The organism is Lentzea kristufekii (assembly GCF_033949925.1).
Classification (GTDB): Bacteria; Actinomycetota; Actinomycetes; order Mycobacteriales; family Pseudonocardiaceae; genus Lentzea; species Lentzea kristufekii.
Window position 1 is genome coordinate 1 of the sequence record NZ_JAXAVV010000023.1, and the last position, 57,671, is coordinate 57,671.

The following is a 57,671-nucleotide window of genomic DNA, read 5'->3' on the forward strand; positions in this document are numbered from 1 at the left end:
TATAAGAGACAGGACGAAAAGCGTGTCCGCTTGACACCCCTCCTCTCATGCAGCAAGTGCTATGGCGCGACTCGTGACGGGACCCCACCGCCCGGCCCGTATGGAAAGACGGCTCGCCTTCGGCTTCGCTTGGGTGGGGGCTCGCCTTCGGCTTCGCTTGGGTGGGGGCTCGCCTTCGGCTTCGCGTTTTGTCAGAGGCGTACTGCGTCGCCTGTTGTTGCTGACTGCTTTGCTGCCTCGATCACCTCTAGGCCCGCTACTGCGTCTTGGGGTGAGACTGGGGGCTTTCCTGCTGCTACTTGGGCGTAGAAGTCCTGGTATGCGCCTGGTTCTGTGCGGTGGGGTTTTCCGGCCAGCGTGCCCCAGGCCTCTTCTGGTTCTTCGCCCCAGCCCGGGCCTGCTGGGGTTTCGCCTGCCTTCAGGCGGTCTTCCTGGGGGTCCATGCCGTACTTCACGTAGGCGGCGTCGTGGCCCAGCACGCGGAAGCGGGGGCCCAGGTCTGCTGCCAGGGCGCTCATCCAGAGGTGGGAGCGGACGCCGTGTTCGTGCGTCAGGGAGAGGAAGACGTCGTCGTCTGCCTTTGCGCCTGGGCGGACGGTGGCTATTTCGGCGTGTACTGACGTTGGGCGGCCGAAGAGGGCCACTGACTGGTCTACCAGGTGGGTGCCCAGGTCGAAGAGGATGCTGCCCAGGTCTGCCGGGTCGCCCGATTCCTTCCAGGAGGACTTGATCTCTGGGCGGTAGCGTTCGAAGCGGGACTCGAACTTGTGGACTGTGCCCAGGGTCTTTTCGGCCAGCAGGCGCTTCACCGTCAGGAAGTCGCCGTCCCAGCGGCGGTTGTGGAACGGGACGAGCATCAGGCCTTTGGAGGAGGCTATTGAGGCCAGGGCTCTTGCTTCCATCGCTGAGCCTGCGAAGGGCTTGTCCACCACCACGTTGAGGCCGTGTTCCAGAACCTGGCGGGCGTGCGTTGCGTGGAAGCGGTTCGGGGTGGTGATGACCACCAGGTCGAAGTTGCCCGTCCAGACTTCGTCCAGAGAGGACAGAAGGCGGGTGTTCGGGTAGCGGGCCGCCACCTCTGCCTGGCGCCTCGGGTTCGACGTGACGACGGCGGAGAGGTCCAGGCCTTCCGTTGCCTCGATGAACGGGGCGTGGAAGGCCGCCCCACCTAGTCCGTAGCCGACCAGAGCTGTGCGCATGCGATCAGCCTAAGCGGTCTCACCTGGTGGACGGGGTGTCGGAGGGACCGTCTGGCCCCCTACCTTCATCGACTATGACCATGCCGTTGGTTAGCCGGCGCTACGTCGACTACGTGCGCGTCACCAGCATGGCTTGTCGTCGCTCCCGCTGATCCCAGACCCCCGCATCTGCGAACGTTGGAGCACAGCCATGTCCTGGTCCTTCGAGACTGCTCAGATCCACGCGGGCGCCGCGCCCGATCCGGCCACTGGTGCTCGTGCCACGCCGATCTACCAGACCACCTCCTACGTCTTCAGGGACACGCAGCACGGTGCTGACCTCTTCGCGCTGGCTGAGCCCGGGCACATCTACACGCGCATCAACAACCCCACGCAGGACGTGCTGGAGCAGCGGGTCGCCGCGCTCGAAGGGGGCGTTGCGGCTGTTGCCTTCGCGTCCGGGTCGGCCGCGGAGACCGCCGCGATCCTGAACCTGGCGCGGTCCGGGGACCATCTTGTGTCCAGTGCGTCGTTGTACGGCGGTACGTACAACCTGTTCCACTACACGTTGCCGAAGCTCGGCATCGAAGTGTCGTTCGTGGACGACCCGGACGATCTTGACGCCTGGCAGGCCGCGGTGCGGCCCAACACCAAGCTGTTCTTCGCGGAGACGCTGGCCAACCCGCGTTCTCACGTGCTGGACGTCGAAGGGGTTGCCGGGGTCGCGCACGCGAACCAGGTTCCGCTGATCGTCGACAACACGGTGCCCACGCCCTATTTGCTTCGGCCGTTGGAGCACGGGGCGGACATCGTGATCCACTCCGCGACCAAGTACCTCGGTGGGCACGGGACGGCCATCGCGGGCGTGGTCGTGGACGGCGGGAAGTTCGAGTACGGCGCGGAGAAGTTCCCGGACTTCCACGAGCCCGACCCCAGCTACAACGGGCTGCGGTACTGGCCGGTGCTCGGGCACGGGGCGTTCGCGGCGAAGCTGCGGGTGCAGGGGCTGCGGGACACGGGTGCGGCCATCGCGCCGTTGACCAGCTTCCTGGTGATTCAGGGCATCGAGACGTTGTCGCTGCGGATCGAGCGGCACGTGCAGAACGCGCAAGCGCTTGCGGAGTGGCTGGAGGGACGGGACGAGGTCGAGAAGGTCCACTACGCGGGCCTGCCGTCGTCGCCATTCCACGACAACGCGCGGAAGTACCTGCCGAAGGGTGCCGGCGCGGTCGTGAGCTTCGAGCTGCGTGGTGGTGTCTCGGCCGGCCGGGCGTTCGTCGACGGCACGAGTCTGTTCAGCCAGCTGGTGAACATCGGTGATGTGCGGTCGTTGATCGTGCACCCGGCGTCGACCACGCACAGCCAGCTCACGCCCGAGGAGCAGCTCGTCACGGGTGTCTCGCCCGGCCTGGTGCGGCTGTCGGTCGGACTGGAGGGGCTGGAGGACCTCAAGGCGGACCTGGAGGCGGGCTTCACCGCGGCGAAGTCCGAGTTGTAGTGGGCGGCTGGCGGTTCGGCGATCCGAACGGCCGGCGGAAGTGGTTCAGCCACGCCGGGAAGTTCGGGGAACTGCCGGGTTTCCAGCTCGCGTACGAGACGTGGGGGACCTTGAACGCCGAGGCCTCCAACGCGGTGCTCGTGCTCCACGCCCTGACCGGGGACAGCCATGTCGCCGGGGGCGTGGAGCCGGGTCACCCGACGCCGGGCTGGTGGGACTCCCTCGTGGGGCCGGGTAAGCCGCTCGACGCGTTCTTCGTCGTCGCGCCGAACGTGCTGGGAGGCTGTCAGGGCAGCACCGGGCCCTGGCAGCACCCCCGGTTCCCCGACCTCACGATTCGCGACCATGTCGCGGCCGAGGTGCACCTCGCGGACCACCTGGGCATCGGGCGGTGGGCCGCCGTGCTCGGCGGGTCGATGGGTGGCATGCGGGCCGTCGAGTGGGCGGTGAGCGAGCCGGAACGGGTCGAGTCGCTGTTGTTGCTGGCGACCACTGCCGCGGCGTCCGCCGAGCAGATCGCGCTGGCGTCCGCGCAGCTGCACGCGATCAGGGCCGATCCCGTGGAGGGACTGGGGATCGCGCGGCGGATCGCGCACATCAGCTACCGCAGCGAGCGGGAGTTGCAGGCCAGGTTCGGCAGGAGCAGGCAGGACGACGGACGGTTCGAGGTGGAGTCCTACTTGGACCACCACGCGGCGAAGCTGACCCGGCGGTTCGACGCGGCCAGCTACGTCACGTTGACGGAGGCGATGAACTCGCACGACGTCGGATACCGGCGCGGTGGGATCAAGGCGGCGCTGCGGAGGGTCACCGCGCGCACGATCGTCGCCGGTGTCGACTCGGATCGCCTGTACCCGTTGGCACAGCAGGAAGAGCTGGCGGCGGGCATTCCCGGGGCCGACGACGTGAGGGTGATCGAGTCGCCGTACGGGCACGACGCGTTCCTGATCGAGAGCGAGCAGGTCGGCGCGCTCGTCACGGAGCTGGTGCCCGTGCGGTCAGGTAGTCGTTGAGACGTGCGGAGGCGGCCAGCATCGCCAAGCCCCGTGCGGTGAGGCGGCGGCGCCAGTCGGCGAGGGCGGCGCCGAGGGTGTCGGTGCCGCCCGCCGTGCGGATCTGGTCGACCACCAAAGCGATGCGCGCCAACGGGTAGCCGCCGCGCCGCAGCAGGTGGGCGAGTTCGGCGTCGCGGACGTCCTCGGCCCGGAACAGGCGGTAGCCGGTCGGTTCGCGGGACGGCACGAGGATGCCGGCCTCCTCCCACGCGCGCAGCGTCGCCGGGGTCACGCCGAGGCGCCGGGCCAGTTCGCCGATCGTGCGCGGCTCCAGGACCGGTTCGAAGTCGGTCAGGTCCTGCACCGCGCGGCTGACCGAGTCGAGGGTGGACCGGTCGCGCAGCAGTTGTTCGTGGCCCCGGTCGATCGTCGCGAGCACGTCGTCCAGCGAGCCGGCGTGAATCGCGTTCATGATCTGGCCGGCGGTGGCGTGCCCGAAGGCCGGGATCAGCGCGAGGAACGTGCGCAGCGCGGCGGCGTGGACCTCGGTGTAGACGCGGTAGCCGGACGGCGTGCGCTCGGCGGGCGGGAGGAACCCGGACTCCTCGTAGTTGCGCACCGCCTGGGTCGACAGGCCGTGCTCACGGGCGAGGTCGGTTGGTCGCACAGTTGAGACTTTAGGCGTGAATGCCGAGAAGATCGCGTGAAAGTATCAACTGAGCTTTCAATGTTACGGTTGAACCACATGAGCCAGGACATTCGCGAGTTCATCACCCCCTTCACCGAGCTGCTGGGGTTCGGCGAGCCGACGCACCTCGAGCACGCCCACACCTGGATCCGCAACGAGCTGTTCGAGCAGCTCGCGGGCCTGGGATTCCGCTCGATCGCCCTGGAGTCCTGCCGGATCAGGGGCCTGGGCGTCAACGACTACGTCCACGGCGGCCCCGGTGACCTCGACACGATCATGAAGGAAGGCTTCTCCCACACGTTCGGGGAGAACTGGCCGGCCAACCGTGAGCTCGTGCAGTGGATGCGCGAGTACAACGCGGACAAAGCGCCTCAGGACCGCCTGTCGTTCCACGGCTTCGACTTCCAGACCGAGACGGCCAGCGCGCCCAGCCCGCGTCCCTACCTCGAACACGCCCGCGACTACCTGGGCGAGGACGTGGATCTGACGATCGACGACGAGAAGTGGAGCCGCGACGAGGCCGTCATGGACCTCACCCAGTCGCCGGGTCGGTCGGAAGAAGCGATCAGGCTGCGTGAGATCGGCACCGGGATGCTCAGGCGGCTGCACGAGCGCAGGACCACTGACGAGGCCTGGGCCCGCGCGGAGACGCACCTGGAGGCCGGACTCAGCCTGCTCCAGTACCACCGGGAGTGCGCGGAACCGAACCCGCTGGGCGTGCGCCTCAACCGCCTGTGCCAGATGCGGGACGGCGTGATGGCGCGGAACCTGCTGGAGATCCGGCGCGCCGAGGCCGCGAACGGGCCGACGTTCGTGTTCGCGCACAACGCCCACCTGCAGCGCACCAACAGTTCGATGGAGATGGCCGGCGAACGCGTCGAGTGGTTCTCCGCGGGCGCGCTCGTGGCGCCGATCCTCGGTGACCAGTACACCGTGATCGGCGGCACGCTCGGCCGCAACGACTCGATCGGGCTCGGCGAACCGGACAAAGCGACCTTCGAAGGCCGCCTGCAGGACAGGTTCACGACCTGGGGCATCACGAAGGACAAGCCTGTGGGCTCACCTCGCACCGACACGGGCGCCGACCCCATGCTGGCGATGGCCTACTTCCCGCTCGATCAGCACCTCATGGACGGTGCGGACGCTCTGCTGCACATCAGGGTTGGTCGTCCAGCGACGCGGTGATCCACGACGCGACGGGCAGGTCGCGCGTCTCACACTCGATCGCCAGCTTCAGGGTCCACCGCAGGGCTTGCAGGACGACTGTCGCAAGCTCCTGCGGTTGCCCGTTGGCCAGGGCGATCTCGATCTGCTCCGCAGCCGCGTCCTGGTCGCCGTGCACCTCGGCCAGCAACGCGCGAATCGCCGTGCGGACGGGTGGGTCCGCGTCGTCGATCTGGACCTCGTTGCCCTCCTCGTCGAAGACCTGCATCTTCACCGGGGTGGCGCCGCCGGAGCCGAGCGCGCTGACCATGCTGCTGCACTCGGCGAACAGCAGGAGCACGAGCTCACGGATCTCCTCGTTGCCCTCGGGCGACCCGCTGAGGTACCCGGTCACGAGGTCTACCGCCACAGCGTCTTCCCCGGCCCTGGCCGCAGCCAGCGCCTCGCCGGCGACGGCCGTCAGCCGTGACCAGCGATCTGGATCCTGTGGTGGTGTCACAGGTACTGCCTACCGCGCGGTGTCACGCATTCGCAATGCCCCATCTTGATCAGAGTGCTACCGGGGTATGTCACTCCGCAGGTCAATGTGCGAATCAACGGATCCACCTAGCATCGGCTGGTGTTCCGCGCGCTGTACCGGACCGTTCTCGGTCCTGATCGCACCCGAGTGCTCGCCAAGGCACTGGGGCGGTGGCGCATCCCGGTGCACGGCGCGCTGATCATCTACGCTTTCGTGTGGGCGATCGTCGCGAGCGCCGGCTACGTGCGCCAGGAGGACTCGGACGGCTGGTGGGTCGTCGTCTTCCTGGTGACGGTCGTGCCGTACGTGCTGCTGATCTGGTCGCCGCTCTACGCCTGGCGGCTGGCGGTGCCCGGCTTCTACCTCGTCAGTCTCCTGTGTGCCGGTGACGGCGCCGAGACCTTCCAGTACTGGACCGCGGTACCGCTGTTCGTCGCGGTCGCGGCGTTCTACTCGCGCGCGATCGTGATCGTGGCCACGTTGCTCAGCGGCGCGCTCATCATCGCGTCCGAGCCGCAGGCCGCGGACACGGCGTTTTTCGTGCCGATCGTGGGTACGGCGGTGTTCCTGTTCGGTGCGCGTGGCAGAGCGGAACGCGAACTCGAGGAAGAGCGCGACGCCAAGGCCGCGCTGGAGGAACGTGCCCGCATCGCACGCGAGATGCACGACGTCGTGGCGCACCACATGTCGCTGGTGGTGGTCAGGTGCGAGACCGCGCCCTACCGTCTCAAGGGACTGAACGAGGAAGCGCGGCAGGAGTTCGCGGAAGTCGGAGAGGCCGCGCGTGAGGCGATCACCGACATGCAACGGCTGCTGGGCGTGCTGCGGACGAACGGCGAGGCTCCTCAACGGGAACCGCAGCCGGGCATCAGCCGCATCCCGGAACTGGTGAGGCCCGGCGACGAGGCCGAGGTCGACGTGGACGAGGTTCCGGAGGCGGTCGGCCTGACCGCGTACCGGATCGTGCAGGAGGCGCTCACGAACGCCACCAGGCACGCGCCCGGCTCGAAGGCGTCCGTCCACGTGCACGAGAACAAGGGTGTGCTCGAGGTGGTGGTGATCAACACCGCCGGCGGGCCGTCCAGGGGTGGCGGCGGCGGGCAGGGCCTGGTGGGGATGCGAGAACGCGTCGCCGTGCACGGTGGCACGCTGACCGTGAAGTCGACCGAGGACGGCGGGTTCCTGGTCAGGGCGAGAATTCCGTTGGGGGACAAGTGATCAGGGTGGTCGTGGTGGACGACCAGGAGATGGTGCGCGAGGGGTTCTCCGCGCTGCTCGACTCGCAGGACGACATCGAGGTCGTCGGCGCCGCGGGCAACGGCGTGCAGGGCGTCGCGCTGGCGCGTACGGTCAGACCGGACGTCGTGCTGATGGACATCCGCATGCCCGAAATGGACGGACTGACGGCGACGCGGTTGTTGCTGAACGGGTCGGACGACCTGAAGGTCCTCGTGCTGACCACGTTCGACCTCGACGACTACGTCTACGAGGCGTTGCAGGCAGGCGCGAGCGGGTTCCTGCTCAAGCACGCGCCGGCCCGCGAGCTGCTCAACGCCGTCCGCGTGGTGGCCGCGGGAGAGGCCCTGCTCGCACCGTCGATCACCAAGCGCCTGATCGAGGACTTCGTGCGGTCGCGCCGGTCCGACCGCGTCCGGCCCGCGCAGCTGTCGGTCCTGACCGACCGCGAGACCGAGATTCTCGTGCTGATCGCGCAGGGCCTGTCGAACACGGAAATCGCCGCGCACCTGGTGCTGGCCGAGCAGACCGTCAAGACGCACGTGAGCCGCGTGCTCACCAAACTCGGCCTGCGCGACCGCGCCCAGGCCGTCATCGCGGCCTACGAGAGCGGGCTCGTGATACCGGGGTAGCAACGGGAAAACGGCACGCCGGGGTGACGATCCGGGGTCCGTGGTCTTCCTAGCGTCGGTTCATGCGCCGAGCCGTCCTGTTCCTCCTGCTGATCGCCCTCCCGTCGGTCGCGCCGTCGATCGCGCAGTGGCGTTCCGACGTCGCCCGCCGGGTCGCGATCGTCGGTGACCTGAGCACCGCGCGTGACGTCGTGGTGCTCGTGCCGGGGTCCGACGTGGACGTCGGCAGGTTCGAGCGCACGGTCGGGCGGATGGCGTCCAACCTGTACGAGCAGGCGCGGCGGGACGACCTCGCGGTGATCGCCTGGCTCGGGTACCGGACGCCGCAGGGGCTCGGCGTGGACGCGATGACCGGCTCGCTGGCGCGTCAGGGCGCTGCGGCGCTCGTCGACTTCGTGCGGTCGTTGCGGACGCAGGCGCGCGTGCACGTCGTCGGCCACAGCTACGGGTCGGTGGTGGTCGGTCTCGCGGCGCACGAGCTGGACGTGGCGGACATCGTGTTCACCGGAAGCCCTGGTGTGCGGGCGGATTCCGTCGAAGAGCTGGGGACCGGGGCTCGGGTGTGGGCGCTGCGGTCGGGCGGGGACTGGATGAGGTTCGTGCCCAACGCGCGGCTGTTCGACCTCGGGCACGGCACGGATCCGGCCTCGGACGGCTTCGGTGCGACCGTGCTGCGGTTCGAGGGCGGGAAGCACGACACGTACTACGAGCCGGGCAGCGAGACGTTGAACGCTCTCGTCCGGATCGTTTCGGGTTCGGGGGAGAAGCTGTGAGAAATCCGTTCATCGACGCCGTGCGGGCGATCGCCGTCGTCACGGTCGTGCTGGGCCACTGGCTGGTGACCGCGCTCGTCGACACGCCCACCGGCATGTACATCGACAGTCCGTTGAAGCACTTGTCCTCGCTGACACCGGTTTCGTGGGTGCTGCAGACGCTCGGCCTGTTCTTCTTCGTGGGCGGGTACGCGGCCGCGTACTCGAAGACGTCGTTCCTCGTCCGGCTGAAGCAGCTCGCCGTGCCCACGGTGCTCATGCTCGGCTGCTGGGCCGCCGTCCTCTTCGGACTGACGTTGCGCGGCGTGGACCAGGGCACCGCCTGGAACATCGGGTTCCTGGTCACGACGCCGCTGTGGTTCTTCGGCGTCTACCTGGTGCTGCTCGCGATGAAACCGTTGGTGCGCAAGCTGGACGAGTACTCGTGGGGTGTGCTCGTCCCGGTCCTGCTGGTCTTGGTCGTGCCGTACGCGGTGTGGTGGGCGGCCTGGCAGCTCGGCTGCTCGCTGGCGCGCAGGAGGATTCCCGGACCGCCGCTGCTGGTGCTGGGCGTGCTCGGGTACGCGCTGCTGACGACGTTCGGGGGCTATCCGCTGTCGGCGGTGGGCATCCCCGGCGAGGCCGTCTCGAACCTCAACCCGCCGAACTACGCGACGCTCGCGCTGGCGTTCGCGCAGATCGGCCTGGTGCTCATGATCGCTCCGCTGCTGACCAGGCTCGGCACGGCGAAACCCGTGGCGTGGCTGAACAAGCACGCGCTCGGGATCTTCCTGACGCACCAGAGCGCGCTGATCACCGTGACGCTGGCGCTCAGCGCGTGGGGCTCACTGCCGGGGCTCCAGCAACCACCAGACCATCCGGACTGGGTGTGGCAGCGACTGCTGTGGCTGCCGGTGTGCGCGGCCGTGACCTGGGGATGGCTCCGAGCGCTGCGAGGCCGATCGCCACGGCGTGCAGCACCACCACCGGCGGCGCCGGGTCCAGCGCCAGCATCGGCGGTACGCACGCCAGCGCCGTGAGCAGCCACGGCAGGCGGGTGTCGCAGCTGCCGGTGCGGGCGGTGTGGATCAGGTACCAGCCGAGCAGCAGGTGGATGAGGTTCTGCAACGGGTCCACGGGCAGCAGCACCAGCACCCCGTCGCCGAGGAACCCGCTCACCACGAACCCGAGCACGCCGAGCGTCCCGAACGACACGCCCATGGCCGTCGCGAGGCGGGTGCGGTGCGACTCGTGCGGCAGGCGCTGGAGCCGGACCAGGCGCCGTTCGAACCGGTGGAACAGCAGGATGAGCGGCACCAGCCCGAACACCAGCCAGACCGGCGCCTGCGTCAGCCCGAGCAACCCGACCAGCGCGCCGACCCCGGCCAGGTACGCGAGGTACACCGTCATCGGGGCGCGGCGGGCGAAGTCCACGACGTGCCACGACCGGCCGTCGAGCCACGAGGTGACCCGCCCGCGGGCCAGCAGCGCTAGGCACACCTGCGCCACCCCGAGCACCATCATCGAGCGCGGGTAGTCGCTGAAGAACACCAGCGCGGGCAGCGTGACGGCCCCCAGCGCGGCCAGCAGCCTGCGCGAGAGAACGGTCAGCGTGCCGTCCGCGTAGAAGAAGCCGATCTGCTGCATCAGCAACGCGCCGACGATCAGGTTCGCGTACCCGCCGGTCTTCCAGTCCGTCGACGTGCGCGCGATCTCGACCGCGAGCGTCACCAGCACCAGCACGAACGGCGTGGTGCGGCGGAAGTGCTCGTGCAGCCACGCGGCCGCCGGCGTCGCGGCCACGGCGAGCAGGTAGACCCCGAGGAACCACAACGGATGCGTGATCAACCGGCTGTACGCGTCGACCTTCACGTCCATCAGGTTCAGCGCCGCGAACAGCACGACCCACAGCAGCACGAACGCCAGCACCGGCCGCAGCAGCCACGACGTCCGGCTCGACACCCAGCAGCCGAAGCCGCCCTGGTGCGCCTGCCAGCTGCGCAGGTTCGCGTGCCCGCCGGCGAAGAAGAACAGCGGCACCGCCTGCAACGCCCACAGCCACGACGTGCCGAACCCTCTGAGGTGCGCGAGCGTCGCCACCGTCTCGCCGAGTACGAGCAGCGCGAGGCTGAAGAGCCGCAGGAACGTCGCGTACCGGTCCTGCTCCGCGTGGGCCAGCACCAGGGGCAGCGAGTTCGCGGTCGTGCTCTCGCGGCGCCGGCCGTGCAGCCGCGCCAGCAGGAGGAACACCACGACCGCGCTGCCGAACGCCCACGCCACCACGGGTTCGTGGCCGGGCGCTCCCCACCGCTGCCGCCAGGAGTTGAACTTCAGCCCCATCGCGTAGGTCTCGGCCACCGCGTGACAGCTCTGCTCGGCACCGCGCGGGTTCAGCCGGCACTGCGCGTGCAGGTCCGTCGTGAGCCTGTCGTCCAACGCCTTGCGCGCCTGCGGCCCGAGCGGTTCGCCCTTGTGGTCGGCGTAGCGCAACAGGTCGTAGCCGAGGTCGTGCGCCCGGCACGCGGCGCTGAAGTCCCATTGCGTGTCACCGGCCGGCCCGGAGCACCCGCCACCCGCGTCGACGACCCGCAGCGTCCCGTCCGGTGCCGTGATGGTCTTGGGATCGCGGCCAGTCTCGCGCGCGAAGTCGCTCGGCAGGTTGAGGTACGGGTCGTGCGTCGCGGACGGCGCCACGAACGCCTCGACGGCGTTGGCCGCGGCGATCACGTCGGCGCTGGGCGGAATCCCGTTGTCCCCGGTCGCCGGGCGGGAGGCGACCACCCCGCAGACGAACACCGCGAGCGTGATCACGGTGAACCGGAACCAGGCCGGAAGCCGGAGGAGGAGTTTGCGCGCGCCCATTGTCGGGCAAGGTTACGGAAGGGTCTCGGCTGATCGCCAGTTCACCAGGTCAGGCGCACGCCATCCGTCGATCGGTGGATCCCGGACCCACCCCGGCGGAGGCCGGGGTGCACGACACGGCCGATGCCGCCCAGCCGGTCACGACGCACCTGCAGCACGTCTACGCCGAGCTGGAGGTGCCGGACAGGGCCTCCGCGGCGTCCGCCGGACACCAGCGAGGGCTGATCTGGTGGCGTGACCCGGCCCGTTGGCGAGCGGCGACCTTCCGGGTCACACCACTCAGGACGCCACCACGGCGGGCGTGAGCGAGGCGAGCGCCATGCGGGAGAGCAGCGCGGCCATCTGGTCGCGGTCGAGGTGGGCGCTGTGCGGCGTCGAGTTGATGAGCCCGAACACGGCGTGCGCGGCGGCTCGCGCGGTCGGTTCGTCGAAGCCCGGCACCGTGCGCCGGATCGTCTCCACCCACACCTCGACGTACCGGCGCTGCAAGGCGCGCACGCGCCGGCGGTCCGGATCGGTGAGGTTCGCCAGGTTGCGCATCTGCACGGTGATGAGCGCGGGATCGTCCAGCGCGAAGTCGACGTGCCAGCCGATGAGCTCCCGCAACGCCTCCTCGGCGTCCGAGGCGGCGTCCACCCGAGCCTGGCCGCCGTCGAGCAGCCGTTCGGAGATCGACGTCAGCATCTCTCCGAGCATCGCGTCCTTGCTGCGGAAGTGCCGGTAGAGGGCCGGGCCGGAGATGCCCACGGCCGCACCGATGTCGTCGATGCCCACGCCGTGGAAGCCGTGGCGCGCGAAGAGCTCGGCCGCGGCGTTGAGGATCTGGTCCCGACGTGAGGGTTTGTCGACCACGGAAGGAGGTTAGCAGCCGTTTACATGAGGCCGTGTCCTGCAGATCTGCCCGCGATAGTCGCGCCCGAAGGGGCTTCTGGCGGCACCGCCGCAACCCCCGAATACGACCCGGTATGAGGGGGCCGCGGCGGCACCGCCAGAAGCCCTCTCGAACGTGACTCTCATCGAGCCGATCTGCAGGACACGGCCTCGCCCGATGGGTGGAATTTCCGCAGGGTGCAAGGCCTGATCGTTGACTCTTGACCAATACTTCACACAGGCCTTACTCGTGGGTAACCATTGACGCGCAATGCATCACACCCCTGCGGCCCCTTCGGGAGTCTTCGATGCGTCCTGCTCACCTCATCGCCTCGGTGGTCACCGCCGCCGCGGCAGTCATCGCGCTCGCCAATCCCGCCAGCGCTGCCCCGATCAACTACGTCGCGCTCGGCGACTCCTACGCCTCCGGGCTCGGGACCGGCAGTTATGACGGTGCCAGCGGTGGCTGCAAGCGCGGCCCGCTCGCGTATCCGGCCCTGTACGCGGCCGCGACAGCACCCGCGACGTTCAAGTCCGTGGCCTGTTCAGGCGCTCGAACAGGTGACGTCATCACCCAGGCCAACAACCTCACGGCGGCGACGAACCTGGTCACCGTGCAGGTCGGCGGCAACGACGCCGGCTTCACCGACGTCATCACCACGTGCACCTTCGGCTCGGACCAGGACTGCGCCAACCGGGTGAACCAGGCCAAGACCTACGCCGCGAACACGCTTCCCGGGCTGCTCACCAACGTCTACAACACGATCAAGTCGAAGTCCCCGTCCGCACGGGTGGTCGTGCTCGGCTACCCGCGCCTCTACAAGGTGCCGGGCTCGTGCAACGTCGGTCTGAGCGACACCAAGCGCGCCGCGATCAACTCCGGTTCCGACGCGCTGCACAACACCATCGCCGCTCGTGCGGGCGCGGCCGGGTTCGGCTACGTCGACGTGCGCGGGGCGTTCACCGGGCACGAGATCTGCTCGTCCAGCTGGTGGCTCAACAGCCTGAGCTGGCCGGTCGAGGAGTCGTACCACCCGAACCGGGCAGGGCATCAGAGCGGCTACCTGCCCGCTCTGCGGTCGGCCATCGGGTAGCGTTTTCCGGAACGTGAGAGTGCCTGAAAGACTGCTTGACCTGCGTTCGGGTCACTCTCGAGGCGTTCCTGTGGACCGCTAGGTTAGCGGGCGCTAACATGAGGATGTTAACGCCCGCTAACCTGAGGTCTGGGGAGCATGGACGCACCTGTCCTGCGCAGCGCAGCCGAGCCGTCGGACCGCTACGCCAAGGAGCACACCGCGCTCGTCGACGAGCTGCGCGGCAAGCTCGCCACCGCCGCTCTCGGCGGTCCCGAGAAGGCACGTCAGCGGCACGTCGACCGCGGCAAGCTGCTGCCGCGGGAGCGCGTCGACACGCTGGTCGACCCCGGTTCGCCGTTCCTGGAGCTGTCGCCGCTGGCGGCCAACGGCATGTACGGCGACGAGGCACCGGCCGCGGGCATCATCACCGGCGTCGGACGTGTCTCCGGCCGTGAGTGCGTGATCGTCGCGAACGACGCCACGGTCAAGGGCGGCACCTACTACCCGATCACGGTCAAGAAGCACCTGCGCGCGCAGGAAGTGGCGCTGCAGAACAACCTTCCGTGCATCTACCTCGTCGACTCCGGCGGCGCGTTCCTGCCCAAGCAGGACGACGTGTTCCCGGACCGCGAGCACTTCGGCCGGATCTTCTACAACCAGGCCACGATGTCGGCGCGCGGGATCCCGCAGATCGCCGCCGTGCTGGGTTCGTGCACCGCCGGTGGCGCGTACGTGCCGGCGATGAGCGATGAAGCGATCATCGTCCGCAACCAGGGCACGATCTTCCTCGGAGGTCCGCCGCTGGTGAAGGCCGCGACCGGCGAGGTCGTCTCAGCTGAAGACCTCGGCGGCGGCGACCTGCACTCGCGCACGTCCGGCGTCACCGACCACCTGGCGGAGAACGACGCGCACGCGCTGCGGATGGTCCGCTCGATCATCTCGACGCTCGGCCCGCGCGCGCAGCGTCCGTGGGACGTCGCGCCCGTCGAGGCGCCGGTGGTCGCGGACGACCTCTACGGCGTCGTGCCGACGGACTCCCGGACGCCCTACGACGTGCGCGAGGTGATCGCGCGGATCGTCGACGGCTCGAAGTTCCAGGAGTTCAAGAAGGAGTACGGGCAGACGCTCGTGACCGGCTTCGCACGCATCCACGGCCACCCGGTCGGCATCGTCGCCAACAACGGCATCCTGTTCGGCGAGTCGGCCGTGAAGGGCGCGCACTTCATCCAGCTGTGCGACAAGCGGTCCATCCCGCTGGTGTTCCTGCAGAACATCACCGGCTTCATGGTCGGCCGCGAGTACGAGGCGGGCGGCATCGCCAAGCACGGCGCCAAGATGGTGACGGCCGTGGCCTGCGCCCGCGTCCCGAAGTTCACCGTGATCATCGGTGGCAGCTTCGGTGCCGGCAACTACTCGATGTGCGGCCGGGCCTACTCGCCGAGGTTCCTGTGGATGTGGCCCAACGCCCGCATCTCCGTGATGGGCGGTGAGCAGGCGGCGTCCGTGCTCGCGACCGTCCGCCGCGACCAGCTCGGTGACGAGTGGTCCGCGGAGGACGAGGAGGCGTTCAAGGCGCCGATCCGCCAGCAGTACGAGGACCAGGGCAACCCGTACTACTCGACCGCGCGGCTCTGGGACGACGGCGTGATCGACCCGCGTGACACCCGCACGGTGCTGGGACTTGCCTTGTCCAGTGCGGCGAACGCCCCCATCGACGATGTTTCCTACGGCGTCTTCCGGATGTGATCATGTTCGACAGCGTTCTGGTGGCGAACCGCGGGGAGATCGCGGTCAGGGTGATCCGCGCGTTGCGGTCGCTCGGGATTCGTTCCGTCGCCGTGTACTCCGACGCGGACGCCGAGGCGTTGCACGTCAAGCTGGCTGACGAGGCCGTGCGGATCGGACCCGCCGCGGCCCGCGAGAGCTACCTGTCCATCGAGAAGATCGTTCAGGCCGCCGCTTCCACTGGCGCGCAGGCGATCCACCCCGGCTACGGCTTCCTCGCGGAGAACACCGCTTTCGCCGCGGCCTGCGACGCCGCGGGAATCGTGTTCGTCGGGCCGCCCGCGTCGGCGATCGACGCGATGGGCGACAAGATCCGCGCGAAGCTGACGGTGTCGGCGGCGGGCGTTCCCGTCGTGCCGGGCCGCACTCGCGCGGGCATGTCCGACGACGAGATCGTCGACGCCGCCCTGGAGATCGGCTTTCCGGTGCTGCTCAAGCCTTCCGCGGGCGGTGGCGGCAAGGGCATGCGGCTGGTGCACGAGGAATCGGCGCTGCGCGAGGCGATCGAGTCCGCACGGCGCGAGGCGCGCGGGTCGTTCGGTGACGACACCCTGCTCATCGAGCGGTTCATCACGAACCCGCGCCACATCGAGATCCAGGTCCTCGGTGACGCGCACGGCAACGTGATCCACCTCGGCGAACGCGAGTGCAGCCTGCAGCGCAGGCATCAGAAGATCATCGAGGAGGCCCCGTCGCCGTTCCTCACGCCCGAGATGCGCGAGGCGATGGGTTCCGCCGCGGTCGACGCCGCGAAGGCCGTCGGGTACGTCGGAGCGGGCACCGTCGAGTTCATCGTGGACGGTACTTCGGGCGACTACTTCTTCATGGAGATGAACACCCGGCTGCAGGTCGAGCACCCGGTGACCGAGATGGTCACGGGCGTCGACCTCGTCGAGTGGCAGCTCCGCGTGGCCTCCGGCGAAGAACTGGATCTGAAGGTCGAACTGAACGGCCACTCGGTCGAGGCCCGCGTCTACGCCGAGGACCCGGCGCGCGGCTTCCTGCCGACCGGTGGCCGCGTGCTGGCGTTGAGCGAACCGGCCGACGTGCGCGTGGATTCCGGTCTGTACGAGGGACTTGTCGTCGGCTCGGACTACGACCCGATGCTGGCCAAGGTCATCGCGCACGGCCGCACTCGCGAGGAAGCTCTCAGGCGTCTCGACCACGCGCTCGGCCGGATGGTGCTGCTCGGTGTCACGACGAACATCCCGTTCCTGCGCGCACTTCTGCGCGACGAGGACGTGCGTTCGGGCGCCCTCGACACCGGCCTGGTCGAGCGGAAGCTGGACTCGTTGACCTCCGCCGAGATCCCGGACGACGTGTACGTGGCGGCCGGTCTGGAGCGCTCGCTGCAGCCGCACGGTGACGACCCGTGGGACCAGCCGGGCGGCTGGCGTGTCGGTGAACACGCCTGGACGACCTGGCGGATCAACGACGTCGACGTGCGCGTGCGCGGCGAGGAAGTCGTTGTGGGCGCTGGAGAACCGGTCCGCGCTCGGGCGCGCCGGGAAGGCGCCGACCTGCTCGTCGGCTCCCGCCGCTACGCGATGGCCCGCGACGGCGACGTGCTGTGGCTGGGCCACGACGGCGCCTCCTGGGCGCTGGTCGAGGCCGAGTTCCTGGTCGGCGCCGCCGACGGTGCCGCCGCCTCCGGTGGCCCGGTGAAGTCGCCGATGCCCGGCACCGTGCTGGTGGTTCGAGCCCAGCAGGGCGAGGAAGTGACCGCCGGTCAAGCGTTGTTCGTGGTCGAGGCCATGAAGATGGAGCACACCGTGACGGCACCCGTCGACGGCGTGCTCGCCGAAGTGAACGTGCAAGCAGGCCAGCAGGTCGCACTCGACCAGGTGCTGGCCCTCGTCGTCTCTCACGAGGAGTGACAGCAATGTTGGACTTCAGGCTCCCGAGCGAGTACGAGGACCTGCGCAAGACCGTCGAGGAGTTCGCCCGCGACGAGGTGGCGCCGGTCATCGGCGACTACTACGAGCGCTGCGAGTTCCCGTACCCGATCGTCGCGAAGATGGGGCAGATGGGCCTGCTGGGCCTGCCGTTCCCCGAGGAGCACGGCGGCATGGGCGGTGACTACTTCGCCCTGTGCATCACGCTCGAGGAGCTCGCGCGCGTCGACTCGTCGGTCGCGATCACGGTGGAGGCGGCGACGTCGCTGGGCGCCATGCCCATCTACCGCTTCGGCACCGAAGAGCAGAAGGCCGAGTGGCTGCCGTCGCTGACGTCCGGCCAGAAGCTCGGCGCGTTCGGTCTCACCGAACCGGGCTCCGGCTCCGACGCGGGCGCTCTCGCCACCACCGCACGCCTCGACGGCGACGAGTGGGTCATCAACGGCACCAAGGCGTTCATCACGAACTCCGGCACGGACATCACCGGCCTGGTGACGGTCGCCGCGGTCACGGGCACCCGGCCCGACGGCCGCAAGGAGATCTCCTCGATCATCGTCCCGTCCGGCACCCCGGGCTTCACGGTGTCGAAGAAGTACTCCAAGGTCGGCTGGAGCGCCTCCGACACCCGCGAACTGTCCTTCCAGGACTGCCGTGTGCCCGCCGCGAACCTGCTCGGCACGCGCGGCCGCGGCTTCGCCCAGTTCCTGCGCACGCTCGACGAGGGCCGCGTCGCCATCGCCGCGCTGTCGGTCGGCCTCGCCCAGGGCTGCGTGGACGAGTCGGTCCGCTACGCCCACGAGCGCGAGACGTTCGGCGCGAAGATCGGCACGTACCAGGCGATCCAGTTCAAGATCGCCGAGATGGAGGCCCGCGTGCACACCGCGCGCCTGGCCTACTACGAGGCCGCGTCCCGGATGCTGCGCGGCGAGCCGTTCAAGAAGCAGGCGGCCATCGCGAAGCTGGTCTCGTCCGAGGCGGCGATGGACAACGCTCGTGACGCCACGCAGATCTTCGGCGGCTACGGCTTCATGAACGAGCACCCGGTCGGCCGGTTCTACCGCGACGCCAAGATCCTGGAGATCGGCGAGGGCACCTCCGAGGTGCAGAAGATGCTGATCGCGCGGGAACTGGGCCTTTAGCGGCGTGGCCCGGAACGTGCCGGGCGAATTCGCGGTCAGACGGGTGCGTCGTGGTGCCGCCCCCACGTCTTCATACTGGACGTATGGGGGCGTGGGGGCGGTGCCACGAGGCGCCCTGCTGAGCGTGAATACGCACGCCAACGGGCCGGGTCACGTCGCTGGTCCGTTCCATCTAAATAGTTTCAAAGCGCCTGTTCGAAACGGTCTGTCCGGCTACCGTCGTTTGCCTTCCGCACGAGTGTGAGGGTGCAGATGACAGGTAGCCGGACAGAACCGGTTTTTCCGGGGTTGCGAGTTCTTCTCGAGGTCATCCACGGGCTTTGCGACAGGCCGGGGTTCTTCTACCGGAGCAAGACCGAGGAAGTGGTCGGTGACCAGCCACTTCCGTTGCTCTACCTGGAGAGCGAAGCCAGTCCGACGCCTTTTCTGCACGCGCTGGAGCACAAGCTCGACGAAGGACGCCCGGCAATACCGCACGCTTATGTCGACGTCTCCTCCGTAGGTGCGGAAGTGGACAAAAGATGGCCACCGGAAGCACGGGAGACTCCGCCGCTGCTGCCGTTGCTGGACGTGCTGAGCCATCGGTTGTCGGAGGTCCACGTCGGCAGCGAACGGTTGACGCGGTTCGACCACTACCGGCTCGTCGACTGGCTCACGAGCAAGCGGCTGCCGCGCAAGCCCGGCCGTGACGACCGGGCGAGCGTCATCGAGCTGTTGCGGCAGTGGACGGGGCGTACGGGCCAGGACGGCGACGCGCTGAACCGGGCCGTCGACGCGTTCATCCCGAACCTCGTGACGAGGCTGGGGCTCGGCCTGGTCGCGTGGGTCGGCAGCAAGGCCGGCTTCCGGTGGCTCGGCAAGCGGGTGCCGGGGCTCGCGCGCGAGTCGAAGTGGTTCATGCGGGGGCAGAACTTCGCACTGCCGAACCACTCCATCGAGTTCCTCGGATTCGCCGAGCGGCTCACGCTGGGCAGGCGCGAGTCGGAGAACGAGGAGCAGATCAAGCTGCTGCTCGTGCACGCGTTCCTGGAGGACCTGCGGATCTCCTACCGGCGCCGCCGCCGGTTCCTGCCGCGCAGGGCAGGGTTCCGCCGCACCGCCTACATCCCCGTGCTGCTCGATGGCGTGACGAAGGACAACGGCGGCTGGGAGCTGCTGGAGCTGATCAACGACGTCCGCAACGAGACGGGTGAGGCCGACCCGTTGCTGGTGATCGCGGCCAGCTCGGTGCAGCCGGCGTTGTCGGAGCGGCTCGGGACCACACCGGTCGCGCCGGAGGAGACCGCGGACGCGCTGGCGACGTGGCGGGAGGAGCTCCCGCGCAAGCGGCAGATGCTCGCACCGGACGCGCGCTACCTGATGATCAGACTGCCGTTCCCGAGCCCGGACAGGAAGAAGTGGAAGGGTGCGCCCGCGTTCACGGCGGCCCCGGTGAAGTGGCTGGCGCGGCCGCGGCGCCTGGAGACGATCATCGCGGCGGTGGCCGCGGTGTTGCTGCTGCCGGGGTTCGTGACCGTGCAGAACCACATCGACGCGAACTGCTCGATAGTCGGCTCAGCGGTCTCGCCGGGGGTGTCGACGCGGCTGATGGACGTCGACGGGCACACCGAATGCGTGGGTTACAGCGACAACGACAGCCAGGTGTTCGGTTCGAACGAACGGCTCCGGTGGACGCAGCAGGCGGTCTTCGCGCAGAACGAGGAGGCCGAACGACTGCGCGCCTCGAACCGCGAACGTCCGCTCGTCTCGTTGCTCTACTTCTCGAGCCTCACCCACCGGGACAGCAACCCCGACGCCGACCACTCCAGGGCCGAGGAGCTGGAGGGGATGCTGCTCAAGCAGCGGCAGCAGAACGACAGGTCGAGCTCAGGGCCGTTGCTGCGCATCGTGGTCGCGAACGGCGGCGCGAAGATGGATCGCGCGCACGACGTCCTGACGGAGATGCTGACACCGTTGCTGGAAAGGGATCCGAGCATCATCGGGGTGATCGGGCTCGACCGCAGCGTCGAGCAGACCAGGAAGGTCATCACCTCGCTCGGTTCGCTCGGGGTGCCGACCATCGGCACGACGCTCACCGAGGCGTCGCTGCCGAAGCTCTCGACGATGTACTTCCAGCTGATCCCCGGCAACGTCCGGCAGGCCGACCTCGTGCGGCAGTACGCGCAGCACGTCCGCGCTACCAAGGTGACGATTCACCACCCGAAGCTGGGGCAGGAGGACGTCTACCTCGACAACCTGGTCGCCGTCCTGGGACAGGAGCTGGCCAGGACGGGTGTGCCGTTCGAGGCACGCGAGTGGGCCAACGGCCCGCAGGAGGTGCCGTCGCAGTGCGTCGAGAACCACTCCAGCGAGCTCGTGTTCTTCGCCGGCCGCGAGGAGCACTTCGGCGAGTTCCTGCAGGCGGTCGGCAGGAACTGCTACGACAAGACGCGCCTGCCGCGCATCCTCGCGGACGACGCGATCATCCGGTTCATCGCGCAGGAGGCGAGCCGCAAGCGCGACTCGCTGGCCGGTATGCGCGTGTCCTACGTGAGCATGGCCGGACTCCTCGTGCTCGCGGGCAAGTCCTGCGTCGACGGCAAGCCGGACGACAAGGTGCGCGGTGGTCTGCCCCTGGACGCCTTCTGCGCCGGCTACAGCAAGCTGGCCAAGGAGGTCCAGGACTCCGCGCTACCGCGGGAGGACAAACCGGCCAAGCCGTGGCCCGGCGAGCACATGGCGGTCGCCTACGACGCGGCAGGGCTGTTCCTCGACGCCGTGCGCAACGCCCAGGCCCGCCTGGCCGGGTACACCCCGCACCGCGGGGCGATCGGCGGGGAGCTGCGTGAACTGGAGTTCTTCGGCGCCACCGGACGCACGAACTTCAAGGTGTCGAGGGTCGGTGAGACGAGGAACTTCACGATCCTCGAGCTCGCCGACATCTACGACTTCGAGCAGCAGCCCACGTGCGTGTTCCTGACCGGTGACCTGTACGGGCCGGACTCGCCACGCCTGCCGAACGGGTGCCCTGCCTAGACGCGTCTGCAAGTACTACCAACTGGAGGTTGGTAGTACTTGCAGACGCCGAAACCTAGACCTTGGGCACCGCCCGGTCGATGATCGAGGCGAAGTCGGTGGACTTGGGGAGCGTGCCGAACGCGACTCCCCAGTCCCCGCCCAGCCGTGAACCGAGGAACGCGTCCGCGACGGCGGGGTGCCCGTGCTTCACCAGCAGGGCACCCTGCAGGATCAGCGCCATCTTCTCCACGACCCGGCGCGCCTGCGACTCGTCCACATCGGACAGCGCGGTGCCGAGCTCGTTCAACGCCCTGTCGACGCGCTGGTCGACCCCGGTGACGGCGGCGAGGAACTCCTGCACCGAGTCGGGTTCCTTCTTCATCGCGCGCAGGACGTCGAGCGCGGCGACGTTGCCGGAGCCCTCCCAGATCGACATCAGCGGCGACTCGCGGAACAGCCGGGGCATCCCGCTGTCCTCGATGTACCCGTTGCCACCCAGGCACTCCAACGCCTCGGCGGCGTGCACCGGGCCGCGCTTGCACACCCAGTACTTGGTGACCGCGAGCCCGAGCCGCGGCCGGTGCTGTGCGAGCCACATCGCGGTCGTGGTCGCCGCCTCGGACTCGATCGCGAGATCGGCCAGCACGTTGCGCATGGCGGGCTGGTCGATCAGGTAGCCGCCGAACGCCTTGCGGTGCGCGGCGTGGTGCGCGGCCTGCCTGAGTCCGGCGCGCATGCCCGCGGCGCTGCCGAGAACGCAGTCGAGCCGGGTCATGTTGACCATCTCGATGATGGTCCGCACGCCGCGGCCCTCGTCGCCGACGCGGTGCGCGAACGCCTCGTCGTACTCGATCTCGGCGGAGGCGTTGGACTTGTTGCCCAGCTTGTCCTTCAGGCGCTGCAGGAAGAACCGGTTGCGCGTGCCGTCCGGGAGCACCCGCGGCACGAGGAAGCACGTCAGCCCGCCGGGTGCCTGCGCGAGCGTCAGGAACACGTCCGACATCGGCGCCGAGGTGAACCACTTGTGCCCGGTCAGCACGTAGCCGTCGGCGACCGGCTTCGCGACGGTCGTGTTCGCGCGGACGTCCGACCCACCCTGCTTCTCGGTCATGGACATGCCGGCGATCAGGCCCTGCTTGGACAGCGGTGCGCGCAACCCGAAGTCGTAGTTCCGCGCAGTGAGAAGGGGTTCGTAGCTTTCGGCCAGATCTGGCGCGACGCGCAAAGCGGGCACGGAGGCGTAAGTCATCGAAATCGGGCATCCGTGGCCGGCCTCGACCTGGGACCACACGTAGAACTTGGCCGCGCGCTCCAGGTGCCCACCGTCGACATAGGCGTGCAACCCGTGCGAAACCGCGACGTCCATCAGCTCGTGCCAGGCAGGGTGGAACTCGACCTCGTCGATTCGGTTCCCGAATCGGTCGTGGGTGTGCAGGACCGGCGGGTAAGCGTTTGCGAGCCTGCCGCGCTCCTGCCACTCGTGGCTGCCCGCGAGCCTGCCCAGCGCGTGCAGTTCGGCGTCGTCGACCCAGCTGAGCAGGGCCGGATCGTCCGCGACGTCGTGGCCGCTCAGCAGCGGGACCTGGTTGGTCACCTCGTGCGTAGCCATGCCCCGCACGTTACTACTCGCAAGTAACTTTGGGCAGGGTGCCGGTGAAGATCGCTGGCCCATTCGGGCTTTTGGGCGTGCCAAGGACGCTGACGAGGAATAACGTCGTTCTGGTGAGTGACCATGGGCACAGCTCGGCCGTGGCTGCGCTGAGCGCGCAGTACGCCGCGATGCGCGAAGGTGCGCCAGTGCGGCTCGCGAAGAAGACGTCGAACCTCTTCCGGTTTCGGGCCGACCAGTCCGGCGGGCTCGACGTCGGCAGGTTCGACCAGGTCCTGTCCGTGGACCCGGTCGGACGCACCGCACAGGTGCAGGGCATGACCACCTACGAGAACCTCGTCGCCGCGACACTTCCCCACGGCTTGATGCCGTTGGTGGTGCCGCAGCTCAAAACCATCACCATCGGCGGTGCGGTCGCCGGACTCGGCATCGAGTCCACGTCCTTCCGCAACGGGCTGCCGCACGAGTCCGTGCGGGAGCTGGAGATCCTCACCGGCGACGGCGAGGTGGTCGTCGCCAAACCGGACGACGACCTGTTCCGCGCGTTTCCCAACTCCTACGGGACGCTGGGCTACGCGCTGCGGCTGGAGATCGAACTGGAGCCGGTGCGCCAGTACGTCCGGTTGCGGCACGTGCCGTTCGGCTCCTTCGCGGAGTGCGCCGCCGTCATCGAGGAGGTCTGCGAGGACGGCTCGGCGGACTTCGTCGACGGCACCGTGTTCTCACGGGGTGAGATGTACCTGACGTTGGGCCACTACGCCGACATCGCGCCTTACACGTCGGACTACACCGGCAACCAGATCTACTACCGGTCCATCCAGAACCGCCGCACGGACCACCTGACGATCCACGACTACCTGTGGCGCTGGGACACCGACTGGTTCTGGTGCTCGCGGGCGTTCGGCGCGCAGAACCCGGTCGTCCGTCGCATGTGGCCGAAGCGGTACCTGCGTTCGGACGTGTACCGCAAGCTCGTCGCGAAGCATCGGCAGCTGAGGCCGCGCACGGACGTCGAGCCGGTGATCCAGGACGTGGAGATCCCGGTCGCCGGACTGGCCGACTTCCTCGATTTCTTCGACCGGGAGATCGGCATCTCGCCGGTGTGGCTGTGCCCGGTTCGCCTGCGCGACACCACGGGCTGGCCGCTCTACCCGATGGACAGGGACACGTTGTACGTCAACGTCGGGTTCTGGTCGGAGGTCCCGGTACGACCGGGGGAGAAGATGGGTGACCGCAACCGGCTGATCGAGCGCGAGGTGGCGCGGCTGGGCGGCCACAAGTCGCTGTACTCGGACTCCTACTACACCGAGGACGAGTTCTGGCGGCACTACAACGGTTCGCACTACCGGTCCGTCAAGGCCCGGTACGACCAGACGAACCGCCTGCCTGATCTGTACGCCAAGTGTGTCAGGGGACGATGAATGCGGTTGGCCTCCATTTTCCAGAGCATCACAGGTGGCAGCGACGTTCGCTTCCAGGCCTACGACGGCAGTACCGCCGGGCCGTCGGCGGCACCGGTGTCCATCGACATCAAAACACCGGAAGCCTTGTCCTACCTGGCTTCCGCGCCGGGTGAACTGGGTCTGGCCCGTGCCTACGTGACGGGTCACCTGGAGATACTCGGCGACGTGCACGCCGGTCTCTCCCGGCTGTCGGAGTTCTCGCTGCGAGAGCTCCCGTGGCTGCAACGGGTCGAGCTGCTGCGGTTCCTCGGCCGGATCCGGTTGTCGCACAAGGTGACCCCGCCGCCGCAGGAGACCCGCCTGCGGGGCCTGCGGCACTCCAAGGCCCGCGACTCGCAGGCCATCGCGCACCACTACGACGTCTCGAACCAGTTCTACGAGTGGGTCCTCGGCCCGTCGATGGCCTACACCTGCGCGGTGTACCCGACCCTCGAGTCCACCCTGGAGGAAGCCCAGTTCGCCAAGCACGACCTGGTGGCGCGCAAACTGGGGCTGAAGCCCGGCATGAGACTGCTGGACGTCGGCTGCGGCTGGGGCGGCATGGTCATGCACGCGGCCCGCGAGTACGGGGTGCGGGCGATCGGCGTGACGTTGTCGCGCAACCAGGCGGAGTGGGCGCAGAAGGCGATCGTCGAGGCCGGGTTGTCGGACCTGGCGGAGGTGCGGCACCTCGACTACCGCGACGTGCGGGAGACCGGGTTCGACGCGGTGTCGTCCATCGGCCTCACCGAGCACATCGGCAAGGCGAAGCTGCCCACCTACTTCGATTCGCTGTACCGGAAGCTGAAGCCCGGCGGCCGGCTGCTGAACCACTGCATCACCCGGCCGGACAACAAGCAGCGGGCGTTGTCAGGGCCGTTCATCGACCGGTACGTGTTCCCGGACGGTGAGCTGGTCGGGCCCGGCCACCTCGTGTCGCTGATGCACGACACCGGCTTCGAGGTGCGGCACGAGGAGAACATCCGCGAGCACTACGCCCTCACGCTCGCCGCCTGGAGCCGCAACCTCGACGCGCGCTGGGAAGACGCGGTCGAGGAGGTCGGGGAGGCTCGGGCGCGGGTGTGGCGGCTGTACCTCGCGGCCTCGCGGCTCGGGTTCGAGCGCAACAACATCCAGCTGCACCAGGTGCTCGGGGTGAGACTGGACGGGACGACGTCGCACATGCCGTTGCGCCCGGACTGGCTTTCCTGACACGGACGAAGGGCCGCGGCTTCGTGCCGCGGCCCTGGTTCCGGGGTCCCTAGCTCAGCTGGTCCACGATCTGCTTGGCCGTGTTGGACGGGATCGCGAACCCGATGCCCACGCTCCCGGCCTCACCGCTGCTCGACGCCGGCGAGTAGATCGCCGAGTTGATGCCGATCAGCTCACCGGCCGCGTTCACCAGCGCTCCACCGGAGTTGCCGGGGTTGATCGACGCGTCGGTCTGGATCGCCTGGTACGACACGGAAGACGCGCGGCGGGTCTCGCCCGGCACGGTCACCTTGCGGTCCAGGGCGGACACGATGCCGGTCGTCACGGTGCCCTGCAGGCCCGACGGAGAGCCGATGGCCATCACCGCGTCACCGACCTTCACCGAGCCGGAGTCCGCCCACTTGACCGGCGTGAGGCCGGAAGCGCCGGAGACCTGCAGCACGGCGAGGTCCGAGGCCGGGTCGGTGTTGACGACGGTGGCCGGCAGTTCGCGGCCGTCGTTGAACTTCACCGTGACCTGGCCGCCGGACGAGGCGACGACGTGGTTGTTGGTGAGGATCTTGCCGTCCGCGGAGAGGATCACACCGGAGCCGAGGCCGTTGCCGACGTTCACCTGGACCACCGAGGGCAGCACGTCCGAGGCGACGGCGCTCCAGTCCAGTGTGGACGTGTTCGCGATCGTCTGCGCCGAGACGGAAGAAGTCGTGGGGGTGGAGTCCGGCGAGGCGATCACCGCTCCGGTGACGCCTCCGAACAGGCCGGCGACGAGTGCCGCGGCCGTGAGCATCGGGGCCGTTCGGCGCCAGAACTTCGGGGCGACGACGGCGGGCTGCGGTTCCACCAGTGACCCGCTCATCGCGGGGAAGCTCTGCTCGGTCATGACTCCACGATGGACCTCCATCATGTGAGCCAGCTGTGCCGAAACCCTCGAAAACCCTGATAAGAACTAGCTGAGAAGGAGCGCGGAGACCTCGGCGGCCGACAGCGGCGGCCCGAAGTACGCGCCTTGCCCGCCCGTCACGCCCAGCTGCCCCAGCCTCGCGGCCTCGGCGGCAGTGCGCACGTCCTCGGCGTAGAGCGGCAGCTTCAGCAAAGACGCCCACCGCAGCAGGGCCACCGAAGCGCTCTCCTCCACGCGGTTCGCGCCCTCGTCGAGACCGTGCACGACGGAACCGGTGAACTTCACACCGCTCAACGGCAACTGGCGCAGCCGGTCGACACCGACGTTGCCGCCGTTCAGCTGGTCCAGCACCAGCCCGATGCCGCGCTCGGCGAGGATCGTGAGCTCGTCGAGCTGGTCGTCGTTCAGCAACGCCGGCAGGTGCTCGTGCAGTTCGAAGCGCAGCAACGACGCGGGCAGGCCGGTGCGGTCCAGCACGCGGGCGACCTCGGCGACGAGCTCGGGCTCCTGGCACAGCCGCGGCGGCAGGTCGATCGAGAGCACGGGCATCCGTGCACCCAGCGCCAGGTGCCAGTCGGCCGCGTGCCGGCACGCGGCCTCCAGCCCCCAGTGCACCAGGCGGACGATCATGCCGTTGTCCGACGACTGGCCGAGGAACGTGTCCGGGCACAGCACCCCGCGTTCGGGGTGGTCCCAGACGATCTTGGCCTCCAGCGCGAGCACCGAGCCGTCGGCCAGCGAGTGGACGGGCACGTAGTCGACGCGGAACTGGCCCTCTTCCAGGGCGCCGGGGATCGAGGCCGCGAGCGCGTACCTCTCCTTGTCGTGCACGTCCCGTTCCCGGTCGTACAGCGCCCACTGCGCCTTGCCGTCGCGCTTGGCCCAGCCGACCGTGACGTCCGCCGCGCGCAACAGGTCCGCCGAGTCGCCGCCGCGCGCCGCCCGCGCCACGATGCCGACGCTCGTGGTCACGCCGACGCCGTGCGAGCCGATCCAGATCGGCTCCTCCAGTCGTGCGGTGAAGTCCTCGACCAGGGCGACCACGCTCCGCACGTCCTGCGGGTCCTTGATCAGCACGCCGAACTCGTCCTCGCCGATGCGCGCGACCTTGGCGACGTCCTCGGAGAACACCGCCCGCAGGTGCGTCGCGACGTGCATCAGCACCCGGTTGCCCGCCTCGTGCCCGAACGCGTCGTTCACGCCGCGGAACCCGTCGATGTCGACCTGCACGAGCGCGAGCGTCTCCGGGCCCTTCGAGCCCGCCACGCCCTCCAGCCAGCCGAGGAACTGCGCGCGGTTCGGCAGGCCCGTCTGCACGTCGTTGAGGCTCTGCCGCACGAGCTGCGACTGCAGCGCACGCATCTCGCTCATGTTCTCGATCATGGTGACGAGGTACGGCGGCGTGCCGTCCTCCTCGCGCACCACCGAGATCGCCATGTGCGTCTGGATCGTCTCGCCGTCGCTGCGGACCATCCGCTTCTCGACCCGGATGTTGTCGTGCTCGGACGCGATCAGCTGCTTCGTCAGCTCCCGCAGCCCGGCCCTGTCGTCCGGGTGCACGAGGTCGCGGCCGCTCATCTTGCGCAGGTCCTCGTGCTTGTAGTCGAGCATCACGAGCAACGCCTCGTTGACGTCGATGATCTCGCCCTTGAGGCCGCTCACGACGATGCCGAACGCCGAGCTCTCGAAGACCGCGCGGAACTTGGCCTCACTCGCCCTGACCGCGGCCTCGGCCCGGCGCATCGTGTTGATCGCGGCCGTGCGGCTCAGCTCCTGCTGGGCGAGCGTGCGGTCGCGCAGTCCCTCCGCGTACCCGGCGGCGAGTGCGGCCAGCTGGGCCGGCGTGACCGGGGTGTGCTCACTCAGACAGGTGAGCGACTGCTCCAGCGTCGCCGAGGCGATGAGGTCGTGCTCGACCATGGACCGGCCGACCTGCCGTGCCTCACCCACACCACCGTTGAGCAACTGCTCGACGTAGCCGCCGAGCAGTTGCTCGAGCTTCCCGCGCGTGAAGTTCGCGACGAGGGTGTTGGAGATCGCCGCCGCCCAGCGAACGGCGGGCTCTCGGCTGTCGACCATGTTCATTCAGCTCAGGTGGCCGTTCGTGGAGGACCGGGGTGATCTGCTTCGATCGGTTGACGCGGTACCATCACCAGGAGTGGGTCCAACGGGCAAGCTTACTGATCACTCAGAACCTGTCCAACCGAACCCCGAATCTCGGTCGAGAATCGACGATTCGGCCACGAATTCACTCGTTTGAACTAATGAATCACCTTGCTGAAGGCCAGCGGACCAATTGTCAGAGGGTCTGTATCAACGTCGAACAACGGTGTGTAACCGGTCGCCAGGTACAGCCCTTTCGCCTCCGGCTGGCGCGGTCCCGTGGTGAGGTAGATCCTGGTGTACCCAAACGTTCTGGCCTCGTTCTCCAGTTCCACGAGCACGCTGCGCGCCAATCCGCGCCGGCGGTGTTGTGAATGCGTCCAGATCCTCTTCAGTTCGGCTGTTTCGGCGTCAAACCGTTTGAACGCGCCGCCCGCCACGGCCACTCCCGCTTCCATCAGGAGGAGGAACTGCCCGTTCGGCGGCTCGAACACATCCGCCGGTCGTTGCATCTCCTGTGCGCCCATTGGGCCGTAACGAGACGTGTATTCGTACGTGAGTTCAGCTACCAATGGCGCCGCGTCCGGATTCGACTGCCGGACGCGCCGCACTTCGAGAGTCGTCATGCGGCCTTGACCCGGTCTCGCTTCGCGACCTCCTCGCGCACGATCGGGATCACGTACCGGCCGAAGTCGATCGCGTCGTCGAGCAGGTCGTAGCCGCGCGCGGACAGGATGTCGACGCCGAGGTCGTAGTAGTCCAGCAACGCCTGCGCGACGGTCTCCGGAGTGCCGACCAGCGCGTTGGAGTTGCCGGCGCCGCCCGTCGCCTTCGCCGTCGGTGTCCACAGAGCACGGTCGAACCGCTCGCCGCGTTCCGCGACCGCCAGAAGCCGTTGCGAGCCGGTGTTCTCCGGGCTGGTCAGCGAATGCCGGCGGCTCAGCGGCCCGTTCGCCTTCCGCGCCTCGATCCGGTCGACCGTGCGGTGTGCCTTCTCCCAGGCCAGTTCCTCGGTCGGCGCGATGATCGGCCGGAACGCGACCTGGATCCTCGGCGCGTCCGAGCGGCCGGCGTCCTTCGCGGCCTGCTTCACCGACTCGATCTGCTGCGCGGTCTCGGCCAGCGGCTCGCCCCACAGGCAGAAGATGTCGGCCTCCGCACCGCCCGCCGCGTAGGCCGCGGGGGAGGAGCCGCCGAACGACACGTTCGGGCGTGGCTGCTGGACGGGGAACACGTCGCTCACGAAGTCCGCGAAGTGGTAGTGCTCGCCGTCGTGGTCGAACGCCGACCGGCTGGTCCAGGCCTTCTTGACGATCTGGATGTACTCGCGGGTGCGGCTGTAGCGCTGGTCCTTGGTCAGGTAGTCGCCCTCGCGCTGCTGCTCGTGGTCGGTGCCGCCGGTGATGAAGTGCACGGTCAGCCGGCCGTCGCTGATCTGGTCGAGCGTCGCGAACGTCTTCGCCGCGAAGGTCGGGTAGCTGACGTTCGGCCGGTGTGCCAGCAGGATCTGCAGCTTGTCGAGCTTGCTGGCGAGGTAGGCCGCGGCTGCAGAGGGTTCCGGCGCACCCGATCCGTAGGCGAACAGCACGCGGTCCCAGCCGTGCTCCTCGTGCGCCCTGGCGAGCCTGAGCGTGTAGTCCTTGTCGAACGCGCCGCTGGACGACCGCGGCGTCGTTTCCGACCCGTCGTTCGTGGCGGCGATCCCGAGAAACTCAACTGGCATGACCGATTCCCCAGAACTGGTAGTGGGAGCAGGGCGCGTTGAGGGAGGCGCCCTTCGAGTGCACACCCGGACCTGGCTCGTCGCAACGACGTCCACAGAGCGGGATTTGCTTGCACGCGCGGGGTACCGTGGTGGTGTTCGCGTTGAGGGACGTGGCTCGTTTCTCGTTGCCCTCCAACGGAAAGACGCGCATGCGCTCACTCGTCGTGATCGGTGGCGGCCCCCGTGCCGCCGGCCTGCTGGAACGCATCGCCGCCCAGGCACCCACGGTGGCACTGGCCGTGCACGTCGTCGACCCGTTCCCGCCGGGTGCGGGCCGGGTGTGGCGGCACGCCCAGTCCCCGTTGCTGCGCATGAACTCCATGGCCGAGGACGTCACCGTGTTCACGGACGACTCCTTCGACGGTCTCGGTCCGATCCGTCCCGGCCCGTCTCTGGCGGAGTGGACCGACATCGACCCGACGGCGTTCCCGTCGCGTCAGGTGCAGAGCAGGTACCTGGAGTGGTTCTTCGACCACGTAAGAGAATCTCTGCCTCCGAAAATCTCTGTGACCGCGCATCGGGCTTCCGCGACGAAGGTCGCCGGCAACCGGGTGTGGCTCGACAACGGCTCGTCGTTGACCGCGGACGTCCTGGTGCTCGCCCTTGGACACCTCGACGCCGAGCCCGAACCCGAACACCGCAAGCTCGCCGAGCACGCCTCGGAGCACGGGCTGGTCTACGTGCCGCCGCTGTACTCGGCCGACGCGGACCTGTCGGCGGTGTCCGGTGACGTGGTGCTGCGCGGGTTCGGGCTCGCGTTCATCGACCTCATGGTGTTGCTGACCGAGGGCCGTGGCGGCCGGTACGTGCGTTCTGACGGCCGGCTCTCCTACGTGCCTTCCGGTGCGGAACCGACGCTGTACGTGGGCTCGCGGCGTGGCGTGCCGTACCACTCGAAGACCGGCTACCGGTTGCAGGGAACCCGTCCGTCGTTGCCGCACTTCTTCGTCGCGGATGCCCTGCGGGGCCGCGAGTTGGACTTCCGCGACGACGTGTGGCCGTTGATGGCCAAGGAGATCGCCTGGGGTCACTACCACGAGCTCTTCACCGGGCACCCCGGCCTGGTGCGGATGCCGTTCGTGGAGTTCGCCGCCTCGTTCACCGCTTTCCCCTGGTACAGCGCCGAAATGCGGGCGCTGGAAGAGCTCGCCGTGCCCGATCCGGCCGACCGCATCGACTTCGAGCTCCTCGACCGGCCGCTGGTCGGGGTGACCTTCGGGTCCGCCGAGGAGCTCCAGGAGCACCTGCGTTCGTACGTCGAGGCCGACGTGGCCCGGCGCTCCGACCCGCGGTACAGCGCGGATCTGGGGGCGTTCCTGGCACTGCTGTCGGTCTACGGCCAGCTGGCGGGGCTCATGCCGTTCGACGGCTGGTGGCACGGCTACTCCAGCTACCTGGCCTCAGGCCCGCCGCCGGACCGGCTGGAGGAGCTGCTGGCGTTGTCGCGCGCGGGAATAGTGCGGTTCCTCGGCGCCGACATGTGGGTGGAGGCGGTGGAAGGCGCCTTCGTGGCGGGCAGCGCGACGACGCCGGACGTGGTGCGCGCCAACGGTCTCATCGAGGCCCGCCTGCCCACGCACTCGTTGTCGCGCACCGCGGATCCGGTGCTGAGGTCGCTGCGCGCGGCCGGCGAGGTGTCCGAGGACGCCGCCGGGCTGGTGCGGGTGTCGCCGGTGGGGCGCCTGATCAACGAGAACGGTGACGAGGACCCGTTCCGGTTCGCCGTGGGGCCTTACACGACGGGGAAGGCGTTCGCGGCGTTCGCGCGGCCGAACACGAACGCCCCGGCGTTCCGGCAGAACGACGTGCTGGCAAGGGAAGTCCTTCGCCGGTTAAGCGACTGAGGTGTAGCGCCCCTGGTGCCGCACCAGGGGCGCGGCGAGGTCGGAGTGCGTGATGTCCAGCGGTTCGCCGACCAGCGCCACGTGATCGCCGACCGCGATCCGCCGCGCGGTCCGGCACCGCAACCGCGCCGGCGCGTCCAACAGCCACGGCACGCCGTCGGCGTCCTCCTGCCACCGCGTCGCCGGGCCGAACCTGTCGACGCCCTTCGTCGCGAACAGGTCCGCGAGCCCGGTCTGCGCGGCGTCCAGCAGGTGCACGGCGAACAGCGGCGCCGTCCGCAGCACCGGCCACACCGACGCGCCCTCGCCGATCCACACGACGACGAGCGGCGGTTCGAACGAGACGGAGGTGAACGAGGAAACCGTTGTGCCGACCGGACCTTCCGGACCGGTGGCGGTCACGATCGTCACGGCCTGGGCGTGGTGCCTCAGTGCGTCGCGCAGCCGGTCCTTCATCGCAGCACCTTCAGCGCGTCCAGGTCGAAGTCCGTGACGTCGGCGGGAAGCGCGGACTCGTTGAGGAACAACGCCTGCGGCACCACCGCACCCAGCTCGGCGAGCACCGGCCGCAGGTGCACCTCGACGGCGAGCGCGTGCTTGTCGGACGCGGCGATCTGCAGCGGGACGACGAGCTTGCCTTTCAGCCAGCCCGGCGGTGCCTGGTCCAGCACGGCCTTCAGCAGGCCGGTGTACGCGGCCTTGTACGTCGGCGTCGCCACGACCAGCACCTCGGCCTGCCCGAGCGCCGCCAGCGCCGCCTTGATCGTGTCCGGTTCCGTGAACACGGCCGGTGCCAGTGCCGCCGCCTCGACGACGGGCCCCTCGACGGGCACGCCCAGCGTCGCGGCGAGGGCCTCGCGCAGGGCCAGGGCCGCCTGCAGCGTGCGTGAGGCGGGCCGCGGGTTGCCGACCAGAACACCGATCTGCGTCATGCCTTTCAGCACAGCCGCAAGGCCGGGGACCGTCAACCCGCGTCCACCACGCGAGAACTACTTGACGGCCTCCGCCGCCGCACGCCCGGCCACCCGGCCGGAGAACAGGCAGCCGCCGAGGAACGTGCCCTCCAGCGCGCGGTAGCCGTGCACGCCACCGCCACCGAACCCGGCTGCCTCGCCGGCGGCGTACAGGCCCGGCAGCACCTCGCCGGACGTGTCGAGCACCCGTGACGACAGGTCGGTGTGCAGGCCGCCCAGCGTCTTGCGCGTGACCACCGAGAGCCTGACCGCGATCAGTGGACCGGCCTTGGGGTCGAGCAGCCGGTGCGGTTCGACGACGCGGATCAGCTTGTCGGTGAGGAAGTGCCGCGCCGCGCGGATCGCGTTGACCTGCATGTCCTTGCTGAGGCCCGCGGTGACCTGGCGGTCGCGCTCGACGATCGTCTTCTCCAGCTCGGCCGCGTCGATGCGCGAGTCGCCGGTCAGCGCGTTCATGCCGCGGGCCAGGTCCGCGACCGTGCCCGCCTGGATGAACTCCTTGGACTTCTGCGCGAACGCCTCCACGGGCGCCACCGCACCCGGCAACGCGCGCTTGAGGACGGCCTTCGTGTCCTTGCCCGTGAGGTCCGGGTTCTGCTCGGAGCCCGACAGCGCGAACTCCTTGCCGATGATCCTCTTGTTCAGCACGAACCACGAGTGCTCGTGGCCGTGGGAGGTGATGTGCTGCAACGACCCCAGCGCGTCGAAACCGGGGAACAGCGGGATCGGCAGCCTCTTGCCCTCGGCGTCGAGCCACAGCGACGACGGGCCGGGCAGGATGCGGATGCCGTGCCGCGACCACACCGGGGCGTAGTTCGCGATGCCCTCGGGGTAGTGCCACATGCGGTCGGCGTTGATGATCGCGCCGCCGGCCTTCTGCGTGATCTCCATCATCGAGCCGTCCACGAAGTCCGGCACACCGGCCAGCATGAACTTCGGCGGCGTGCCCATCCGCTCGGGCCAGTTCCTGCGCACCAGGTCGTGATTGCCGCCGATGCCGCCGGACGTCACGATCACGGCCTGCGCCTTGAACGAGAAGTCGCCCGCGACCGTCCGCGAGCTCGGCTCGGCCCTGCCGGTCGACGAGGCCTCCAGCACGTCGCCGGACACGCCGTCGCACACACCGTTGGTGACGTTGACGTTCGTGACCTTGTGGCGGAACTTGAGCGTCACGAGTCCTTTCGCGACAGCCTCCCGCACCCGGCGCTCGAACGGCTCGACGACGCCCGGCCCGGTGCCCCACGTGACGTGGAAGCGCGGCACCGAGTTGCCGTGCCCGTCCGCCAGGTAGCCGCCGCGCTCCGCCCACTGCACGAACGGGAACCAGCGCATTCCCATGTTGTGCAGCCAGGAGCGCTTCTCACCGGAGGCGAAGTCCACATAGGCCTGTGCCCACAGCCGTGGCCAGTGGTCGTCCTCCCGGTCGAACGCCGCCGAGCCCATCCAGTCCTGCAACGCCAGGTCGTGCGAGTCCTTGACCCGGAGCCTGCGCTGCTCGGGGGTGTCCACCATGAACAACCCGCCGAACGACCACCAGGCCTGGCCGCCGAGCGACGCCTCCGGCTCCTGGTCGAGGAGAATGACCTTGCGACCCGCGTCCGCGAGTTCTGCGGTCGCGACGAGACCTGCGAGGCCCGCGCCGACGACGATGACATCCGCGTCATGTGCCATCGGGCGAGTCTAGATCTACCGCTGGTCAAGCACGAGACCTGAGTCAATTTCACTTTTTGGGGGAGGGGTGCCCGATGAGTTTCCGACCGGCTTCCGAGGTGGGCTTCACCACCGCGACCACGCGTTTTGTCGCGCCCGGATCGGTCACGAACGGCGAGTTCGGGCTGTTCGAGTGGCGGATGGAGGCCCGCCGGCCCGGCGCCCGGCCGCACTTCCACAAGACCTTCTCGGAGTCGTTCTACGTGCTCGAAGGCGAGATCACGCTGCTCGACGGCGAGGAGTGGGTGACAGCAGGGGAGGGCGACTTCCTCTACGTGCCTTCCCATCGCCCGCACGCGTTCCGCAACGACAGCGACGCTCCGGTGCGGATGCTGATCCTGTTCTCGCCCGGGATCGCCCGTGAGGACTTCTTCCTGGAGGTCCGGGATGCCAAGAACCTCTCGCCGGACGAGCTTCGCGCGTTCTACGAGCGGCACGACCAGTACAACCTCTGAGGGTGCCGTCGACCGCCACTACCGGTGAGGGGGGTTTACCGGAGTGCCGGTCGACGGCGGGTTGACCGCGGCGCGAGCACGCGACGCCTGCGGAAGGGCTTTTCCGGCCTGGGGGTGCCGGATCGCCCTGGCGACCAGCTCGAGCGCCAGCGGCCAACCACATTGTTGAACGTACAACCGGACTGTTGTGTTCCGGTCGGCTTTGACTGTGACCAGGCTCAATTCCTTCAGCCGGCCTTCAGGTTTCCTTCATTTTCGGCCGGGTACGTCACCGGGCGTGACAGCACGGCTGCCGACGATCACGAGCCTCGCCGAGCTCACCGGCTTCATCGGCGAGGACGTCTATCTGCGCTGGTCGAAGGGTCCGGAAGCCGACGCCGCCTCGACGTCGCGCGACTCGCTGACCGGCGTGGAGCTCCCAGGTCTGTCCGCGAGCCCGTTGCGGGTCGAACCGTGGTGGGACGACCGCTCGCGAGAGCTGTGGGTGGCCCGCCGCCTGTTCGACTACCGCCACCTGCGCGACCTGCGCGGGCCTGACGTCCGCGCGTGGGTGCTGCGGGGCACCGAGGTGGGCCGCGGCCCGGACAACGAACCTCTGGTCCGCTGCCTGGAGCCGCTCGCCTGGGTGGCGGACAGCGCACTGGAGGAGTGCTCGGCGCTGGTCGACTCCCAGCACTCCGACGAGTGGGGACCGCTCGACCGCTCTAGCTCAGGTCGTTGAGCTTGCGTTCGGCGGCCTTGCGGGCCTTCTCCGCGGCGCTCGTGACCCGCTTCGCGTCCTCCAGCCGCTCTGCCGCCCGGTCGAACGCGCGCTGCGCCGCCAGCTGGTCGGCCTGAGCCTCGCCGAGGGCCTGCTCGGCCTCGTCCAGCGCCTGCTGCGCCTCGGCCCGCTTGCGTTCCTGCCGCTCCCGCCGCTTGCGCGCCAGCGCGTCCTCGCCGTCCTGAGCCGGCTCCGGCGTGGGGAGCGCGAACCCGAACCCCGAGTACTCCAGCGCCTTGGTCAGGTGCCCGGCGCGCACCTGCTCGGCGGACTCGGGGTCGGCCATCGCGGCCGTCAGCGTGTTGCGCACCTGCGTGACGGCGTCGTCCGCGAGCGGCCCGGTCAGCTCCAGCGTGCGGTAGACCAGCGTCTCCATGAGCTCTTTGCGCTTGCGGCCCAGCTCGCGCATGGTCAGCTGCGCCGTGGAGAGGCCCAGCGCCTCCTCCAGGCCCTCAGGGGCGTCCCTGACGAGCTTGTTGACCGCCCAGGCGCCCACGGTGGGCTTGCGGAGCTCTGCGATGGCCTTCGCCAGGTCCTTGTCGTCGGCCTGCTTGGCCGCGGCGTTGCGGGCCGCGGTGAAGTCCTTCGGAGGCAGGCCGTAGAGCTCGTCGGCGACCGGCTTCAGGTCCATGGGCGCAAGGTAGCGCCTGATCGGTCCTCAGTCCTGCTGAATGATCCGGAGCATGTCCATGATGGGGTGATCCGCCTCGAGGACTTCGGTCGCGATGGCCTGCACACCCAGCAGAAGATTTTTTGCCTGCTCATGCTCTCCGCTGCGGCGGAGGGCGAATCCGAGCTTGGTGCTGGCGAACAGAGTGAGCGGATGGTCGGGACCGGACGTGCTTCGATGCCCGTCCAACACCCGTTCGAACGCCCTCCGCGCTTCGTCGACACGGTCCAGTCCCAGGTACGCGTCACCTAGTAGCGACAGGGTGCCGAGCGACGGCCTCACCGCGAGACACTGTTCAAGCAGTACAGCCGCGTCTTGCGGACGCCCGGCGAGCAGGTACGCGGCGCCGAGGTCATCCACTGTCGCGGCGAGGGCATCAGTGTCGAGCGGCTGGCCATGCCACGCTTCCAGGGCTTGTTCGAGCACGGCGACTGCCTCGTCCGCCTGGCCGAGTTTGATGCAGCACAGGCCGAGGGCCCTCGCCGTGGCGAGCGTGCTCGGGTGCTCCGCACCGAGTTCCCGCGACGGGTCACGAGGTCGATCCGCAGCTGGGACAGGAGTTGGTCCGGCGCGACCCAAGTGTTGACCGATGCCATGTGGCGAGACCGCAGGAGGAACTCCTGGTCGTCACCGAGCCGGGCGACGCAGTCGGCGTACACCTCAGCCGTGAGCGCATCTGAACGGGCGAAGTCCTCGATCGTGCTCAGGAAGGTCGTTGCCCACCAACGCATGGTGAGCACCGCCTTGGACACCTTCGTGGACGTGGTCGGGTCGGTGTTCTTCCACAGCGCCTCGACCTGCCGGATGAGTTCGTTACCGAACTGACGATGCTGCCAGGCATCGCCCACGAGTTTGATCTGGTCGAAAAGCAGTGTTGTGGCGATCTCCACCCCGCTGCCCAAATCGCGGATCACACGCTGCACCAGCCGGTGCATGAGCACGGACGAGTCTCCGGCAAACTCCACCAGCGACGCCTCGTGCAGCTGCACCAGCTCGTCGTCGGCGGAGTCGCCCAACACCTGCCGCGACACGCCATCCGGTGACAGCACCGACAACACCCGCACGAGCTCGCTGTCCTGGAAGGGCTCCAGCGCCAGCAGGATCGCCGTGGCGGCACCGACGGGATACGGGTCGCCGTCACGCCGGCTGAGGTGTTTCTCCGCTGGATACGCCCGGAATTTCTCCAGGTACTTCGCGAAATCCCAGCGGGCGGCCCTGATTCGTGACGCGGCCTGGGCGAGCGCCAGTGGCAGGTGCCCGACCTCGGTCGCCAATTCGGCAGCACCGGCGTGATCGTCGAGTCCGGTGGTCTCGCACAGAAACCGTTCCGCGTCCTCCGGCGCGAAGACGTCCACCAGCACCTCGTGCCCGATCTGCGATCCGCGCCTGGTGCTGGTGATCACCACCTGGCAGCGGCCGACGGACGGCAGGTGCGGCCGGATCCCGTCCAGTGACACCACGTTGTCGAACACGAGTAGCGCCTGCTCAGGCCGCGTCTGCAGGTGGTTGCGCACCCGCGCAGCCGTGACCTCGGCACTGTCCTCAGGGCGGTACAACCCCAGCCGGTCGGCCAGCTCCACCAACCCGGCCCTGATCTGGTCGGGGGTCTCCGCCCCGATCCAGGCCACCAGCCACCCGTCCGACACCCGCTGCCGGGCGTAAGCCGCGGCCAGCTGCGTCTTGCCCACCCCGCGCCGCCCCGTGACAACGCACACGGGCTCGCTCAACAACTGAAGCGCCGCCGGCGTTTGGAAGTTGGGTGGCTCGTGCGGGATCAGTCCGGTGACCACCTGGTCGGCAGGCAGGACGGGCAGACCGCGGTATTCCGCCCGCACCGGCATCCCGCCGTCCTGGTTTCGCACCGAACAATGCTAGGCCCAGCGATCGGGTAAACAGGATGGAGACATGCACACCAGGTGGAGATGGGTCCTGTTCGGCCTCGGCGCTGCCGTGGCCGCGATCGGTCCGCTCGCGGCCGCGGGCGGCCCCTGGTACGGCTACGTCTTCGGCGGCCTGTGGTTCCTGATGGGCGGCACGGTGGCGTGGCGGACCTTCAAGATGGGCACCAAGGTCACGAGCGAGGGCATCACGTCGAACGGGCTCGACCGGCAGGTCACCGTCGAGTGGTGTGACGTCGAGGTGATCGAACCCGCGCGCAAGAGGAACCTGATCTTCTTCCACACCATCGCGCCCACGGCACGACTCCGCCGGGGCCGGCACGCGCTGACCGAGCTGAGCCTGCTCTCGGTCAAGAAGGACTCGGTGCCCGAACGGACCGCGAAGCACGTGACGGAACTCCAGCGCGCACTCGACGCACATCGCGCCCACTGTCCGGCGTGCGGAGCGCAGCCTAAAGTGCTCGCCACCCCGCAGGGGATCGTCGGCCGCCTGCGGGCGAGATTACGTGAGCTAATGGGCGGAAATAGCGATCAGTCCATCGCCTGATACCGGGATCTCGTTACACGCCAACACCGTTCACCGTTGACACCACCTTGACATTCCCCTCCATCAGCTCTTGACTGGAGGACGGTTGCTCGTTCCACGGCAAGAGATAAACGCGCAGCACTAAAAGCGCGCCCTTTCAAGCCGCTGAACAGTCCAATGTGGATCTGCGAATTAGTCCGGTCCGACGATTGCCCCTCGCGAGGCGAAGAGATGTGCTTCGGAGCACTCTTTACCCCACGAAGGGCACATGCGCCGTGAAGAACTGGAGACGCCGCACCGGAACGGTCTTGCTGACCGCGGTGTTGGGCACTACCGGGTTCGGCTTCGCCGCCACCCCTGCCATCGCGCAGAACGCACCGCAGCAGCAGCCGGCCGCTGACAAGCAGCTGGACAAGCAGGACCGGGCGCTCGTCGACCAGGCGGCTCGCGAAGGCAAGCCGACCGTCGACCTGCTGGTCGCCGCCGAGGACGGCAAGACCGACGCCGCGGTCAACGACCTCAAGGCGCTCGGCGCCACGGTCCAGAAGACCGAGAAGGACGTCGACTACGTCAAGGTGACCATCCCGCGGGAGAACGCGGCCAAGGCCGCCAAGCTGGCCTCGGTCAGCACCGTGGACGTCGACGGCCTCGTCGCCCTCGACGACCCGCGTCCCGAAGGCATGGAGCAGCCCGCTCCACAGAAGGCGCCGGACTCGAAGACGCCGCGCGTCAACCCGTACATGCCGACGAAGGACACGCAGGCGGCGCAGTTCGCTCTCGCGAACCCGAAGTGGGACGGCCGCGGCACCACGATCGCCGTGATCGACTCCGGCGTCGACCTCGACCACCCCGCGTTGTCGACCACCAGCACCGGCGAGCGCAAGATCGTCGACTGGTTCACGGCCAACAACCCGGCGTCTGGTGACGGCACCTGGGTCACCATGACCAAGACCGGCAAGGCCGGCAAGTTCACCGAGGCCGGCCGCGAGTGGACCGCGCCCGGGACCGGTGGCCCCTACTCGTTCGGTCTCTTCAGTGAGATCGCCGGCGATCTCGGCGGCCCCGGTAGCGAGGTCGGCGGCGACATCAACCGCGACGGTGACCGCCTCGACTCGTGGGGTGTCATCCAGGACATCACGACGAAGGAAGTCTTCGTCGACACCGACGGTGACGGCAACTTCACCAACAACAAGCGGATGATCGACTACAAGGTCAAGCAGGACGTCGGCTACTTCGGCACCGACAACCCCGCGACCCCGGTCATCGACCGCATGGCGTTCGTCGTGCAGACCGACAAGTCGGTCTACGACAACAACAGCACCCCGTACGTCAACCTCGGCCTCTCCGCCGGTGCGCACGGCACCCACGTCGCCGGCATCACCGCGGCGCACAAGCTGTTCGACGGCAAGATGGCCGGTGCCGCGCCGGGTGCGAAGCTGATGTCCATCAAGGCCTGCCTCTCCACGCCGGCCTGCACCAGCTCCGGCCTGATCGACGGTGTCCTCTACGCCGCGCGCAACGGCGCCGACGTCGTGAACATCTCCATCGGTGGCCTCCCCGCGCTCAACGACGGCAACAACGCCCGTGCGGAGCTCTACAACCGCACGATCGACGAGTACAACGTCCAGCTCTTCATCTCGGCCGGAAACTCCGGTGCGGGCGCGAACACCGTCGGCGACCCGTCGGTGGCGACGAACGCGGTGAGCGTCGGTTCGTCCATCACCAAGGAGACCTGGCTCTCCAACTACGGCTCGACGACCGCGCAGAAGCAGAACCTGCACGGCTTCTCGTCGCGCGGCCCGCGTGAGGACGGCGGCTTCAAGCCGAACATCGTCGCGCCGGGTTCGGCGATCTCCACCACGCCGCGCTGGCAGGCAGGCGGCCCGGTCGCGGGCACCTACGCCCTCCCCGCCGGTTACGCCATGTTCAACGGCACCTCGATGGCCGCCCCGCAGGCGACCGGTGCCGCCGCGCTGCTCGTGAGCGCGTTCAAGGCCACGCACGACGGCCAGCGGCCCACCAGCGCCGAGCTGCGCTACGCGATCCAGCGCAGCGCGAACTTCGTGAGCACCCTCGGTGCCTACGAGCAGGGCGCGGGTCTCTTCAACACCAACGCCGCGTGGACGCTGCTGGACAAGCACTCCGTGCCGGACCAGGTCACCACGTCCGTCGCGGTCAACACCGTCCTCAGTGGACTGCTGGCCACCCCGAACGTCGGTGTCGGCATCCACGACCGTGAAGGCGTGACCGCGGGCCAGGAGTACACCCGCACCTACACGCTGACCCGCACCACGGGCCACGACGACGAGACGTACAACGTTTCCTGGAAGGGCAACGACGGCACGTTCACGGCGCCGAAGAAGGTCGACCTGCCGCTGAACAAGCCGGTCCAGTTCGCCGTCAAGGTCAAGGCCAAGACCGCGGGCGTGCACAGCGCCGTCCTGCAGCTCGACAACCCGGAGACCCCCGGCGTCGACGTGCAGACTCTGAACACCGTGTTCGCGGTCGAGAAGTTCAGCGCCGCCAACAAGTTCTCGGTCACGAAGTCCGGCACGATCGCCCGCAACCAGTCGACCAGCCTCTTCGTGGACGTGCCCAAGGGCACGACCGCGCTGAAGGTCGACATGAACGCCGGTGGCGCCGAGGCGGGCAAGGGGCAGGTGCGTTTCCTGCGCTACACCCCGCAGGGCACGGCGGCCGACTCGACCAGCTCGCTCAACTGCTACAACCCGGACGCGGGCGCCGGATGTGCCGGTGGTAGCCCCACCAGCCGCACGGTGGCCAACCCGATGCCGGGCGTCTGGGAGATCGTGGTCGAGGCGCGCCGCACCTCCGACGCCGCTGAGGCGCCGTACTCGGTGACCGCGTCCGTGCTCGGCACGACGATCAGCCCGAACCCGGACGTCATCGCGTCCGGCACGCTGGGCACCCCGATCGAGCGCTCCTACACCGTCACGAACACGCAGGCCGCCTTCAGCGGCCGGCTCGCGGCGGGCGCCGTCGGCAGTGCCAAGATGGTACGTCCGACGATCGCGAACCTGGAGTCCCAGCAGTACCCGATCGTGGTTTCGGCCGGCGCGTCGAAGCTCACCGTCACGATCGGCAACCCCGCCGACCAGGGCGCTGACCTCGACCTGTCCGTCTACAACTGCACGTCGGGCAGCTGCGTCCTCGCCGGTCAGGCGGCGGACGCGGACTCCGAGGAGTCGGTGACGATCAACAACCCGGCCGCCGGCAACTGGGTCGCCCTGGTGGACGGCTACGCGGTGCCCGCGGGCACCACGGCGTTCGACTACTTCGACGTCTTCACCTCGGCCGGTCTCGGTACGCTGTCCGTCACGGACAGCAACGCCGACCGCGCCGCCGGTGCGTCGTGGAACGCCACGGGCGTCATCACGCCGCTGGGCCAGCCCGCAGCCGGCCGCGTGCTGCGCGGTGAGCTCGAGGTGCGCACGGCGGACAACACCGTCGTCGGTGGCGGTGCCGTGATCATCCAGTCGGTCAGCTAGCAGCTCGGTAGTACGCAGAAAGCCCCAGAATCCACGAGATTCTGGGGCTTTCTACGGTTCGGGCAGCTTGTTGCCGAGCGGCTCGTCCAAGTCCACCTTGGACACGCCTTTGATCAGATGCGCGTCTTCCACCTTGTCGACCGGCATCTCGGCGCGCAGGTAGCCGATTCTGGGATCCCGCGACTCGACGGTCGCGCCCAGCCTCTCCAGTGCCTGCTCGACCTCCTCGTCGCGTCCCGGCTGCACGGAGATCATCAGTGGCACTGTGAGGTGGCCGTCGCGTTTCGCCTGCTCGACCCGGAGCTTGTCCGGTTTTGCTGAGGACACGGTCGGCACCTCCGCCATGGGCACGGCTGGAGACCCGTTCGTACCACAACTGCCGAGAGCCAGCGCGCAGAACGCGACGGCGAGCGGTCTTCTCATGCGTCTAGGACGGAACGGCCTCAGCGGGCGGTTGCAAAGATCTCGGCCAGGACTTCGGGATGCGTCACGTGAGCGATGTGACCTGCGCCTTCGACGGTGACCAGCTTGCCGCCCGTGTCGCGCACGACGTCCCGTGCGGCCGGTCCGAAGAGACGGTCGGTGTGCTCGCCGACGACCACGGTGACGGGGATCGACAACTTCGGCGGCTCGTAGCGGTAGCCCATGACCGCCTTCAGCTCGTGCACCGTCGTGTCGAGCAGGTCCTGCGCCTGCAGCCACCGCTCCGGATCCGTGTCGCGGAAGACGGGCTCGCCCGCGAGCTCGCTCACCATGATCTCCAGCGCCAGGTCCCGGTCGCCCCTGTGCACCGCCTCTTCGAACCTCTTCACCACCGTCTCGTCGAGACCGATCGCCGGCTCGTACAGCACGAGTGCTTCGAGGTCGTCCCGTTCCTGGGCTGTCAGCAACGCGATGAGCCCGCCGTAGCTGTGCCCGATCAGCGTCGGCCGTTCGTGCCGGTCGAGCACCGCGTGCAGGTCGTCGATCTCGGTGCGCAGGCCGTAGCCGGCGGGCAGCGGCACGCCGCCCCGCCCGCGCCGCTCGGGTACCTCCGCGGGCTCCAGCAGGGCTTTGACCTGGTCCCAGTCGGCCGCTCTGGCCTGGGCACCGTGCAAGATCACGTTCATGCGGCCGACCGTAGGCCTTGACATCAGTGTCAAGGTCAAGGCGTGTTGATCGGTGAACTGGCCGCCGAGTGCGGCGTCTCCGCCCGCTCGGTCCGCCACTACGAGAAGTGCGGTCTGCTCACCGCGGAGCGCTCGCCGAACGGCTACCGCGTGTACTCCCCGGCCGACGTCGAGACCGTGCGCCGCATCAAAGCGCTGCTCAACGTGGGCCTGCCCGTCGCGACCATCGCATTGCTGCTCCCGTGCGTCGTGGACGCCTCACCGCGTCTGGACCCGTGCGTGGACCTGATGGCGACCCTGCGCGCCGAGGTGGCCCGCCTGGACGCCCAAGCAGCCGAGATCGCCCGCTGCCGGCGCCTGATCGCGAACATCGTGGACCGCTCTACCCCTTAGGTCCCGCAAACGCTTGCTCGCGCAGCGCCCCGTCGAGGCTCTCACCGAACACCCGAGCGTCCGTGTGCTGGTCGCCGGTGGGCTGAGCCTTCTTGACCCCGGTCACGGCCTTCGTCCTGACCTGCGGCAACGCGCCGCCGTGGTAGCGCTGCACCCAGTCCACCAGGTGCTCGCGCGTCAGGCATCGCAGGTCCCAGAGCTTTCCGGCATCAGCGGCACTCACGAGCGCACGCAACCGCACGAACCCCTGCGTGGCCTGCGTGACCTGCAGAACCGACACCCGCCCGTCCCACAGGTCGCTACCCTCCAGCATGGACCGCATCTCCTGCCGCATCGCCTCGACCGGCACCGTCCAGTCGAGATCGAGCTCCACGGTCCCGAGCAACGCCGACTGCGTGCGCGTCCAGTTCTCGAACGGCGTCTTGAGGAAGTACGAGGTCGGCAGCACCATCCGCCGGTCGTCCCACAGGTGCAGCACCACGTACGTCAGCGTGACGTCCTCGACCCGCCCCCACTCGCCCTCGACCACCACGACGTCGTCGAGCCGCACCGCGTCGCTGAACGCGATCTGCAGCCCCGAGATCAGGTTGCCCAGCAACGACTGCGCGGAGAACGCCGCCACCGCACCGATGACCGCGGCAGAGGCCAGCACGGTGGACCCGACCGCCCGCGCGCCGGGGAACGTCATCAGGATCGCGCCGACCGCCAGCACACCGATGACCACCAGCACCAGCCGCCGCACCAGCGTGACCTGCGTGTGCACCCGCCGCGCATGCCGGTTGTCCGTGACATCAGTGCGAATCCGCGACAGCGAAACGTCCACAAGGGTGCTGGTCAGCGCGGCCAGCAGCCACGCTCCCGCCAGGATCAACACGATTCCCAGCACGTGCAACGTGACCGGGGCGTCGATCGGGTACGCGCTCAGGCTTATCTGAGCTGCCAGCAGCGCGCCGAACACCTGGCCGGGCCGGTACATCCTGCCGCTGAGGGTGAAGCGGCGGACCAGCCGGTGGATCACCTCCACCGCGAGCAGTGCGAAGGCCACCGAGCAGCCCATGACGACGAAAAGCACTGTGCCTCCTCCCGTATCAAGAGCGGATACCCGGCGTCTGGGGAGGGGAACACCATGAACCATCTCACGAAAACGGGCGGACAGCCGCAGCTGCCCGCCCGTTCCTCTTACCAGGTCAGAGTTCTGCCCTCGGAGGGAAGTCGTTCACCGCCTCAGCCAGGTACTCGGCCAGTCGTCCGTGGTAGGCGTCGTTGGGCATCCCGTTCGTGAGGTACTGCGCCGCCACCTTGCTCGCGTCCCCGGAGTCGCGCACCGCCGCGTCGAAGTCGACGATGTGGTCCGCGTCGTAGTTCCGGTAGTTCGTCAGCATGTCCGCGTTGAGCTGTTGCCGCTGCACTTCTCGTGGGTCGCCGGCCGCGAGGCCGAGCGGCGGGATCGTCGTGAGCACCACGTGCAGCGCCGTGCCGTCCTGCCTGAGTTGCTTCTTCAGGCCGGTGCGGCTGTTGATCAGGTCCGTGAGCGAGGCCCGGACCTGGTCGGCGGGCACGCCGCGGAGGAGTTCCGCGCTGCCCAGTGCGACCAGTGCCGTTCGGGCGTTGGCCGAGCTGAGCACGGACCGCTCGATCTCGGTCTTGTAGTCGGGTCCGAGCAGCACACCGGTGTTGGGGAACGGCGCGAAGTCGGGCTGCTGGTAGCTCAGGAGAGCGTCGTTGACCGTCAGCACCCGCTGGTGCGCCCGCACGTCGGAAACGTTGCCGTTGAACCAGTTCACGTGGTTGGACGCGCCGGACAGCGAGCGGCCGATCACGAACTTCCCGTTGGCGGCGAAGGGGATCACGTCGTAGATCGCGCCCTGCAGCTTGCCGTTGACGTACAGCTTGGCCGTGCGCGTCTCGGCGTCGAAGGTGCCCGTGAGGTGCGTCCAGTCCGTTGTCGCCTCGTCCCACGAGGGCATGTCCCGCACCCACGGGCTCGTCGTGCTGTCCGAGCCGCGCAACGTGAAGATCCAGCGTCGCGTCGTCGGCGAGTAGTGCAGGGCGAACCCGTCGGCGTTGGCGCCTTCCTGGCTCACCGCGGTCTGCGCGGTGGTCAGCGACCGGGTCTTGACCCAGGCGGACACGCTGAAGTTCCTCGTGGTGTCGACGACCTTGCCGCTGGTGGCCAGCGCCGCGCCACTGCCGCTGAGCAGCACGCTGCCGTTGTGGTCCGGTGAGAACGTGACGTTGCCGGTAGCCGTGGCGGGAGCGGTCCCGGCGGAGTCGCGTGCCACGGTGCCGCTGCCGTCGTTCAGCTTCCACCTGCCGACGTCCGGCACACCCGCGCGGCTGGCGTTGACCAGGCCGCCGGGCAGCACCTGCCCGACCGAGCCCAGCTTGCCGGGGAGGTGGTCGACCCAGGTGTCGCGCTGGGCCGTGCCGGGAGGTGCGGTCGCCGACAGCGAGTCACCCAGCACCACCACGGTGCCGGCGCCGGCGTCCGCGGTGGACACGTCCACCGCGGAGACGAAGTAGCTCCCGGTCAGCGTCGTCGTGAACGGCGTGCCGGTCGTGTCGGCGACGTTGTTGTTCCAGGCCAGGAAGGTCGGCGCGGAGGCACCTCCGTGCACCGCCGCGAGCGTGGTGCCGGTGGGGATGTAGGTGCTGACGACGAGGTTGCCGTTGCCGCCGGGCATCGCGATCGGGTCGCTGTAGATCTCCGCGCCCGCGTTCAGGGTGACCGAGGCGTTGCCGGAGAACTTCAACGCGGTGGGCGCCGCGGTGGTCGCCGCCTCCGTGCCCGACTGCGCGGCCACCGAGGCCGCGCCGATCTGGAGCGGGGAGTCGTTGCCCACGTTGGAGAACTTGACCCGCACCTGCGCGCCACGCACGGTCGGCTTCAGCACCGTCCGCAGTGTCCGGTCGGTGAACCAGTGACCGTCCGGTGGCACCACCGCCCCGTCGGCAGGGGCCGCCCAGGTGCCGACCCAGCCGGCGTCCACCGGCCTGGGCGCCATCGCCAGGACGTGCAGCGCGGTCGAGATGACGCCGGGTGCCAGTGCCGCGCCGGAGTTCGGCAGGGTGATCGACTTCAGCGTCTTGTTCGGGTCGGTGGGCAGGAACACCGGCCGGATCACGGGCCGGCGGGTGCGGTCGACGGTGCTGAGGACCTTCCAGTACGGCAGCACGATCTCGTCCGTCTGCAGGGGCGCAGCGGTCCAGTCGCCGACCTTCGGCATCGTCGGGTCCGAGGTAGTGCCGTCGGTGTAGGTGATCGTGGCGTTGCGCGCCGCGGTCTCACCGGCCGTGCTGAGCACCAGCAACCCCACCGAGTTCGCCTTCACCTGCTGGGCGGCGGGGAAGGGGATGGTCTGGCCGATCGCCACGACGTTGTCGTTGCCGGTCGCCGGGTTGCGCGCGGGCATCGTGAACGTGGCGCCGTTGACGGACAGGACCGATCCTGGGGCGAGCCCGGCAGCGGTCATGGCCTCGGTGGACAGACCGGAGTTGACGTAGTCCAGCGCCGCGGTCGGACCGGCGTCGTTGCCGATGCCCCTGTTGTTCATGGCGTCGGTGAAGCTGGCCGTCGTGACGTTGTTGATGGGCAGGAACGTCAGGTAGTCGAGGCCGATCCGGTAGCGGGCGTGGGTCGAGGCCGGATCGGTCCCGACCGCCGTGAACGTGATCCTGTGCTTGCCCGCGGTGAGGTGCACACCGTTGAGCGGCACGAACTTCGCGACGGCCGCGGGGTCGTAGCCGTTGACGGGTGTCGTGTCGGTCCTGCCGATCGGCCTGTCGTCGATCTTCACGCTGAAGTTGCCGTAGTGGAACGCCGCGGTCATGCCGAGCCCGACGGAGTAGTCGGCCTCGATCGGGGTGCTGAACTCCAGGGTGAACGACTTACCGAGCTCGTCGTTGTCGAAGCGGCGCTGCGCGTTGCTGTTCCAGGCGGGACCGCAGCAGTCGGGCATGTGGTCCAGCGGCTTGTCGGTGGCGACGACCGGCATGACCTCGGCGTCGAGCTTGACGGTGGGCGAGAGTTCGAGGAAGTCGAACCCGGTCTTGAAGGTGGTCGCGGTCGAGCCGGGTTTCTTGTTCATGGTCACCTTGAGCCGGTGCCATCCTTCGGTCAGCTGAACGCCCGCGAGTTTCTGCTTGTCATATCTGGACGTCGTGGAGTTCGAGACGAACGGCTTGCTCACCAGGGCGCCGTCGAGGGCGAAGGTGAGCTGATCCGGCCACGCGGTCGTGCTGTTCATCAGCCCGGCGATGATGTCGTAGTCACCGTTGGCGGGTACTCGGAACTCGAAGGTCACCCACGCGCCGTCGGTGGTCGACTGCATCGACAGGTACTTGCCGCCGGAAGCCGCGGCGTCCGGGACGAAGCTGAACTCCATCCCCTGCGACTCCGGCGAGTACACGTCAGGGGTGTTCTCGAACTCGTACTTCGCCGTCGGCGCCGGCGTGACGAACGAAGGTGACACGTAGAACTCGAACGCCTGCGATTCCGGTGACAGCTTGTGGGCTTCGTCGAAGCTGCGCACGTGCAGGGTGTGCCGGCCCGGCGAGAGGCCGGACGGCACGGTGATGGTCGCGGAACCGTTGGTCGTGCCCACCCAGCCGCCGTTGGCGAACGTCCTGTTGTAGTCGCAGTCCGTTGTGGACGGCGCGACCTCGGTGCCGGCACCGGCGAAGGTGTAGGTGAAGCCGGAGATGTACTTGCCGCCGTTGGAGTTGAAGGTGAACTTGCCCGGCTGGTTCTGCGGTCGCGACCAGTAGCCGCCGACGTAGTCGTCGCTCTTGATCGTCGGAACCTGGGTGATGGGTGTGCCGCGCACGTAGAAGTGGGTGTGCGGCGACTCGTCCGACCAGAGGTAGTACCCGGCGTTGCCCGGGTAGATGTTCCGGCCGTACGACTTGTACTTGTACAGGCCGTCGATGAGCGTGTTGTCGCTCGTGAAGCTGCCGACCGAACCGGACGAGATCTCCGGTGGCACACCGGTCTTGGCGACGGTGGTCCCGTCCGCGTTGATGATCTCGTGGAAGAGGTGGAGGTTGAGCGCCGGGTTGTTGCTGTCCTCCATCGTCGACGAGACGGTGGGCTTCGAGTCCGGCGTGCGGATCGAACCGTTGCAGATCACGGCGTTGCTGACCGAGTACGGCTTCGGGTTCTGCGGCCGGAACGAGAACTTGATGTCGAGGCGGGGGTTGTTGCCGAACCGCTTCCAGTGGTCCATCGTGTCCTCGTTGCCGGGAGCGCGCAGACCGAGGTTGAGCCACTGGTAGTCCCACCTGGCCGCGTCCCTGGCGACGCCCTCGACCTCGAACTCCACCTCACGCGCGCCGCCGCACTGGTCGCCGACGTTGGACCACTTCGTGTCGATGTCGGTCGTGCTGGCAGGCCCCGGCCACCTCGTGCCGGAGTTGATGCCGGAACCGATCATCGCGACGGTCGGTTCCGAGGTGCAGCCCATCGCGGTGTGCGCCTGGGTGACCCAGAAGCCGGCGTCGAAGATCGTGGCCTCGTAGCCGAAGCGGTGGTTGAGCTCGCTCACGGGGAAGTCGAAGTAGGACCGGGCCTTGAAGCTGCTGCCACCGCAGCTGCTGTCGCGGTACCTGTCGCAGTAGCCGACCTTGGCCCAGTCACCGGTGTTCCAGGTCTGCCAGCCCGCGCTCGTGACCGTGATCCAGTTCGTCCGGTTCTTCGAGAGCGGGGGGTCGATGTAGACGGGGTACCGCACGTCCGGCCCGGTCAGTGCACCGGGGGCGGGCTTGATCTCCACCTCCGTCGCGCCGTCGCCGGCAGGCTTGGCGGTCACGTCCAGCTTGGAGATCTTGCCGTTGGAGGGGTCGATGCCCTGCACCGAGCCCGGCTTGCCGGCCTTGGAGGAGTCCCACATGATCGGCGACGAACCGCCGAACGCGACGTTCCCCTTGCTGTCGCTGGCCTTCAGCAGATCGTCCGATTCGGACAGCTGGACGCCGTCGCCGGAGAGGCGGTACTTGATGCGGGTCAGTTCGGGGTTGGCCGCGGCCTCGGCGTTGTGCACGACGAGGACGTGCGAGTAGCCGAGGTTGTTCGCCTTGACCTTGAGGTCGACGCCGGGAAGGACGCCGGGGTACGTGGCGGAGTCCCCGTCGATGACGGGTGTGGGCAAGCGCTTGTCCCAGTTGAGCGAGACCGACTTGTCGCCGTCCTTCAGCGTTGCGAGCGGGCCGTCGCCGCCGCCGGAGAACGTCAAGTCCGAAGTGGACGCCTTGGGTGCGATCTTGCCATCCGCGTGCCGCACCAACGAGTTGTCCGTGGCGGTCCACTTCCCGTCGCGCTTCACGCGCACCGGTTGGTTGTGGACGCTGAGGGTCATCGTGCCGTCCGGGTTGGCGCGCACGACGGAGTTCTCCGTGGTCTTCTCGGAGATCTCCACCGGCTGACCGGTTCGCTGAGCCTCGGTCGCCTCGGTCGCCGCGTTCGTCTCGCTTTGCGGTGCGGCGGCGGGCTGCGGAGCGGCGGGCTCGGGCCGGGGCGCCGCCGTCGCGGGCTGGGTGAGGCTCAACACCGTCGCTGCCGCGGCGAGCACGGCAACGGCGAGCCTGGCTCTGGACCGTCTGGCACAGATCGATCTTGGACGCACTTGTACAACCCCCAGGTCTGACCGGCTCGCGAGATGCGGCCGCGGCGCACGATAACTCCGCCGAGTCCTCAAAGGCCAGAGGGATGTTGGCCACTCGGGTGACGCGGCGAACAACATCTGAAATGCATCTTCCCGAACCGCCGGTCGCTGGCTTACAGTCCCCGTCGCGGTGCTCCGTGCGGGGTACCAGTGCGCTGGGGGGTGTACGTGTTGGACGGAGATTTCGCGCGTGCTGAATCGGCCGGTTCGGGCCTGAGACGCAGACGCAGACGAACCAGGATCGCACTTCTCGCGGTGCTCGCCGTCCTGTCCTCGACCGCCGTGGCCATCACCATGACCAGGTCGTCGACGCAGGAGACGGGCACCGCTTCCACGCGCGTCCTCGACCACGTCGATCTTCCTGTGGCACAGCGGGAAGAGCAGCCGGCGCCGGAGGACGGCGAGCTGCGCGACGCACGCTGGCCTTCGGGCGCCCGCGGCACCGTGCTGGCCACGAGCAGCCCCCGCCAGGTCGCGAAGACCCCGGTCACCGTCGCGAAGAAGACCGGAAAGCCGCAGGTCGTCGCGGCCGCGGTGATCGACCAGGAACAGAGCCGCAAGGCCGGCGTCTCCGGTGTGGTCCTCGAAGTCCGCCCGACCGGCGAGGCGAAGGACGGAGACACACTCTCAGTGGGTCTCGCCTACGGGGAGTTCGCCAAGGCCATCGGCGGCTCCTTCGGTTCACGCCTGGGCCTGGCCACGATGCCCGCCTGCGCGCTGACCACTCCGGAACGCCCCGAGTGCCGGGTGCAGGAACGAATCCCGTCGCACAACGACCGCGCCAAGCGCACGGTCTCCGCCGACATCCCCGCCGAACCGATGGTGCTCGCCGCGGTGGCGGACCAGTCCGGCCCGCAGGGCACGTTCAAGGCCAGCTCCCTCGGCCCGTCCGGCAACTGGTCCGTCTCCCCCGGCACCGGTTCCTTCAGCTGGTCCTACCCGGTCGACGTCCCTGCCCCGGCCTCGGGCAAGGTCGCCCCGAAGCTCTCGCTCGCCTACAGCTCGTCCAGTGTGGATGGACGGACGTCCGCGACGAACGGTCAGGCGTCGTGGATCGGTCAAGGCTGGGACTACACCCCGGGTTTCATCGAGCGTTCCTACAAGCCGTGCAGCGAGGACAAGACGCTCCCGCAGGCCCAGCAGACCGCGGACAACTGCTGGCAGGGCCAGATCGTCACGATGAACCTGGGTGGTCAGTCCAACCAGCTCGTGCGCGACGACAACACCGGTGTCTGGCGCACTTCGGGTGACCACGGCGCCAAGGTGGAACTCGTGCAGGGGGCCGTCAACGGCCTTGCCGAGGGCGAGCACTGGAAGGTCACCACGACTGACGGTGTGAGCTACTACTTCGGCCGCAACAGGGGTGATGGCTACAACGGCCAGGAGGAGACCAAGTCCGCCTGGGGTGTGCCGGTCTACTACCCCAAGGCCGGAGACAGCTGCTACCGCGCCACTTTCGCCGACTCGTGGTGCAAGCGCGGCTGGCGCTGGATGCTCGATTTCGTCGAGGACCCGCACGGCAACGTCACCTCGTACTACTACACGCCCGAAACCAACTTCTACGGCGCCAACGGCAAGAACACGGGCGTTGAGTACACCCGCGGCGGCACACTGAGCCGCATCGACTACGGCCTGCGCAAGGTCGGCGGCTCCATCTACACCACGCCCGCGCCGAACCAGATCGTGTTCACCCCGGCCGCCCGGTGCGTCCCGGCCGACGGCTACAACTGCGACCTCGCGCAGCTCGACGAGTCCAAGGCCAAGTACTGGCCGGACCTGCCCCAGGACCAGATCTGCAAGCCGGGTGTGACGTGTGAGAACCATGGCCCGTCGTTCTTCTCCACCCAGCGGCTGAGCAAGATCACCACCCAGTACACCGTCGGCGGCTCGACGAAGCCGGTGGACGTGTTCGAGTTGGCGCAGACCTACCCCGAGCTGGCGGACAAGGAACTGCGGCTCGACTCGATCAAGCGCACCGGGTACCACCCGGACGGCACGTCGATCGCCATGCCGCCGATCACGTTCGAGAGCCAGGCGCTCGCGAACCGCGTCGAGGGCTACAACTCCACCGGTGCTTACTTCCACTGGCGTCTCACGAAGGTCAACACCGACACCGGTGGCCGGATCAACGTCACCTACAGCGACCCGGACTGCACCGCGTCGAGCCACCCGACGAACTTCGCTCAGAACGACCGGCTCTGCTACCCGGTGTACTGGACGATGCCGCTCAACAGCGACCCCGTGCTCGACCTGTTCCACAAATACGTCGTGCGCAAGGTCGTCGTCGAGGACAGCAACAAGGTCGGTGACGACCCGCGGCCGGTGTCCCCGCAACAGATCACGACGTACCGCTACCTGGGCACGCCCGCGTGGCACTTCGACGACAACGAGCTCGTCAAGCCCGAACACCGCACCTACGGCCAGTTCCGCGGCTATGAGAAGACCGAGGTCCTCAAGGGTGACGGCGACGGCCCGGAGAAGGAGACCCTGACCCGGTCGACGTTCTACCGCGGCATGGGCGGCGCCATCACCGACTCGCGTGGACAGTCCGTTTTGGACAACAACCTCTTCGCCGGCACCGTTCGCGAGGAAGAGGTCTTCGACGGAGACGGCGGCACGCGCCTGTCGTCGAGCTTCTCCACCCAGACGGTGGTCGGCGCGCCGACGGCCAGCCGAGCTCGCCCGGGCCTGGACCCGTTGACCGCCAACGTGGTCGAGGTCGCCGGCACCGCTTCTGTCACCTACCTCGCCGCGGGCGGGGAGAAGAAGGCCTCGACGGTCAACCGCCACGACGCCCTCGGCCGTGTGGTCGCGAAGACCGACTCCGCCGACGGCCTCCCGGACCTCTGCACGACGAGCAGGTTCGCGGAGAACCTCGCGCTCGGCATCCGCGACCGGATCTACGAGATCGTCCAGTCACAGCAGGCCTGTCCGGCAGAGGGCGTCGCGCCGGCGCCGGTCACCAAGCTGGTCCGCACCTACTTCGACGGTTCGGCCACGCTCGGCGCGATTCCCGGTGTGGGCAATCCGACCAGCACCGCCGAGGCGGTGCGCACCCCTGACGGCTCGCTCACCTTCCAGCCGAGCGGCACCATCTCCTACGACTCGTCGGGCCGGCCCAACAAGACCGTCGACGCGTCCAACCGCACCACACTCACCACCTACACCCCGGCTGACGGCGGACGACTGTCGAAGATCGTCTCCGTCAACGCGAAGAACCAGACCAGCACCGTCGAGTTCGAGCCGTCGCGCAGCGCCACCGTCAAGACCACCGACGTGGGCAACCGCGTCACGGAGGCGACCTACGACGCGCTCGGCCGGCTGACCGCGCTGTGGAAACCGGGACAGGCCAGGAGCATCAGCGATCCGTCGGTGAAGTACGAGTACGTGCTGCGCGCCGACGGGCCGCTCGCGGTGACGTCGAAGGCGCTCGTCGACAACGGCACCAGCAAGAACTACGTGACGGCGGTCAGCCTCTTCGACGCGTTCGGTCAATCGCGTCAGACGCAGTCGGAAGCGCTCGACGGGTCGGCCAACCGCGTGATCAGCGAGACGTTCTACGACTCGCACGGCTGGGCGGTGTCGAGCAACAACAACTTCCTCGTCGCGGGAGCCCCGGGCACAACGCTGGTGGACGTCGCGGAAGCGTCCGTCGACAACCGCACGGTCACTCAGTTCGACGGCTCCGGTCGCGCCGTGCAGGCCACGTCCTACAAGGGACTCACGGCGATCGAGCAGACCAGGACCGTCTACGGGGGCGACCGCACCACGACGTTCCCACCGGCCGGCGGTGTGATCAACGAACAGGTCAACGACGCCCGCGGCCGGGTCGTGGAGACCCGCCAGTACACGACCGCGCCCGCGCTCAACGGGTCCGTCGTCTCCGGCGGCGCGTTCCAGGCGACCACGCGCCGGTACACCGCCAACGGCCTGCTGGACCAGATCAAGGACACGGCCGGCAACGAGTGGTCGTTCAACCACGACCTGCGTGGCCGCGTCGTCAGCCAGACCGATCCCGACGCGGGCACGGTGAGCACCACCTACGACGCGCTGGGCCAGATCGAGTCGACCCGCAACGCCGCCGGACAGACGTTGTTCTACGAGTACGACGAACTCGGCCGCAGGACGGTCGAGCGCGCCGACTCGAAGACCGGCGCGATGCTCGCGCAGTGGCGCTACGACGGTGCCACCAACGGCGTCGGCCTTCCCTTCTACAACACGCGGTACACCGCGAACGGCAACTTCGACTCCGGCCCCAGCGCCTACGACGGCGCAGGCAACGTGACCGACCTGATCCTGCGCGTTCCGACGTCGGAACACGGCCTGGCCGGCACCTACACGACGAAGACCGCCTACACGACGACCGGCCTGCCGAAAACCCTGACGCTGCCGGCGAAGGGCGGACTTCCCGGAGTCCCGATCGCCACGTCGTACACCAAGTACGGACTGCCGGAGAAGACCGAGGGCTACAACGCGTACGTCTCCGCGTCCACCTACACACCGTTCGGTGAACCGCTGAAGTACGTGCTGGGCGCCAACAACGCGGCCACCGACCTGTCCTTCGACTACGAAGCCCACACTCGCCGCCTAGCGCTCACCAAGCTCTCCGGCGGGCCGTCACCCCTGATCGACGAGACCACCTACAGCTACGACCACGCGGGCAACCTGCTCAAGCAGATCAACAACCAGGGTGACCGCGGCGTCCGCTCGCAGTGCTTCGCCTACGACACCCTGCAACGCCTCACCGAGGCGAGGACGTCGACCGACGCCTGCGCCACCGCCCCGTCCAAACTGACCCTCGGCACCCTGTCGCCGTACTGGCACTCGTGGACCTTCGAGCCGACCGGCCTGCGCAAGACCCAGGTCGCGCACAGCCTGACCGCGGGTCAGCCGGACAAGACCACCACCTACGCCTACCCGGCCGCGGGCACCGCCCGTCCGCACTCGCTGACGAGCACCTCCGACGGCACCTCGTACACCTACGACGCCTCGGGCAACACCAAGACGCGCACCCTGCCCACCGGCGTCCAAACCCTCGACTGGGACTACTCGAGCAGGCTGAAGTCCGTCACCGCGCCGGAAGGCACCACGTCGTACATCTACGACGCCGACGGCAACCAGCTGATCCGCCGCGACCCGGACAAGACGACGCTGTTCGCGCCGGGCCAGGACCTCGTCCGCAACCACGAGTCCGGCATCGTCACCGGTACCCGCTACTACGCGCACAACGGCACCAAGGTCGGCATGCGCATCGCCGGCGGCAACTTCAAGTTCGAGGTGTCCGACCTCCACAACACCGGACAGCTGACCGTCGACTCGGTCTCACGCGACGTCACCCGCCGCGCATCAGACCCGTACGGCAACGTGCTGGGCGAGATCACCGGCGGTCCCTGGCCTTCCGGGCGAGGCTTCCTCGACAAACCGGTGTCGTCCGTGACGGGCCTGACCGACATCGGCGCCCGCAAGTACGACGCGTCGACAGGCCGCTTCATCTCGGTCGACCCGCTGCTCGACCTCACCGCCCCGCAGACCTGGACCGGCTACACCTACGCGAACAACAACCCCACGACGTTTGCGGACCCGACCGGTCTCTTCTGCGACGGCTGCGAGTACGCGGGCAGCGGCGACAACCACGGCGTCGGCTGCTCGTACGACCCGACCGGTTCCTGCCGCTCGCAGGAGGAAGTCGACCTCTCGTACCAGATCCGCACGGGCCGCAACGAGGACACGACCAAGCAGCCGATGATCGGCGGCCGCCGCGTGCCCACATTGAAGGAGCTCAACAGCCGGGTCGTCTACGGCACCTTCGGCAACAACGACTACCTGGAAGGTGTCGAGGCCTGGGCGAAGCGGACCTGTCAGCGTGCGAGTGCCGCGGACGGTGACTTCTGCAGCGCGGCCGACGCGATGGGGCTGTTGGAGCCGAACCCGGTGGGCAAGGCGATCCTCGAAGTCGCCTTCCAGTTCGTGTGCAACAGGTTCGCGCCCTGTGCGGTCGCTTCCATGGCCGTCGGGTTGCTGATCGCGATGAATGAGGGGCCTGAGGCCCAGGTCAACGCGGCCATGGACACGAAGGGGCCACGCTCACCCAGCACCACCAAGAGCAGGACGGCGGAGGGCTGCGTCGGTGCGAACAGCTTCACCGGCGAGACCCTCGTTTTGATGGCCGACGGGTCGACGAAGCGGATCGACGAGATCGCGGTCGGCGACAAGGTCGCCAACAGCGATCCGGAAAGCTACAACACCGAACAGAACGAAGTGACGTTCGTCCACGTCTCGGACGACGACAAGAGCTACATCGACCTGACCGTTCAGACCGCACAAGGAGCGGGGAGGATCCAGGCGACCGCTCATCACCGGTTCTACAGCGTCACCGCTGGTGACTGGGTCCACGTCGCTGATCTGGTGCCGGGAGACGAACTCGACACCCCTGGGATCGGCCGCGCCGTCGTCAGCGCTGGTCGTCCGTACGAGGCTCAGTCGCGCACGTACAACCTGTCTGTCGCAGCCGTTCACACGTTCTTCGTCCTGGTCGGTCGTACGCCGATCCTGGTGCACAACGCTCCGCGCTGTGAGTGGATCCCTGGAGAGGTTCCGGACGCGAGCGAGATCGACCGGGGTTCGCTGCGAAAGCTCAAGGAGAAGGAGCTGGAGAAGGCTCTCGCGAGCATCGAAGACGACGCTCACGGTTTCAAGAAGGAGTACGTCGGCAAGCAGGTGGCGAGGTTCGACGCGACGCGAGATGGCGACGGCAGGATCGTCCTCGTCAGCAAAGATGGAACGGTTTTGGTGCCGACAGAGTGGAGGTACGTACCGTGAGCGCGTTTCGCGTCTATCTCCGCGTG

General features: G+C 68.5%; 44 protein-coding genes and 2 pseudogenes (1 of these 46 running past the window's edge). 26 read left to right on the forward strand and 20 right to left on the reverse strand.

All coding sequences use genetic code 11. From position 1 onward, the window contains the following. Window positions 1-191: 191 nt before the first annotated feature. Window positions 192-1,199, reverse strand: coding sequence for a Gfo/Idh/MocA family protein (locus SK571_RS35405; protein ID WP_319988459.1), 1,008 nt, complete (start codon window positions 1,197-1,199; stop codon window positions 192-194). 190 nt (window positions 1,200-1,389) lie between these two features. On the opposite strand from SK571_RS35405, the gene SK571_RS35410 reads away from it, so the two are divergent. Beyond that, window positions 1,390-2,676: a bifunctional o-acetylhomoserine/o-acetylserine sulfhydrylase gene (locus tag SK571_RS35410; RefSeq protein ID WP_319988460.1), complete on the forward strand. Its 1,287-nt coding sequence runs from the start codon at window positions 1,390-1,392 to the stop codon at window positions 2,674-2,676. Next, window positions 2,676-3,689: a homoserine O-acetyltransferase MetX gene (metX, locus tag SK571_RS35415; protein ID WP_319988461.1), complete on the forward strand. Its 1,014-nt coding sequence runs from the start codon at window positions 2,676-2,678 to the stop codon at window positions 3,687-3,689. Before SK571_RS35410 ends, metX begins: the two co-directional genes overlap by 1 nt. On the opposite strand, the gene SK571_RS35420 is transcribed toward metX, so the two are convergent. After that, on the reverse strand, window positions 3,652-4,338 hold the full coding sequence (locus SK571_RS35420) for a TioE family transcriptional regulator (RefSeq protein WP_319988462.1): 687 nt from the start codon (window positions 4,336-4,338) through the stop codon (window positions 3,652-3,654). The two genes, metX and SK571_RS35420, sit on opposite strands and share 38 nt — an antisense overlap. A 78-nt stretch (window positions 4,339-4,416) precedes the next feature. On the opposite strand from SK571_RS35420, the gene SK571_RS35425 reads away from it, so the two are divergent. Then, a complete protein-coding gene (locus tag SK571_RS35425; RefSeq protein WP_319988463.1) occupies window positions 4,417-5,544 on the forward strand; it encodes an erythromycin esterase family protein in 1,128 nt (375 codons plus the stop codon). Here the strand turns inward: SK571_RS35425 and SK571_RS35430 are convergent. After that, window positions 5,516-6,022, reverse strand: a complete 507-nt coding sequence (locus tag SK571_RS35430; protein ID WP_363842827.1) for a hypothetical protein — start codon at window positions 6,020-6,022, stop codon at window positions 5,516-5,518. The genes SK571_RS35425 and SK571_RS35430 overlap by 29 nt on opposite strands. Window positions 6,023-6,142: 120 nt before the next feature. On the opposite strand from SK571_RS35430, the gene SK571_RS35435 reads away from it, so the two are divergent. The 4 genes and pseudogenes from SK571_RS35435 to SK571_RS35450 all read left to right on the forward strand — a co-directional run. Then, window positions 6,143-7,261: a sensor histidine kinase gene (locus SK571_RS35435; protein WP_319988465.1), complete on the forward strand. Its 1,119-nt coding sequence runs from the start codon at window positions 6,143-6,145 to the stop codon at window positions 7,259-7,261. Beyond that, entirely contained in the window at window positions 7,258-7,911 is a 654-nt protein-coding gene (locus tag SK571_RS35440) for a response regulator transcription factor (protein WP_319988466.1), read from the forward strand. The genes SK571_RS35435 and SK571_RS35440 overlap by 4 nt, the downstream gene beginning before the upstream one ends. A 62-nt stretch (window positions 7,912-7,973) precedes the next feature. Then, complete coding sequence (locus SK571_RS35445; RefSeq protein ID WP_319988467.1) at window positions 7,974-8,684, forward strand: alpha/beta hydrolase; 711 nt, start codon at window positions 7,974-7,976, stop codon at window positions 8,682-8,684. Between the two features lie 65 nt (window positions 8,685-8,749). Then, window positions 8,750-9,532 (forward strand): annotated as a pseudogene (locus tag SK571_RS35450) (acyltransferase family protein); the annotation flags it as partial. Here the strand turns inward: SK571_RS35450 and SK571_RS46545 are convergent. After that, complete coding sequence (locus SK571_RS46545; RefSeq protein ID WP_454780191.1) at window positions 9,495-11,525, reverse strand: phospholipase A2; 2,031 nt, start codon at window positions 11,523-11,525, stop codon at window positions 9,495-9,497. The pseudogene SK571_RS35450 and the gene SK571_RS46545 overlap by 38 nt on opposite strands. 74 nt (window positions 11,526-11,599) lie before the next feature. On the opposite strand from SK571_RS46545, the gene SK571_RS35460 reads away from it, so the two are divergent. Beyond that, window positions 11,600-11,830, forward strand: coding sequence for a hypothetical protein (locus SK571_RS35460; RefSeq protein ID WP_319988469.1), 231 nt, complete (start codon window positions 11,600-11,602; stop codon window positions 11,828-11,830). Here the strand turns inward: SK571_RS35460 and SK571_RS35465 are convergent. Beyond that, entirely contained in the window at window positions 11,805-12,377 is a 573-nt protein-coding gene (locus SK571_RS35465) for an SACE_7040 family transcriptional regulator (RefSeq protein WP_319988470.1), read from the reverse strand. The genes SK571_RS35460 and SK571_RS35465 overlap by 26 nt on opposite strands. Before the next feature lie 326 nt (window positions 12,378-12,703). On the opposite strand from SK571_RS35465, the gene SK571_RS35470 reads away from it, so the two are divergent. The 5 genes from SK571_RS35470 to SK571_RS35490 all read left to right on the forward strand — a co-directional run bounded on the left by SK571_RS35470 (window position 12,704) and on the right by SK571_RS35490 (window position 21,305). Next, on the forward strand, window positions 12,704-13,489 hold the full coding sequence (locus SK571_RS35470) for an SGNH/GDSL hydrolase family protein (RefSeq protein WP_319988471.1): 786 nt from the start codon (window positions 12,704-12,706) through the stop codon (window positions 13,487-13,489). A gap of 138 nt (window positions 13,490-13,627) precedes the next feature. Continuing rightward, the gene (locus tag SK571_RS35475) at window positions 13,628-15,217 is read left to right on the forward strand and encodes a carboxyl transferase domain-containing protein (RefSeq protein ID WP_319988472.1); all 1,590 of its coding nucleotides are present in this window, start codon (window positions 13,628-13,630) and stop codon (window positions 15,215-15,217) included. Between the two features lie 2 nt (window positions 15,218-15,219). Then, window positions 15,220-17,133 carry an acetyl/propionyl/methylcrotonyl-CoA carboxylase subunit alpha gene (locus SK571_RS35480; RefSeq protein WP_319988473.1) on the forward strand — a complete coding sequence of 638 codons (1,914 nt, stop codon included), beginning with the start codon at window positions 15,220-15,222 and terminating at the stop codon, window positions 17,131-17,133. A 5-nt stretch (window positions 17,134-17,138) separates the two neighbouring features. Next, entirely contained in the window at window positions 17,139-18,290 is a 1,152-nt protein-coding gene (locus tag SK571_RS35485; RefSeq protein ID WP_319988474.1) for an acyl-CoA dehydrogenase family protein, read from the forward strand. Window positions 18,291-18,578: 288 nt separating this feature from the next. Further along, window positions 18,579-21,305, forward strand: coding sequence for a hypothetical protein (locus tag SK571_RS35490; RefSeq protein WP_319988475.1), 2,727 nt, complete (start codon window positions 18,579-18,581; stop codon window positions 21,303-21,305). A 55-nt stretch (window positions 21,306-21,360) separates the two neighbouring features. Here SK571_RS35490 and SK571_RS35495 read toward each other — a convergent pair whose 3' ends face one another. After that, a complete protein-coding gene (locus SK571_RS35495; RefSeq protein ID WP_319988476.1) occupies window positions 21,361-22,896 on the reverse strand; it encodes an acyl-CoA dehydrogenase family protein in 1,536 nt (511 codons plus the stop codon). Between the two features lie 170 nt (window positions 22,897-23,066). Here SK571_RS35495 and SK571_RS35500 point away from each other — a divergent pair, with 170 nt between their 5' ends. Beyond that, entirely contained in the window at window positions 23,067-24,317 is a 1,251-nt protein-coding gene (locus SK571_RS35500; RefSeq protein ID WP_319988582.1) for an FAD-binding oxidoreductase, read from the forward strand. Beyond that, window positions 24,318-25,550, forward strand: coding sequence for a cyclopropane-fatty-acyl-phospholipid synthase family protein (locus SK571_RS35505; protein ID WP_319988477.1), 1,233 nt, complete (start codon window positions 24,318-24,320; stop codon window positions 25,548-25,550). A 49-nt stretch (window positions 25,551-25,599) separates the two neighbouring features. On the opposite strand, the gene SK571_RS35510 is transcribed toward SK571_RS35505, so the two are convergent. From SK571_RS35510 to SK571_RS35525, 4 genes are all read right to left on the reverse strand, one after another. Beyond that, window positions 25,600-26,430 (reverse strand): S1C family serine protease, encoded by an 831-nt coding sequence (locus SK571_RS35510; RefSeq protein WP_319988478.1) that lies wholly within the window; start codon window positions 26,428-26,430, stop codon window positions 25,600-25,602. Window positions 26,431-26,496: 66 nt separating this feature from the next. Then, a complete protein-coding gene (locus tag SK571_RS35515; protein ID WP_319988479.1) occupies window positions 26,497-28,530 on the reverse strand; it encodes a putative bifunctional diguanylate cyclase/phosphodiesterase in 2,034 nt (677 codons plus the stop codon). Window positions 28,531-28,712: 182 nt separating this feature from the next. Further along, the gene (locus SK571_RS35520; RefSeq protein ID WP_319988480.1) at window positions 28,713-29,180 is read right to left on the reverse strand and encodes a GNAT family N-acetyltransferase; all 468 of its coding nucleotides are present in this window, start codon (window positions 29,178-29,180) and stop codon (window positions 28,713-28,715) included. Next, window positions 29,177-30,277 carry an LLM class flavin-dependent oxidoreductase gene (locus SK571_RS35525; protein ID WP_319988481.1) on the reverse strand — a complete coding sequence of 367 codons (1,101 nt, stop codon included), beginning with the start codon at window positions 30,275-30,277 and terminating at the stop codon, window positions 29,177-29,179. Before SK571_RS35525 ends, SK571_RS35520 begins: the two co-directional genes overlap by 4 nt. A gap of 191 nt (window positions 30,278-30,468) precedes the next feature. Here SK571_RS35525 and SK571_RS35530 point away from each other — a divergent pair, with 191 nt between their 5' ends. Beyond that, window positions 30,469-32,163 (forward strand): FAD/NAD(P)-binding protein, encoded by a 1,695-nt coding sequence (locus SK571_RS35530; RefSeq protein WP_319988482.1) that lies wholly within the window; start codon window positions 30,469-30,471, stop codon window positions 32,161-32,163. On the opposite strand, the gene SK571_RS35535 is transcribed toward SK571_RS35530, so the two are convergent. Genes SK571_RS35535 through SK571_RS35545 form a run of 3 tightly spaced genes read right to left on the reverse strand, consistent with a single transcriptional unit; the run spans window position 32,152 to window position 34,808 of the window. Then, window positions 32,152-32,619 (reverse strand): flavin reductase family protein, encoded by a 468-nt coding sequence (locus SK571_RS35535; RefSeq protein WP_319988483.1) that lies wholly within the window; start codon window positions 32,617-32,619, stop codon window positions 32,152-32,154. The genes SK571_RS35530 and SK571_RS35535 overlap by 12 nt on opposite strands. Further along, on the reverse strand, window positions 32,616-33,095 hold the full coding sequence (locus SK571_RS35540) for an NADPH-dependent FMN reductase (protein ID WP_319988484.1): 480 nt from the start codon (window positions 33,093-33,095) through the stop codon (window positions 32,616-32,618). Before SK571_RS35540 ends, SK571_RS35535 begins: the two co-directional genes overlap by 4 nt. A 57-nt stretch (window positions 33,096-33,152) precedes the next feature. Next, the gene (locus SK571_RS35545) at window positions 33,153-34,808 is read right to left on the reverse strand and encodes an FAD-binding dehydrogenase (RefSeq protein ID WP_319988485.1); all 1,656 of its coding nucleotides are present in this window, start codon (window positions 34,806-34,808) and stop codon (window positions 33,153-33,155) included. A gap of 74 nt (window positions 34,809-34,882) precedes the next feature. Here SK571_RS35545 and SK571_RS35550 point away from each other — a divergent pair, with 74 nt between their 5' ends. Together SK571_RS35550 and SK571_RS35555 are read left to right on the forward strand one after the other, a co-directional pair. Beyond that, entirely contained in the window at window positions 34,883-35,302 is a 420-nt protein-coding gene (locus tag SK571_RS35550) for a cupin domain-containing protein (RefSeq protein WP_319988486.1), read from the forward strand. Window positions 35,303-35,579: 277 nt separating this feature from the next. Further along, window positions 35,580-36,023: a DUF6098 family protein gene (locus SK571_RS35555; protein ID WP_319988487.1), complete on the forward strand. Its 444-nt coding sequence runs from the start codon at window positions 35,580-35,582 to the stop codon at window positions 36,021-36,023. Here the strand turns inward: SK571_RS35555 and SK571_RS35560 are convergent. The 3 genes and pseudogenes from SK571_RS35560 to SK571_RS46485 form a co-directional block, all read right to left on the reverse strand. Beyond that, a complete protein-coding gene (locus SK571_RS35560) occupies window positions 36,007-36,693 on the reverse strand; it encodes a hypothetical protein (RefSeq protein ID WP_319988488.1) in 687 nt (228 codons plus the stop codon). The genes SK571_RS35555 and SK571_RS35560 overlap by 17 nt on opposite strands. A 27-nt stretch (window positions 36,694-36,720) precedes the next feature. Beyond that, a complete protein-coding gene (locus tag SK571_RS35565) occupies window positions 36,721-37,014 on the reverse strand; it encodes a tetratricopeptide repeat protein (protein ID WP_319988489.1) in 294 nt (97 codons plus the stop codon). 36 nt (window positions 37,015-37,050) lie between these two features. Beyond that, window positions 37,051-37,311 (reverse strand): annotated as a pseudogene (locus SK571_RS46485) (tetratricopeptide repeat protein); the annotation flags it as partial. A gap of 87 nt (window positions 37,312-37,398) precedes the next feature. On the opposite strand from SK571_RS46485, the gene SK571_RS46490 reads away from it, so the two are divergent. The 5 genes from SK571_RS46490 to SK571_RS35580 all read left to right on the forward strand — a co-directional run bounded on the left by SK571_RS46490 (window position 37,399) and on the right by SK571_RS35580 (window position 42,665). After that, entirely contained in the window at window positions 37,399-37,557 is a 159-nt protein-coding gene (locus SK571_RS46490) for a hypothetical protein (protein ID WP_406602083.1), read from the forward strand. Between the two features lie 2 nt (window positions 37,558-37,559). After that, the gene (locus SK571_RS46495) at window positions 37,560-37,775 is read left to right on the forward strand and encodes a hypothetical protein (RefSeq protein WP_406602084.1); all 216 of its coding nucleotides are present in this window, start codon (window positions 37,560-37,562) and stop codon (window positions 37,773-37,775) included. A gap of 262 nt (window positions 37,776-38,037) precedes the next feature. Further along, the gene (locus tag SK571_RS46500) at window positions 38,038-38,394 is read left to right on the forward strand and encodes a hypothetical protein (protein WP_406602085.1); all 357 of its coding nucleotides are present in this window, start codon (window positions 38,038-38,040) and stop codon (window positions 38,392-38,394) included. A 243-nt stretch (window positions 38,395-38,637) separates the two neighbouring features. Then, entirely contained in the window at window positions 38,638-39,177 is a 540-nt protein-coding gene (locus tag SK571_RS35575; protein WP_319988491.1) for a hypothetical protein, read from the forward strand. Window positions 39,178-39,431: 254 nt separating this feature from the next. After that, window positions 39,432-42,665 carry a S8 family serine peptidase gene (locus SK571_RS35580; RefSeq protein ID WP_319988492.1) on the forward strand — a complete coding sequence of 1,078 codons (3,234 nt, stop codon included), beginning with the start codon at window positions 39,432-39,434 and terminating at the stop codon, window positions 42,663-42,665. A 51-nt stretch (window positions 42,666-42,716) separates the two neighbouring features. Here SK571_RS35580 and SK571_RS35585 read toward each other — a convergent pair whose 3' ends face one another. Continuing rightward, window positions 42,717-43,088, reverse strand: coding sequence for a hypothetical protein (locus SK571_RS35585; RefSeq protein ID WP_319988493.1), 372 nt, complete (start codon window positions 43,086-43,088; stop codon window positions 42,717-42,719). A 20-nt stretch (window positions 43,089-43,108) separates the two neighbouring features. Beyond that, window positions 43,109-43,774: an alpha/beta fold hydrolase gene (locus SK571_RS35590; RefSeq protein ID WP_319988494.1), complete on the reverse strand. Its 666-nt coding sequence runs from the start codon at window positions 43,772-43,774 to the stop codon at window positions 43,109-43,111. A gap of 42 nt (window positions 43,775-43,816) precedes the next feature. Here SK571_RS35590 and SK571_RS35595 point away from each other — a divergent pair, with 42 nt between their 5' ends. Continuing rightward, window positions 43,817-44,167 carry a MerR family transcriptional regulator gene (locus SK571_RS35595; RefSeq protein ID WP_319988495.1) on the forward strand — a complete coding sequence of 117 codons (351 nt, stop codon included), beginning with the start codon at window positions 43,817-43,819 and terminating at the stop codon, window positions 44,165-44,167. On the opposite strand, the gene SK571_RS35600 is transcribed toward SK571_RS35595, so the two are convergent. Together SK571_RS35600 and SK571_RS35605 are read right to left on the reverse strand one after the other, a co-directional pair. After that, window positions 44,157-45,239 carry a mechanosensitive ion channel family protein gene (locus SK571_RS35600; RefSeq protein WP_319988496.1) on the reverse strand — a complete coding sequence of 361 codons (1,083 nt, stop codon included), beginning with the start codon at window positions 45,237-45,239 and terminating at the stop codon, window positions 44,157-44,159. The genes SK571_RS35595 and SK571_RS35600 overlap by 11 nt on opposite strands. A gap of 115 nt (window positions 45,240-45,354) precedes the next feature. Continuing rightward, window positions 45,355-50,733 (reverse strand): LamG-like jellyroll fold domain-containing protein, encoded by a 5,379-nt coding sequence (locus SK571_RS35605; protein ID WP_319988497.1) that lies wholly within the window; start codon window positions 50,731-50,733, stop codon window positions 45,355-45,357. A gap of 348 nt (window positions 50,734-51,081) precedes the next feature. On the opposite strand from SK571_RS35605, the gene SK571_RS35610 reads away from it, so the two are divergent. Together SK571_RS35610 and SK571_RS35615 are read left to right on the forward strand one after the other, a co-directional pair. Continuing rightward, window positions 51,082-57,645 carry an RHS repeat-associated core domain-containing protein gene (locus SK571_RS35610; protein ID WP_319988498.1) on the forward strand — a complete coding sequence of 2,188 codons (6,564 nt, stop codon included), beginning with the start codon at window positions 51,082-51,084 and terminating at the stop codon, window positions 57,643-57,645. Beyond that, window positions 57,642-57,671, forward strand: the 5' portion of a protein-coding gene (locus SK571_RS35615; protein ID WP_319988499.1) for a DUF4279 domain-containing protein. The gene runs 420 nt beyond the window's last position; the window shows 30 of its 450 coding nt (coding positions 1-30); the start codon lies at window positions 57,642-57,644; its stop codon lies beyond the right edge, outside the window. The genes SK571_RS35610 and SK571_RS35615 overlap by 4 nt, the downstream gene beginning before the upstream one ends.

Excerpts from the sequence above, each read along its gene's own strand:
- SK571_RS35540 (WP_319988484.1), bottom strand. The coding sequence starts at position 33,095 with ATGACGCAGATCGGTGTTCTGGTCGGCAACCCGCGGCCCGCCTCACGC.
- SK571_RS35405 (WP_319988459.1), bottom strand. The coding sequence starts at position 1,199 with ATGCGCACAGCTCTGGTCGGCTACGGACTAGGTGGGGCGGCCTTCCAC.
- SK571_RS35470 (WP_319988471.1), top strand. The coding sequence starts at position 12,704 with ATGCGTCCTGCTCACCTCATCGCCTCGGTGGTCACCGCCGCCGCGGCA.
- SK571_RS35515 (WP_319988479.1), bottom strand. The coding sequence starts at position 28,530 with ATGGTCGACAGCCGAGAGCCCGCCGTTCGCTGGGCGGCGGCGATCTCC.
- SK571_RS35425 (WP_319988463.1), top strand. The coding sequence starts at position 4,417 with ATGAGCCAGGACATTCGCGAGTTCATCACCCCCTTCACCGAGCTGCTG.
- SK571_RS35520 (WP_319988480.1), bottom strand. The coding sequence starts at position 29,180 with ATGACGACTCTCGAAGTGCGGCGCGTCCGGCAGTCGAATCCGGACGCG.
- SK571_RS46545 (WP_454780191.1), bottom strand. The coding sequence starts at position 11,525 with ATGGGCGCGCGCAAACTCCTCCTCCGGCTTCCGGCCTGGTTCCGGTTC.
- SK571_RS46495 (WP_406602084.1), top strand. The coding sequence starts at position 37,560 with ATGCTGCCAGGCATCGCCCACGAGTTTGATCTGGTCGAAAAGCAGTGT.
- SK571_RS35530 (WP_319988482.1), top strand. The coding sequence starts at position 30,469 with ATGCGCTCACTCGTCGTGATCGGTGGCGGCCCCCGTGCCGCCGGCCTG.
- SK571_RS35510 (WP_319988478.1), bottom strand. The coding sequence starts at position 26,430 with ATGACCGAGCAGAGCTTCCCCGCGATGAGCGGGTCACTGGTGGAACCG.
- SK571_RS35475 (WP_319988472.1), top strand. The coding sequence starts at position 13,628 with ATGGACGCACCTGTCCTGCGCAGCGCAGCCGAGCCGTCGGACCGCTAC.
- SK571_RS35585 (WP_319988493.1), bottom strand. The coding sequence starts at position 43,088 with ATGAGAAGACCGCTCGCCGTCGCGTTCTGCGCGCTGGCTCTCGGCAGT.
- SK571_RS35525 (WP_319988481.1), bottom strand. The coding sequence starts at position 30,277 with ATGCCAGTTGAGTTTCTCGGGATCGCCGCCACGAACGACGGGTCGGAA.
- SK571_RS35575 (WP_319988491.1), top strand. The coding sequence starts at position 38,638 with ATGCACACCAGGTGGAGATGGGTCCTGTTCGGCCTCGGCGCTGCCGTG.
- SK571_RS35545 (WP_319988485.1), bottom strand. The coding sequence starts at position 34,808 with ATGGCACATGACGCGGATGTCATCGTCGTCGGCGCGGGCCTCGCAGGT.
- SK571_RS35550 (WP_319988486.1), top strand. The coding sequence starts at position 34,883 with ATGAGTTTCCGACCGGCTTCCGAGGTGGGCTTCACCACCGCGACCACG.
- SK571_RS35590 (WP_319988494.1), bottom strand. The coding sequence starts at position 43,774 with ATGAACGTGATCTTGCACGGTGCCCAGGCCAGAGCGGCCGACTGGGAC.
- SK571_RS35480 (WP_319988473.1), top strand. The coding sequence starts at position 15,220 with ATGTTCGACAGCGTTCTGGTGGCGAACCGCGGGGAGATCGCGGTCAGG.
- SK571_RS35560 (WP_319988488.1), bottom strand. The coding sequence starts at position 36,693 with ATGGACCTGAAGCCGGTCGCCGACGAGCTCTACGGCCTGCCTCCGAAG.
- SK571_RS35500 (WP_319988582.1), top strand. The coding sequence starts at position 23,067 with ATGCGCGAAGGTGCGCCAGTGCGGCTCGCGAAGAAGACGTCGAACCTC.
- SK571_RS35485 (WP_319988474.1), top strand. The coding sequence starts at position 17,139 with ATGTTGGACTTCAGGCTCCCGAGCGAGTACGAGGACCTGCGCAAGACC.
- SK571_RS35410 (WP_319988460.1), top strand. The coding sequence starts at position 1,390 with ATGTCCTGGTCCTTCGAGACTGCTCAGATCCACGCGGGCGCCGCGCCC.
- SK571_RS35445 (WP_319988467.1), top strand. The coding sequence starts at position 7,974 with ATGCGCCGAGCCGTCCTGTTCCTCCTGCTGATCGCCCTCCCGTCGGTC.
- SK571_RS35505 (WP_319988477.1), top strand. The coding sequence starts at position 24,318 with ATGCGGTTGGCCTCCATTTTCCAGAGCATCACAGGTGGCAGCGACGTT.
- SK571_RS35495 (WP_319988476.1), bottom strand. The coding sequence starts at position 22,896 with ATGGCTACGCACGAGGTGACCAACCAGGTCCCGCTGCTGAGCGGCCAC.
- SK571_RS35535 (WP_319988483.1), bottom strand. The coding sequence starts at position 32,619 with ATGAAGGACCGGCTGCGCGACGCACTGAGGCACCACGCCCAGGCCGTG.